The organism is Streptomyces aidingensis, from assembly GCF_900112355.1.
Classification (GTDB): Bacteria; Actinomycetota; Actinomycetes; order Streptomycetales; family Streptomycetaceae; genus Streptomyces; species Streptomyces aidingensis.
Genome location: NZ_FOLM01000009.1, coordinates 170,655 through 227,794 on the forward strand (window position 1 = coordinate 170,655; position 57,140 = coordinate 227,794).

The 57,140-nt window shown below is 74.6% G+C and carries 48 protein-coding genes, 3 pseudogenes and 1 riboswitch (2 of these 52 cut by a window edge); of the genes and pseudogenes, 33 read left to right on the forward strand and 18 right to left on the reverse strand.

Annotation, left to right across the window (positions count from 1 at the left end; all coding sequences use genetic code 11):
• Positions 1–2,493 carry the 3' portion of a hypothetical protein gene (locus BM242_RS17365; protein WP_093839770.1) on the forward strand. It extends 2,133 nt beyond the left edge of the window, so 2,493 of the gene's 4,626 nt are visible here — the last part of the coding sequence; its start codon lies beyond the left edge, outside the window; it ends in the stop codon at positions 2,491–2,493.
• 15 nt (positions 2,494–2,508) lie between these two features.
• On the opposite strand, the gene BM242_RS17370 is transcribed toward BM242_RS17365, so the two are convergent.
• The gene (locus BM242_RS17370) at positions 2,509–2,787 is read right to left on the reverse strand and encodes a hypothetical protein (RefSeq protein ID WP_245834217.1); all 279 of its coding nucleotides are present in this window, start codon (positions 2,785–2,787) and stop codon (positions 2,509–2,511) included.
• Positions 2,788–3,182: 395 nt separating this feature from the next.
• Between BM242_RS17370 and BM242_RS17375 the strand changes: the two genes are divergently transcribed.
• The 4 genes from BM242_RS17375 (at position 3,183) to BM242_RS17390 (ending at position 9,564) form a co-directional block, all read left to right on the forward strand.
• Positions 3,183–5,762, forward strand: a complete 2,580-nt coding sequence (locus tag BM242_RS17375; protein WP_245834219.1) for a sensor histidine kinase — start codon at positions 3,183–3,185, stop codon at positions 5,760–5,762.
• A gap of 108 nt (positions 5,763–5,870) precedes the next feature.
• Positions 5,871–6,257: a DUF742 domain-containing protein gene (locus BM242_RS17380; RefSeq protein WP_093839773.1), complete on the forward strand. Its 387-nt coding sequence runs from the start codon at positions 5,871–5,873 to the stop codon at positions 6,255–6,257.
• A 257-nt stretch (positions 6,258–6,514) separates the two neighbouring features.
• Positions 6,515–8,563: an acetoacetate--CoA ligase gene (locus BM242_RS17385; protein WP_093839774.1), complete on the forward strand. Its 2,049-nt coding sequence runs from the start codon at positions 6,515–6,517 to the stop codon at positions 8,561–8,563.
• Between the two features lie 95 nt (positions 8,564–8,658).
• A complete protein-coding gene (locus BM242_RS17390; RefSeq protein WP_093839775.1) occupies positions 8,659–9,564 on the forward strand; it encodes a hypothetical protein in 906 nt (301 codons plus the stop codon).
• Positions 9,565–9,574: 10 nt separating this feature from the next.
• On the opposite strand, the gene ptsP is transcribed toward BM242_RS17390, so the two are convergent.
• Positions 9,575–11,254, reverse strand: coding sequence for a phosphoenolpyruvate--protein phosphotransferase (gene ptsP / locus BM242_RS17395; protein ID WP_093839776.1), 1,680 nt, complete (start codon positions 11,252–11,254; stop codon positions 9,575–9,577).
• 1 nt (position 11,255) lies between these two features.
• Positions 11,256–11,732 (reverse strand): PTS sugar transporter subunit IIA, encoded by a 477-nt coding sequence (locus tag BM242_RS17400; RefSeq protein WP_093839777.1) that lies wholly within the window; start codon positions 11,730–11,732, stop codon positions 11,256–11,258.
• Positions 11,733–12,085: 353 nt separating this feature from the next.
• On the opposite strand from BM242_RS17400, the gene clsA reads away from it, so the two are divergent.
• From clsA to BM242_RS17445, 9 genes are all read left to right on the forward strand, one after another.
• Complete coding sequence (gene clsA, locus BM242_RS17405; protein WP_093839845.1) at positions 12,086–12,673, forward strand: cardiolipin synthase ClsA; 588 nt, start codon at positions 12,086–12,088, stop codon at positions 12,671–12,673.
• Between the two features lie 156 nt (positions 12,674–12,829).
• Positions 12,830–15,325, forward strand: a complete 2,496-nt coding sequence (locus BM242_RS17410) for a mannose-1-phosphate guanyltransferase (RefSeq protein WP_093839778.1) — start codon at positions 12,830–12,832, stop codon at positions 15,323–15,325.
• Between the two features lie 125 nt (positions 15,326–15,450).
• Positions 15,451–16,368: a DUF881 domain-containing protein gene (locus tag BM242_RS17415; protein WP_425443875.1), complete on the forward strand. Its 918-nt coding sequence runs from the start codon at positions 15,451–15,453 to the stop codon at positions 16,366–16,368.
• Positions 16,365–16,697 carry a small basic family protein gene (locus BM242_RS17420; protein ID WP_093839779.1) on the forward strand — a complete coding sequence of 111 codons (333 nt, stop codon included), beginning with the start codon at positions 16,365–16,367 and terminating at the stop codon, positions 16,695–16,697. The genes BM242_RS17415 and BM242_RS17420 overlap by 4 nt, the downstream gene beginning before the upstream one ends.
• Positions 16,698–16,711: 14 nt before the next feature.
• On the forward strand, positions 16,712–17,545 hold the full coding sequence (locus tag BM242_RS17425; RefSeq protein WP_093839780.1) for a DUF881 domain-containing protein: 834 nt from the start codon (positions 16,712–16,714) through the stop codon (positions 17,543–17,545).
• 162 nt (positions 17,546–17,707) lie between these two features.
• Complete coding sequence (locus BM242_RS30325; RefSeq protein ID WP_093839781.1) at positions 17,708–18,442, forward strand: double zinc ribbon and FHA domain-containing protein; 735 nt, start codon at positions 17,708–17,710, stop codon at positions 18,440–18,442.
• A 105-nt stretch (positions 18,443–18,547) separates the two neighbouring features.
• A complete protein-coding gene (locus BM242_RS17435; protein WP_093839782.1) occupies positions 18,548–19,018 on the forward strand; it encodes a bifunctional nuclease family protein in 471 nt (156 codons plus the stop codon).
• A 199-nt stretch (positions 19,019–19,217) separates the two neighbouring features.
• Positions 19,218–19,805 (forward strand): MerR family transcriptional regulator, encoded by a 588-nt coding sequence (locus BM242_RS17440; RefSeq protein WP_093839783.1) that lies wholly within the window; start codon positions 19,218–19,220, stop codon positions 19,803–19,805.
• Between the two features lie 70 nt (positions 19,806–19,875).
• On the forward strand, positions 19,876–21,363 hold the full coding sequence (locus BM242_RS17445) for a DNA polymerase IV (protein ID WP_093839784.1): 1,488 nt from the start codon (positions 19,876–19,878) through the stop codon (positions 21,361–21,363).
• 41 nt (positions 21,364–21,404) lie between these two features.
• Here BM242_RS17445 and BM242_RS17450 read toward each other — a convergent pair.
• Positions 21,405–21,767: pseudogene (locus tag BM242_RS17450) on the reverse strand (PRC-barrel domain-containing protein); the annotation flags it as partial.
• A 181-nt stretch (positions 21,768–21,948) separates the two neighbouring features.
• Positions 21,949–22,044, forward strand: a riboswitch (glycine riboswitch).
• Positions 22,045–22,218: 174 nt separating this feature from the next.
• Between BM242_RS17450 and gcvP the strand changes: the two are divergent.
• Complete coding sequence (gene gcvP, locus BM242_RS17455; RefSeq protein ID WP_093839785.1) at positions 22,219–25,113, forward strand: aminomethyl-transferring glycine dehydrogenase; 2,895 nt, start codon at positions 22,219–22,221, stop codon at positions 25,111–25,113.
• A 61-nt stretch (positions 25,114–25,174) separates the two neighbouring features.
• Here gcvP and BM242_RS17460 read toward each other — a convergent pair whose 3' ends face one another.
• A complete protein-coding gene (locus BM242_RS17460; protein WP_093839786.1) occupies positions 25,175–25,756 on the reverse strand; it encodes a hypothetical protein in 582 nt (193 codons plus the stop codon).
• Between the two features lie 402 nt (positions 25,757–26,158).
• On the opposite strand from BM242_RS17460, the gene BM242_RS17465 reads away from it, so the two are divergent.
• From BM242_RS17465 to BM242_RS17475, 3 genes and pseudogenes are all read left to right on the forward strand, one after another.
• A complete protein-coding gene (locus BM242_RS17465; RefSeq protein ID WP_093839787.1) occupies positions 26,159–27,658 on the forward strand; it encodes a glutamate-cysteine ligase family protein in 1,500 nt (499 codons plus the stop codon).
• Between the two features lie 67 nt (positions 27,659–27,725).
• Entirely contained in the window at positions 27,726–28,535 is an 810-nt protein-coding gene (locus tag BM242_RS17470) for a CPBP family intramembrane glutamic endopeptidase (RefSeq protein WP_093839788.1), read from the forward strand.
• Positions 28,536–28,798: 263 nt separating this feature from the next.
• Positions 28,799–29,761, forward strand: a pseudogene (locus tag BM242_RS17475) (DMT family transporter); the annotation flags it as partial.
• Here BM242_RS17475 and BM242_RS17480 read toward each other — a convergent pair.
• Positions 29,741–30,439 (reverse strand): pyridoxamine 5'-phosphate oxidase family protein, encoded by a 699-nt coding sequence (locus BM242_RS17480; RefSeq protein ID WP_175541461.1) that lies wholly within the window; start codon positions 30,437–30,439, stop codon positions 29,741–29,743. The pseudogene BM242_RS17475 and the gene BM242_RS17480 sit on opposite strands and share 21 nt — an antisense overlap.
• Before the next feature lie 97 nt (positions 30,440–30,536).
• Between BM242_RS17480 and BM242_RS17485 the strand changes: the two genes are divergently transcribed.
• Complete coding sequence (locus tag BM242_RS17485) at positions 30,537–31,874, forward strand: aminotransferase class I/II-fold pyridoxal phosphate-dependent enzyme (protein WP_093839790.1); 1,338 nt, start codon at positions 30,537–30,539, stop codon at positions 31,872–31,874.
• 122 nt (positions 31,875–31,996) lie between these two features.
• Here BM242_RS17485 and BM242_RS17490 read toward each other — a convergent pair whose 3' ends face one another.
• Positions 31,997–32,509, reverse strand: coding sequence for a Rieske (2Fe-2S) protein (locus BM242_RS17490; protein ID WP_093839791.1), 513 nt, complete (start codon positions 32,507–32,509; stop codon positions 31,997–31,999).
• A 198-nt stretch (positions 32,510–32,707) separates the two neighbouring features.
• On the opposite strand from BM242_RS17490, the gene BM242_RS17495 reads away from it, so the two are divergent.
• The 5 genes from BM242_RS17495 to BM242_RS17515 all read left to right on the forward strand — a co-directional run bounded on the left by BM242_RS17495 (position 32,708) and on the right by BM242_RS17515 (position 36,532).
• Positions 32,708–33,550 carry a HipA family kinase gene (locus tag BM242_RS17495; protein ID WP_093839792.1) on the forward strand — a complete coding sequence of 281 codons (843 nt, stop codon included), beginning with the start codon at positions 32,708–32,710 and terminating at the stop codon, positions 33,548–33,550.
• A complete protein-coding gene (locus BM242_RS17500) occupies positions 33,547–33,954 on the forward strand; it encodes a DUF3037 domain-containing protein (RefSeq protein ID WP_093839793.1) in 408 nt (135 codons plus the stop codon). Before BM242_RS17495 ends, BM242_RS17500 begins: the two co-directional genes overlap by 4 nt.
• Before the next feature lie 162 nt (positions 33,955–34,116).
• A complete protein-coding gene (fabG, locus tag BM242_RS17505) occupies positions 34,117–34,878 on the forward strand; it encodes a 3-oxoacyl-ACP reductase FabG (protein ID WP_093839794.1) in 762 nt (253 codons plus the stop codon).
• Between the two features lie 40 nt (positions 34,879–34,918).
• Positions 34,919–35,743, forward strand: a complete 825-nt coding sequence (locus BM242_RS17510) for an SDR family oxidoreductase (RefSeq protein WP_093839847.1) — start codon at positions 34,919–34,921, stop codon at positions 35,741–35,743.
• A 108-nt stretch (positions 35,744–35,851) separates the two neighbouring features.
• Positions 35,852–36,532, forward strand: a complete 681-nt coding sequence (locus tag BM242_RS17515; protein WP_093839795.1) for a uracil-DNA glycosylase — start codon at positions 35,852–35,854, stop codon at positions 36,530–36,532.
• A gap of 99 nt (positions 36,533–36,631) precedes the next feature.
• Here BM242_RS17515 and BM242_RS17520 read toward each other — a convergent pair whose 3' ends face one another.
• Entirely contained in the window at positions 36,632–37,138 is a 507-nt protein-coding gene (locus BM242_RS17520) for a DinB family protein (RefSeq protein WP_093839796.1), read from the reverse strand.
• Between the two features lie 109 nt (positions 37,139–37,247).
• Here BM242_RS17520 and BM242_RS17525 point away from each other — a divergent pair, with 109 nt between their 5' ends.
• Entirely contained in the window at positions 37,248–38,156 is a 909-nt protein-coding gene (locus tag BM242_RS17525) for a Gfo/Idh/MocA family protein (RefSeq protein WP_093839797.1), read from the forward strand.
• Between the two features lie 24 nt (positions 38,157–38,180).
• On the opposite strand, the gene BM242_RS17530 is transcribed toward BM242_RS17525, so the two are convergent.
• Positions 38,181–39,092 carry a hypothetical protein gene (locus tag BM242_RS17530; protein ID WP_139238351.1) on the reverse strand — a complete coding sequence of 304 codons (912 nt, stop codon included), beginning with the start codon at positions 39,090–39,092 and terminating at the stop codon, positions 38,181–38,183.
• 352 nt (positions 39,093–39,444) lie between these two features.
• Complete coding sequence (uppP, locus tag BM242_RS17535; RefSeq protein WP_093839799.1) at positions 39,445–40,332, reverse strand: undecaprenyl-diphosphatase UppP; 888 nt, start codon at positions 40,330–40,332, stop codon at positions 39,445–39,447.
• Positions 40,333–40,738: 406 nt separating this feature from the next.
• On the opposite strand from uppP, the gene BM242_RS17540 reads away from it, so the two are divergent.
• The 3 genes from BM242_RS17540 to BM242_RS17550 all read left to right on the forward strand — a co-directional run bounded on the left by BM242_RS17540 (position 40,739) and on the right by BM242_RS17550 (position 42,915).
• Positions 40,739–41,575 (forward strand): spermidine synthase, encoded by an 837-nt coding sequence (locus BM242_RS17540; protein WP_093839848.1) that lies wholly within the window; start codon positions 40,739–40,741, stop codon positions 41,573–41,575.
• 67 nt (positions 41,576–41,642) lie between these two features.
• A complete protein-coding gene (locus BM242_RS17545) occupies positions 41,643–42,095 on the forward strand; it encodes a DUF4442 domain-containing protein (RefSeq protein WP_093839800.1) in 453 nt (150 codons plus the stop codon).
• 136 nt (positions 42,096–42,231) lie between these two features.
• Positions 42,232–42,915 carry a DedA family protein gene (locus BM242_RS17550; RefSeq protein WP_093839801.1) on the forward strand — a complete coding sequence of 228 codons (684 nt, stop codon included), beginning with the start codon at positions 42,232–42,234 and terminating at the stop codon, positions 42,913–42,915.
• Between the two features lie 28 nt (positions 42,916–42,943).
• Here BM242_RS17550 and BM242_RS17555 read toward each other — a convergent pair whose 3' ends face one another.
• On the reverse strand, positions 42,944–43,813 hold the full coding sequence (locus BM242_RS17555; RefSeq protein ID WP_093839802.1) for an EamA family transporter: 870 nt from the start codon (positions 43,811–43,813) through the stop codon (positions 42,944–42,946).
• Between the two features lie 132 nt (positions 43,814–43,945).
• On the opposite strand from BM242_RS17555, the gene BM242_RS17560 reads away from it, so the two are divergent.
• Positions 43,946–44,518, forward strand: a complete 573-nt coding sequence (locus BM242_RS17560; protein WP_093839803.1) for a helix-turn-helix domain-containing protein — start codon at positions 43,946–43,948, stop codon at positions 44,516–44,518.
• 27 nt (positions 44,519–44,545) lie between these two features.
• Here the strand turns inward: BM242_RS17560 and BM242_RS17565 are convergent, their stop codons facing one another.
• Positions 44,546–44,977: a CoA-binding protein gene (locus BM242_RS17565; protein ID WP_093839804.1), complete on the reverse strand. Its 432-nt coding sequence runs from the start codon at positions 44,975–44,977 to the stop codon at positions 44,546–44,548.
• Positions 44,978–45,038: 61 nt separating this feature from the next.
• Here BM242_RS17565 and BM242_RS17570 point away from each other — a divergent pair, with 61 nt between their 5' ends.
• The 3 genes from BM242_RS17570 (at position 45,039) to BM242_RS17580 (ending at position 49,912) form a co-directional block, all read left to right on the forward strand.
• On the forward strand, positions 45,039–45,695 hold the full coding sequence (locus tag BM242_RS17570) for a YigZ family protein (protein WP_093839805.1): 657 nt from the start codon (positions 45,039–45,041) through the stop codon (positions 45,693–45,695).
• Positions 45,696–45,761: 66 nt separating this feature from the next.
• Positions 45,762–46,922 (forward strand): exonuclease SbcCD subunit D, encoded by a 1,161-nt coding sequence (locus BM242_RS17575; RefSeq protein ID WP_093839806.1) that lies wholly within the window; start codon positions 45,762–45,764, stop codon positions 46,920–46,922.
• A complete protein-coding gene (locus BM242_RS17580; protein WP_093839807.1) occupies positions 46,919–49,912 on the forward strand; it encodes an AAA family ATPase in 2,994 nt (997 codons plus the stop codon). Before BM242_RS17575 ends, BM242_RS17580 begins: the two co-directional genes overlap by 4 nt.
• Positions 49,913–49,981: 69 nt before the next feature.
• Here BM242_RS17580 and BM242_RS17585 read toward each other — a convergent pair whose 3' ends face one another.
• The 6 genes and pseudogenes from BM242_RS17585 to BM242_RS30865 form a co-directional block, all read right to left on the reverse strand.
• The gene (locus BM242_RS17585) at positions 49,982–51,679 is read right to left on the reverse strand and encodes a DUF885 domain-containing protein (RefSeq protein ID WP_093839808.1); all 1,698 of its coding nucleotides are present in this window, start codon (positions 51,677–51,679) and stop codon (positions 49,982–49,984) included.
• A 66-nt stretch (positions 51,680–51,745) separates the two neighbouring features.
• Positions 51,746–52,243, reverse strand: a pseudogene (locus BM242_RS17590) (N-acetyltransferase family protein); the annotation flags it as partial.
• A gap of 357 nt (positions 52,244–52,600) precedes the next feature.
• Positions 52,601–53,344, reverse strand: coding sequence for a dethiobiotin synthase (bioD, locus tag BM242_RS17595; protein WP_175541462.1), 744 nt, complete (start codon positions 53,342–53,344; stop codon positions 52,601–52,603).
• A 14-nt stretch (positions 53,345–53,358) separates the two neighbouring features.
• Complete coding sequence (gene purB, locus BM242_RS17600) at positions 53,359–54,789, reverse strand: adenylosuccinate lyase (RefSeq protein WP_093839850.1); 1,431 nt, start codon at positions 54,787–54,789, stop codon at positions 53,359–53,361.
• Between the two features lie 11 nt (positions 54,790–54,800).
• Positions 54,801–55,685 (reverse strand): SGNH/GDSL hydrolase family protein, encoded by an 885-nt coding sequence (locus BM242_RS17605; protein WP_425443876.1) that lies wholly within the window; start codon positions 55,683–55,685, stop codon positions 54,801–54,803.
• A gap of 114 nt (positions 55,686–55,799) precedes the next feature.
• The gene (locus BM242_RS30865) at positions 55,800–56,198 is read right to left on the reverse strand and encodes an RNA-binding S4 domain-containing protein (RefSeq protein WP_093839810.1); all 399 of its coding nucleotides are present in this window, start codon (positions 56,196–56,198) and stop codon (positions 55,800–55,802) included.
• A gap of 194 nt (positions 56,199–56,392) precedes the next feature.
• Between BM242_RS30865 and BM242_RS17615 the strand changes: the two genes are divergently transcribed.
• Positions 56,393–57,140, forward strand: partial view of an alkaline phosphatase PhoX gene (locus BM242_RS17615; RefSeq protein WP_093839811.1) — the 5' portion only. Its footprint extends 620 nt past the window's final position; only the first 748 of its 1,368 coding nucleotides appear in the window; the start codon lies at positions 56,393–56,395; its stop codon lies off the right edge, out of view.

Genomic DNA, 57,140 nt, shown 5'->3' on the forward strand with positions numbered 1-57,140 from the left:
GACCACGCCGCGGTGCTGGCCGCCCGCCCCGAACTGGTGGACGGCGTGATCATCACCGACCCGGCCAGTCATGCCCGGGCCCGCCGGGTGCTGACCGAGGCCGCACTGCTGCCGCGGTCCGCGGTCGCGGTGGGCACCGCCGCCGCACTGCTCGCCCCCACCCCGCCGCCCGGCGCCGCCGAGGGTGCCGCCGGCCAGGTCTTCCTGGTCCCGCCCAACCCCGCCATGCACGACGAGGACGCCGCCGACCAGGAGCGCGGTGCGCTGCGCGAGCGGGCCGCCGCCCGCGAGGAGGAGATCCGGGAACTGTCCGGACGGCTGGCCGCGGACCGCACCCTGGCCGCCCGGCTCGCCTCCTGGCGCACCGGCTGCCCGCCCGGCCGGCTGGCCGAGCTGACCGCCGCCGCCGAGGCCGGCCGCGCCTCGGCCGCCGCCGCCCGCCGGCATCTCGCCGACGCCGCGGCCGCCCGTGACGACGCCGAGCAGGCCGCGGCCGAGGCCGCCCGCAGCCGGGACGAGCACCAGGAGGCCGCGCAGCGCGCCCGCCGCGCCGCGGACGCCCTGGCCGGCCTGGCCTCCCGGCTGCGCGACCGCCCCCGGCGGCAGGCCCGGCTGCGGGAGCTCGCCGAGGAGGCCGCCGAGGCCGAGGCCCGCGCGGCCGAGCTCCTGGACCGCGCCCGCGCCGCCGACGAGGACCGCCGCGCCGCCGAGCGCGCCGCCGACGACAGCCGCCGCACCGCCAGCGCGCTGCGCGCCGAACGCGCCGACATCAGCGGCGCCCCCGAGCAGGAGGACCCCGGCGGCTCCGGCGCGCCCGCGGAACCGCTGCCGGCGCTGCGGGAGGCCTACCGCAGCGCGGCCCGGCTCTACGAGAAGGCCGGCGTCGGTGCCGATCTCCGCGCCGAGCAGGCCAGGGCCGAGGCGGACCAGGGCGCCGCGCAGGCCGCGCTGGACCGCCTGCCGGCAAAGGTCCGCTCCCGCGCCGCCCAGCTGCTGGCCGGCGCCGAGGGCGCCGACGGCCCGTCCCGGGCCGCCGCCGCCGCGCGCGCCGAATCCCAGGTGCATCTGCTGGAGTCGCGGGCCTCGGCCGCCAGCGAGCAGCTCGGGCGGCTGCGCGGCGAGGCCGAGCGGCTGGCCCCCGCCGACGGCGGGGCACACGCCGGGCTGCCCGGTGACCGCACCCCCCGGGACGCCGCCCACGCCCGTGAACTGCTGCGCACGGCCACCGCCGAACTGTCCGCCCGGGAGGAGGAACTGTCCGCCGCCCGGCAGGCCCACGAGGAGCTGCTGCGCGACCACCGGCTGGCCGAGCGGGCCGCGGAGGAGTTCGCCGAGACCGCCGCCCAGCTCCGCGATCTGCTGCGCGATCCGCACGGCGGCACCGGGGAGGCTGCCGCCGAGGACCCGGCCGAGCCCTATCCCGGCGGCCCCGAGGAGGCCCGGCGCGCCGCCGCCGAGTCCCGCCGTTCGCTGCGCGGCTGCGCCGCCGACCTGGCCGCCGCCGAGGCGGCCGTCCGGGACGCCTCCGACCAGCTGGTCAGGCATGCCAACGCGGCCCGCTACGAACAGGTCCGCACCCCGGCCCGGCAGCAGATCCGGGAGCTTCCCGCCGCCGCCCTGCCGGACCACGCCGCCGCCTGGGCGGAGGCGTTCGCCCCCCGGCTGCGGGTGCTCGGCGACGAGCTCGGCCAGCTGGAGCGCAACCGCGCGGGCATCGTGGACCGGCTGCGCGGCCTGACCGGCTCCGCCCTGGCCACCCTGCGGCTGGCCCAGCGGCTGTCCCGGCTGCCCGAGGGCCTGGGGGAGTGGTCCGGCCAGGAGTTCCTGCGCATCCGGTTCGAGGACCCCGATCCGGCCACCCTCGCCGAACGCCTCGGCGAGGTGATCGACGAGACCACCCGGGCCGCGGTCCGCAAGAACTCCGATCTCCGCCGGGACGGCATGTCCCTGCTGCTGCGCGGCGTGCACGCGGCCCTCGGCCCGCGCGGTGTCGCCGTGGAGATCCTCAAGCCCGACGCCGTGCTGCGCGCCGAGCGGGTCCCGGTCGGCCAGATGGGGGACGTCTTCTCCGGCGGCCAGCTGCTCACCGCCGCCATCGCCCTCTACTGCACCATGGCGGCGCTGCGCGGCAACGACCGCGGCCGGGACAAGCACCGGCACGCCGGCACGCTGTTCCTGGACAATCCCATCGGACGCGCCAACGCCACCTATCTGCTGGAGCTCCAGCGGGCCGTGGCCGACGCCCTGGGCGTGCAGCTGCTGTACACCACCGGGCTGTTCGACACCACCGCGCTGGCCGAGTTCCCGCTGGTGATCCGGCTGCGCAACGACGCCGATCTGCGCGCGGGGCTGAAGTACATCCGGGTGGAGGAGCATCTGCGGCCCGGGCTGCCGCAGCGGCGCGAGGGCACGGAGCCGGTGCACGGCGAGATCACCGCCACCCGGATGTACCGCCGCCCGCACTCCGGCCGGCCGGCTGCCCGGCGGCCGTGACGCGTCCGTCCCGGGTCACGGCACCTGCCGCCGGCTGCGCGCGGCCGAACTCGGCAGCGACACCACTCCGTGCCGCTGCCGCCAGGCCTGCCGGGTCACCCAGATGTCCAGCACCGCCCAGGTGGCCACCACGGTGCTGGCGAGCATGCACAGCAGCAGCGGAAAGACCAGCCAGGACCCGGCCAGCGCGCACAGCAGCACGGCGACAAGCTGAGTCAGCGTCAGTGCAAGGACAATGACCGCCCGGACGGCGGCTGCCCGCACCGGATCGGGCATCCGGGGCTTTGCGTACACCCGCTCTCGCTCCCCTGTCCAGTATCCGCATATCTGCACGACAAGCCGAGGGCATCGCTGCAAGCCTGACAACAACCGGCATCGGCGCGACGACGACGGCGTTATGACGACATTATGGAGGCGTTGTCCCGGTGGTACGGGCGGATTCGGGCGCCCTCCTCATGGCAGGACGGCTTGCGTACCCGGCACCGGACGGACCAGGATGAGGCGCTCGGACACCGTGCGCCGTCAACGCCTCACCGTCCGATGCACAACAGCCTCAGAGCTTCACCGAAGTCTGGTCACTTACACCGGGGCCCCGGTGCGGCAGGGGCAGCGGTAGCTGAACTCCCTGCGCCCGGGCGGAAACAGGGGAGGGCATGCGCTCTCGCGGAACGTCGATCCGGCGGAAAATCATGGCACTGCTGCTGGTGCCGCTGCTCGCGCTGCTGTCCATCTGGGCCTTCGCGACCGCCATCACCGTGCAGGAGGCACGGCACCTGCTGGCGGTCTCCGCGGTGTTCGACACGCTGGGCAAGCCCGCCGAGGCCGTGGTGCAGGCCGTGCAGGAGGAGCGCCGGCAGGCCGTGGTGTATCTCGCGGACCCGCGCAACCCGGACTCCGCGATGACCAGGAGCCAGCAGGCCACCGACGAGGCCGTCGGCGAACTGCGCCGCCGGGCGGCGGCCGGGGCCCGGGACGATCTCCCCGCCGGCGGCCGGGAGAACCTGGACCTGCTGCTGGAGAAGCTCGGCCAGATCTCCCTGATCCGCGATCAGGTGGCCACCCACACCATCACCCGCAACGGCGCCCTGGACGAATACCGCAAGGTCACCGAGCAGGCCCTGCGGTTCCAGGCCGCGCTGTTCCTGCTGGACAACGTGGAACTCGACCGGCACGGCCGGGCGGTGGTGGGGCTGGCGCAGGCCGCCGAGCACCTGTCCCGGGCCGACGCCCTGGTGGCCGGCGCGCTCGCCGCCGGTCCCGCCATGACCGGACAGGAGCGCCGGGCGCTCACCGACCGGATCGCCGAGCGCCGGCTCTCCTACGACCTCTACCTGGCCGATCTCCCCGACCGGGACCGGCAGGCGCACCAGCGGTTCTGGCAGGGCGGCCAGGGCGTACTGCTGACCGGGCTGGAGGAACAGGTCGTCGCCGACGGCGTGGCCGGGGTGCAGCCGGGCCAGTGGGAGGAGACCAACCGGGACGCGCTGCGGGAACTGCGCGCGCTGGCCGTCACCGCCGGCGACAACCACCAGGACCGGGTCGGCCCGGCCGCCCGCGCCGTGCTCGTCCGGGCCGGTGCCGCGGCCGTTCTGGGCCTGCTGGCCGTGCTGATCTCCGTCACCGTCTCCTGGCGGATCGGCCGGACCCTGGTGCGCGACCTGCGCACCCTGTGGACCCAGGCCAAGGAGGCGGCCGAGGTGCGGCTGCCCGGGGTGATGCGCCGGCTGGCCGAGGGCGAACGGATCGACGCCGCGACCGAGGCCCCGCTGCTGGAGTACGGCAAGGACGAGGTCGGCCAGGTCGGCCAGGCGCTGAACACCCTGCAGCGGGCCGCGGTGGAGGCCGCGGTCAAGCAGGCCGAAGTGCGCCGCGGCGTCTCCGACGTCTTCGTCAACCTCGCCCGGCGCAGCCAGGTGCTGCTGCACAAGCAGCTCAGCCTGCTGGACGCCATGGAGCGGCGCACCGACGACGCCGACGAACTCGCCGATCTGTTCCGGATCGACCACCTCACCACCCGGATGCGGCGGCACGCCGAGGGACTGATGATCCTCTCCGGGGCCGGCCCGGCCCGGCAGTGGCGCAACCCGGTCCAGCTGATGGACGTGGTGCGCGGCGCGGTCGCCGAGGTGGAGGACTACGAACGGATCGAGGTACGCAGACTGCCGCGGCTCGCGGTGGACGGCCGCGCCGTGGCCGATCTGACCCATCTGGTCGCCGAACTCCTGGAGAACGCCACGGCGTTCTCCCCGCCGCACACCGCGGTCCAGGTCACCGGGGAGGACGTGCCCAACGGCTTCTCCCTGGAGATCCACGACCGGGGCCTGGGCATGACCGCCGAGGCCGCGGCCGAGGCCAACCGGCGGCTGGCCGAGAACCCGGAGTTCGACATCACCGACACCTCCCGCCTGGGGCTGTTCGTGGTCGCCCGGCTGGCCCGCCGGCACGATGTGCGGGTCTCGCTGCGGGAGTCGCCCTACGGCGGCACCACGGCCGTGGTGCTGCTGCCGCAGGCCCTGCTCAGCGAGGTCCCCGAGGGCGCGGCGCACGCCCCGCTGCCCGAGCGGCCCGCACCCCCGACGCTGCTCAACGGCCCGGTCGACGGGCCCGTGGAACTGGAGGCCCCGGTCCGGCTGCCGCAGCGGCTGAGCCGGGAGGACCGCCCCGCCCCCGCCGGCGCCGCGTACGACGACAGCGTGCAGCACGCGCCGCTCGACGAGCCGCCGCCGCCCGCTGTTCCGCTGCCGCAGCGGCCCCACGCGCCCGTGCTCGTCGCCGACCACGGCAGGTTCGTCAACCGCGGACGCGACGGGCGGGACCTGCCCGCCCGCGGCGCCCGCCGCGACACCCCGGAGTACCCCGACATGCCTGACATCCCCGACGCCCGCCCGTCCTCCGGCCGTCCCGCCGACTCCTCCGTCCCGCCGTCCGCCGGTGCGTCCGCGCAGCCGCCCGGCACCGGGTCCAGTACCGGCAGCGGCCTGCCGCGCCGCGTGCCCGGTGCCGGGCCTGGCCCGCTGCGCCGCGCCACCCGGGACCATGCCGCCGAGCATCCGTCCGGCGCCGATGCCGATGCCGCCTCCGACGCGCCGGGGCCCGGACCGGCGCCCGTCCCGCCGGAACCGGACGCCGAGGTGGTCCGGCTGCGGCTGGCCTCCTTCCAGCGCGGCTCACAGCGCGGCCGGGAGCAGGCGGAGCGACGCACCGGCCGCCCCCCGTCGGGCCGAGGCGGCGAGGAAGCCGGGCCGGAAGCCGGGGACGAGCGACCATGATGCCGTCCGCGCCACCCGCTCCGGCCCGCGCCCGCTCGGCGCCCGGCCGCCCGCTGCCCACCCGCGTCACCGGCCCCGCGTCCGGGCGGAGCCGGCCAGGCGGCCACCATGACCCTCGGCTGGTTTGACGAGGAGGCCGGACCGGTCGTCCGCCCGTACGCCATGACGCGCGGCCGGACCCGGGCCTCGTCCGGCGCTCATCTCGACCTCATCGCCCTGGTGACCGCCGATGTGCCGCCCGGACGCCACGCGGGAGAGCCGGTGCTGGCCGACGGCCAGACCCTGGCGCCCGAGCATGCCGAGATCCTGCGGCGCTGCCGCCATGCCTCCGAGTCGGTGGCCGAGCTGGCCAGCGGTCTCGATCTGCCGCTCGGCGTGGTCCGGGTGCTGATCGGCGATCTGCTGGAGGCCCGCCTGGTGCGGGTCACCCATCCGGTGGCCGCGCTGCCGGACGAGACCCTGCAGAGCGTTCTGGACGGGCTGCGCACCCTCTGAACGGACACCGCGAACCGGCACCGCGGCCCTCCGGACGGGGCCCGGCGGGCGGCACGGGTGCGGCACACATGGCTCCCGTCGGCCCGTCCCGAGCGATCATGCCGAACGGGATGCCGGGAGTGTGCCGACCACACGTGTGGAGGCTGCGGAATATGGGCGGGCCACCCCTGGTCTGGCGTCCCCACCCGTGACAGTGTCCTTTGGTCCTGCTGGTCTTGCTGGTCTTGCCGCCCATACCGCCCGGAACAGGAGCCGCCATGACGACCGCCCCCGCCGAACCGCCCGCAGGCCCGGACCCGGCACCCGGCCCGGCGCCGGAACCGCTGTGGCGGCCCGGCCCGGAGCGGGTCGGACAGGCCAGGCTCACCCGCTTCCACCGCTGGGCCGCCGAGCGGCACGGCGCCCCGCAGCCGCTGTCCGGCGACCCGCAGGGCAGTTACGCGGCGCTGCACCACTGGTCGGTCACGGAGCTGGAGGCGTTCTGGCGGGCGGTCGCCGAGTGGTTCGGCGTCTCCTTCACCACGCCGTACTCGGCCGTGCTCGCCGACCGGGCGATGCCCGGCGCCCGCTGGTTCCCCGGCGCCACCCTGAACTACGCCCAGCACGCGCTGCGTGCCGCCGAGGACCCGGAGCTGGCCGGCCGCCCGGCCCTGCTCCGGGTGGACGAGCGGCACCGGCCCGAACCGGTGAGCTGGGCCGAACTGCGCCGCCAGGTCGCCGCCCTGGCCGCCTCGCTGCGCCGGCTCGGGGTCCGCCCGGGCGACCGGGTGGCCGGCTATCTGCCCAACATCCCGGAGGCGGTGACCGCGCTGCTGGCCACCGCCGCGGTCGGCGCGGTCTGGACCTCCTGCGCCCCGGACTTCGGCGCCCGCAGCGTGCTGGACCGCTTCCGGCAGACCGAGCCCGTGGTGCTGTTCACGGTGGACGGCTACCGCTACGGCGGCAAGGAGCACGACCGCACCGCCACCGTGGCCGAGCTGCGGGCCGGCCTGCCCACGCTGCGTGCCGTGGTGCACATTCCGGTGCTGGGCGGCGCCGCGCCGCCCGGTGCCCTGGAGTGGGCGGAGCAGACCGCGGGCCCGGCCGAGCCGGAGTACGCCCAGGTGCCGTTCGACCACCCGCTGTGGGTGCTGTACTCCTCCGGCACCACCGGACTGCCCAAGGCCATCGTCCAGTCCCAGGGCGGCATCCTGGTGGAGCACCTCAAACAGCTCGGCCTGCACTGCGACCTGGGCACCGGCGACCGGATCTTCTGGTACACCTCCACCGGCTGGATGATGTGGAACTTCCTGGTCTCCGGGCTGCTGGTGGGCGCCACCGTGGTGCTCTACGACGGCAGCCCCGGCCATCCGCACACCGGCGCCCAGTGGCTGGTGGCGGAGCGCACCCGGGCGACCCTGTTCGGCACCTCCGCGGCCTATGTGACCGCCTGCGCCAAGGCGGGGGTGCATCCGGCCCGGGACCATGACCTGTCCGCCACCCGCTGCGTCGCCACCACCGGTTCCCCGCTGCCGCCGGACGGCTTCCGCTGGCTGCACGAGGAGGTGGCGGCCGATCTGTGGATCGCCTCGGTGAGCGGCGGCACCGACGTGTGCAGCTGCTTCGCCGGAGCGGTGCCCACTCTTCCGGTGTACACCGGTGAACTCCAGGCGGCCTGCCTGGGCACCGGTCTGCAGTCCTGGGACCCGCACGGCAGGCCGCTGACCGACGAGGTCGGCGAGCTGGTGGTGACCACCCCGATGCCCTCGATGCCGGTGCGGTTCTGGAACGACCCGGACGGCAGCCGCTACCGGGACAGCTACTTCGGGATGTTCCCCGGGGTGTGGCGGCACGGCGACTGGATCACGCTGACCTCCCGGGGCGGCGTGGTCATCCACGGCCGTTCCGACTCGACCCTCAACCGCCAGGGCGTGCGGATGGGCTCGGCCGACATCTACGAGGCGGTGGAACGGCTGCCGGAGGTCCGCGAGTCCCTGGTCATCGGCGTGGAACAGCCGGACGGCGGCTACTGGATGCCGCTGTTCGTGGTGCCGGCCGAGGGCGCCGTGCTGGACGACGCGCTGCGCGAGCGCATCCGGGCCGTGCTGCGCCGGGAACTCTCGCCCCGTCATGTCCCGGACGAGGTCATCGAGATCCCCGGCGTGCCCCACACGCTGACCGGCAAGCGGATCGAGGTGCCGGTGAAGCGCATCTTCCAGGGGGTGCCGCTGGAGAAGGCGGTCAACCCCGGGTCGGTGGACGACCCCGGGCTGCTCGCTCACTTCGCCCGGCTGGCCGCCGCGCGCGCCGCCCGCGGGGCGGACTGACGGCCGCCCGGGCCGCCGCCGGCCGGGCGCGATTGTCAGACCGACCCCCTACTCTCGGTGAGCGAAGATACTCGCTGAGCAACGGGGGGAATCCGATGCCGCGCACCCGCAAGCCCGCCGGCCCTGTCCGGCCCGTCACCTCCGCCCGGGACTTCACCCGGGAGACCGTGCGCACCGTGGCGGTGCTCGCCGATGAGGCGAGCTTCGCCCGGATGCACCAGTACGCCGCCTTCCGGCACGAGAGCCATCCCGACTATCTGCGGCGCCTGGAGCGCCATCTGCGCCGCCTGCTCCGCAACGGCGGCTACACCCAGGTCGCGCTGTTCGACCCGGAGGAGTACGCCGAGTTCTGCACCGTGCGCGAGCTCGATCCGGGCCATGCCGCCAGCCGCGCCCGGTACGCGGGGGAGATCGCCACCGCGGGACCTGCCGTGCGCTACCGCGGGCAGCCGCTGGCCCGGCTGCTGCCCGAACTGGTGGCGGTGCGGGACCGGCAGCAGCTCTGGAGCCAGTGCCGGGAGCTGCTGCTCGGCGCCGGAAGCTGCCCGGGCTGCGGCACCCCGCACGCCGACTGCGGGGTGCGGCGGGCCGCGGCGGGACTGGCCGCCGTGCTGGCGGGCACCGGCCCCGGCGCGCATCACCTGGTGTGCACGGTGCTCGCGGATTCCGGCCCGCTCAGCGCCGCCATGCACGCCGAGCGGGACGCCCGGGGCAGTACCGCCCTGCCCGAGCCGGACACCATGCTGCTGTCCATGGTGCTGGCCGTCGCCCTGGCCACCGGCCGCGCCGGAGGGCTGGTGCTGCGCGAGGCCGGGTCCGGCGGCGAGGCCGTCCTCGGCTGGGCCACGGAGGACGGCTGGCTGCGTCCGCTGAGCGAGGCGGAGATCTTCGCCGCCTACTGCACCGACCCGCACAGCGGTGAACCGGTCCCGCCCGAGCCGGGCATCACCTACCGGGCCGCGCCGCCCCTGCCGCCGCCGCCTCCCTGTCCCGGCCCCTGAGCCCCGGGCGCTATTCGCCGCTCAGCACGGAGTGGGCGGCGGCGCGGGCCTCCTCGGCCTCCTCGGCCGCCCGGGCCGCGGCGGCGGCCCGTTCGCACTGGGCCAGAGTGTGCCGGGCCAGGGCGGCGCGCACATAGGGCAGCGCCGAGGCGGCCATGGACAGACTGGTCACGCCCAGCCCGGTGAGCACGCAGGCCAGCAGCGGATCGGCCGCCGCCTCGCCGCACACCCCGCAGCTCTTGCCCTCGGCCTTGGCCGCCTCGGCGGCCAGGGCCACCAGGTCCAGCAGGGCCGGCTGCCACGGGTCCTGGAGCCGGGAGACGGCGCCCACCTGACGGTCGGCGGCAAAGGCGTACTGCGCCAGGTCGTTGGTGCCCAGCGAGAGGAACTCCACCTCCTGGAGGACGGCCCGGGCGCGCAGCGCCGCGGAGGGGATCTCCACCATGGCGCCGGCCCTGGCCCGCAGCCCGGCCTCCCGGCAGGCGTCGGCGAACGCCCGGGCGTCCGCCCGGTCGGCCACCATCGGGGCCATCACCTCCAGATAGACGGGCAGCCCCTCGGCCGCCCGGGCCAGCGCCCGCAACTGGGTCAGCAGCACCCCCGGGTGGTCCAGCAGGGCGCGCAGGCCCCGGACGCCCAGCGCCGGGTTGGGCTCCTCCGCGGGGGTCGCGGGGGTGAGGAAGGCCAGCGGCTTGTCCGCCCCGGCGTCCAGCACCCGGACCACCACCCGGCCCTCCGGGAACGCCTGGAGCACCTGCCGGTACACCTCGGCCTGCATGTCCTCGGACGGCGGGCGGCCGTCGCTCTCCAGAAAGAGGAACTCCGTGCGGAACAGCCCGACCCCTTCGGCGCCCGCCTCCAGCGCCGCCGGCACATCGGCCGGTCCGCCGATGTTGGCCAGCAGGGGGATCTTGTGGCCGTCCGAGGTGGCGCCCGGGCCGGCCGCGGCGGCCAGCGCCGCCCGCCGCTCCTCGGCGGCCCGGGCCAGTTCCGCGCGCTCGGCCGCGTCCGGGTTGACCACCACCTCACCGCTGCTGCCGTCCACCGCCACCAGCGTGCCCTCGGGCAGCTCCACCGCGCCCGGCAGCGCCACCACCGCGGGCACCCCCAGGGCCCGTGCCAGGATCGCGCTGTGACTGGTCGGCCCGCCCTCCTCGGTGACGAAGCCCAGCACCAGGGAGGGATCGAGCAGCGCGGTGTCGGCCGGCGCCAGATCGCGGGCGAGCAGCACGAACGGCTCGTCGCTGTCCGGCACCCCGGGCATCGGCACGCCCAGCAGCCGGGCCACCATCCGGTTGCGCACATCGTCGAGGTCGGCCACCCGGCCGGCCAGATAGTCGCCCGCGCCGGCCAGCAGCGCCCGGTAGGCGGCGAAGGCGTCGTAGGCGGCCCGCTCGGCGGTCGAGCCGACCGCGATCCGCCGTTCGATGTCCGCCATCAGCTCCGGGTCCCGGGCCATCAGCGACTGGGCCTCCAGCACGGCCTGGGCCTCGCCGCCGGCCAGATTGCCCCGGGCGACCAGATCGGCGGCCACCGCCTCGGCGGCCTGCCGCGCCCGGGCCTGCTCGCGGGGCGCCTCGCCGGGGGCGATCCGCCGGGCGGGCGGTTCCAGCAGGGCGGTGCCCATGTGGCGCACCTCGCCGATCGCCACTCCGTGGCTGACCCCGACCCCTTGCAGCTTTGCGTCCATCTCACGCGCCTTCGGACTCGGTTGCGGTGGAGGTCCAGTGGAACAGTGTGTCCCCGGCCCGTACCTCGCGCCCGTCGGCCAGGCCGGTCAGCGCCTCGGCCGTGGCCTCCAGCGCCACCACCGGGCACACCGGGGACCGTCCGGCCGCCGCCACCGCCGCCGGGTCCCACTCGATCACCGGCCGGCCGCGCACCACGGTGTCCCCCTTGGCCACCAGCACCCGGAAGCCCTCGCCGGCGAGCTGCACGGTGTCGATGCCCAGATGGGTGAGCACACCATGGCCGTGGTCGTCCAGCACCACGAAGGCGTGCGGGTGCAGGGAGACGATCGTGCCGTCCACCGGGGCGAGCGCGGCGGCGGGTGCCCGCACCGGGTCGACGGCCGTGCCCGGGCCCACCATGGATCCGGCGAACACCGGATCGGGCACCTGGGCGAGCCCGACGGCCCGCCCGCTCACGGGTGACGAAACAGTGATCATGGCTGGCCTGGCCTCTCCGGGCGCGGCGGCACCGGGAGAGCCGCCTGATGCTGGTGCTGGTCCGGGTATAGGTCTAGACCTGCTGCCGGGTCAAGTCCCCCGGGCCGGTTCTGCCCGGTTCTGAGAATATGCCATGGTTACGTGGTGTTTCGTGCCGCGTCATGGTGGTGTACGGGCCGTGCCCCGGCCCGGGCGGCGGCCCCGCGCACCGGGCCGGTAGGGTCGAGGCGGCACCGCGGACGGCGGCCGGCAACCCGTCCGTCCGGCCGGGTCCACAGCTTCACACGGACAGGCGCGCGGACAGGCGCCGGTATGCACGGGAGGGCCCGCCGGTGGACGCCGAGGAGACAGGCATGCAGACCGACCGGGTGCTCACCGTTCCCAATCTGCTGAGCATGGCCCGGCTGGCGGGCGTACCGGTCTTCCTGTGGCTGATCCTCTCCCCGGTCTTCGACGGCCCCGACCTGGACGGCTGGGCGCTGGCCGTGCTGGCCTTCAGTGGTGTCAGCGACTATCTGGACGGCAAGCTCGCCCGCCGCTGGAACCAGATCAGCGCGCTGGGCCGGGTCCTGGACCCGGCCGCCGACCGGCTCTACATTCTCGCCACTCTCACCGGCCTCACCTGGCGCGAGATCGTGCCCCTGTGGCTGGCGGCGCTGCTGCTCGCCCGGGAACTGATGCTGCTGGTGGCGGTCTGGCTGCTGGACCGGCACGGCTATGCCCCGCCGCAGGTGAACTTCCTCGGCAAGGCCGCGACCCTCTGTCTGATGTACGCATTTCCCCTGTTGCTGCTCAGTGACGGAAGTGGCTGGCTGTCGTCACTGGCTGCTATGTTCGGATGGGCGTTCGCCTGGTGGGGTACAGCGTTGTACTGGTGGGCAGGGATGCTCTACGTCGTCCAGGTCCGCCGACTGCTGAAGGCGACCGCCACAGCCGGCTGAACCCGCCCCGCCGGGACGGCACGGGACCGAAGGACCCGCATCGAGCACCTCCCCGGGGAACGACGTCACCACGACGCCGGAGGGATTTCCGGGCACCGCCCTCCGGACGGGCGCGGCCGGCATGACTGTCGACTCTCTGAGGAGGAGACTTCCGATATGAAGGCCGTCGTGATGGCGGGCGGAGAAGGCACCAGGCTGCGGCCCATGACCGCCAGCATGCCCAAACCGCTGCTGCCGGTCGCCAATCGCCCGATCATGGAGCACGTCCTGAGGCTGCTCAAGCAGCACGGGCTGACCGAGACCGTGGTCACCGTCCAGTTCCTCGCCTCCCTGGTGAAGAACTACTTCGGGGACGGCGAAGAGCTCGGCATGGAACTGACCTATGCCCACGAGGAGAAGCCGCTGGGCACCGCGGGCAGCGTGAAGAACGCCGAGGAGGCGCTCAAGGACGACTCCTTCCTGGTCATCTCCGGGGACGCGCTCACCGATTTCGACCTCACCGATCTGGTCCGCTACCACCGCGAGAAGGGCGCACTGGTCACCGTCTGCCTCACCCGGGTGCCCAATCCGCTGGAGTTCGGCATCACCATCGTCGACGACGAGGGCCGGGTGGAGCGTTTCCTGGAGAAGCCCACCTGGGGCCAGGTCTTCTCCGACACCGTCAACACCGGCATCTATGTCATGGAGCCGGAGGTGTTCGAGTATGTCGAGGCGGACGTCTCCGTCGACTGGTCCGGCGACGTCTTCCCCCGGCTGCTCAAGGAGGGCCGCCCGATCTACGGCTATGTGGCCGAGGGCTACTGGGAGGACGTCGGCACCCACGAGAGCTATGTCAAGGCCCAGGCCGATGTGCTGGAGGGCCGGGTGCGGGCCGACCTCGACGGCTTCGAGATCTCGCCCGGCGTCTGGGTCGCCGAGGGCGCCGAGGTGCACCCCGACGCCCGGCTGCGCGGCCCGCTCTACATCGGCGACTACGCCAAGGTGGAGGCCGGCGCCGAGATCCGCGAGCACACGGTGGTCGGCTCCAACGTGGTGGTCAAGTCCGACGCCTTCCTGCACAAGGCGGTGATCCACGACAACGTCTACATCGGCCCGCAGTCCAATCTGCGCGGCTGCGTGATCGGCAAGAACACCGATGTGATGCGGGCCGCCCGGATCGAGGACGGCGCGGTCATCGGGGACGAGTGCCTGATCGGTGAAGAATCGATTGTGCAGGGCAATGTCCGGGTCTACCCGTTCAAGACCGTGGAGGCCGGCGCCTTCGTCTCCACCTCGGTGATCTGGGAGTCCCGCGGCCAGGCCAATCTGTTCGGCGCCCGCGGCGTCTCCGGGATCATGAACGTCGAGATCACCCCGGAGCTGGCGGTCCGGCTGGCCAGCGCCTATGCCACCACCCTGAAGAAGGGCTCCACCGTCACCACCGCCCGGGACCACTCCCGGGGCGCCCGGGCCCTGAAACGGGCCGTCATCTCCGCCCTCCAGGCCAGCGCCATCGACGTCCGCGACCTGGAGAACGTCCCGCTTCCGGTGGCCCGCCAGCAGACCGCCCGGGGCAGCGCCGGCGGCATCATGATCCGCACCACCCCCGGCCGGTCCGACTCCCTGGACATCCTCTTCCTGGACGAGCGCGGCGCCGACCTCTCCCAGGCCGCCCAGCGCAAGCTGGACCGGGTCTACGCCCGCCAGGAGTACCGCCGCGCCTTCCCCGGCGAGATCGGCGACCTGTCCTTCCCGGCCAGCGTCTTCGACGCCTACACCGGGTCGCTGATGCGTGCCGTGGACACCACCGGCGTGGCCGAGTCCGGCCTGAAGATCGTGGTGGACGCCGCGCACGGCAGCGCCGGCCTGGTGCTGCCCAGCCTGCTGGGCCGGCTCGGCGTGGAGTCCCTCACCATCAACCCCGGCCTGGACGAGACCCATCCGACCGAGACCGCCGAGGAGCGCCGGGCCGGCCTGGTCCGCCTCGGCGAGATCGTGGCCTCCTCCCGCGCCGCCTTCGGGGTCCGCTTCGGCCCGGTCGGCGAACGCCTCTCCCTGGTCGACGAGCGCGGCCGGATCGTGGACGACCACCGCGCCCTGCTGGTGATGCTCGACCTGATCGCCGCCGAGCGGCGCAGCGGCCGGGTGGCACTGCCGGTCACCACCACCCGCATCGCCGAACAGGTCGCCGCCTACCACGGCACCCAGGTGGAGTGGACCACCACCTCGCCCGACGACCTGACCCGGGTCGCCCTCAAGGACGGCACGGTGTTCGGCGGCGACGGCCGCGGCGGCTTCATCGTCCCCGAGTTCAGCAGCGTCTTCGACGCGGCTGCCGCCTTCGCCCGGCTGGTCGGCCTGGTGGCCCGCACCCAGCTCTCGCTCAGCCAGATCGACGCCCGGATTCCGCGCGCCCATCTCCAGCGGCGCGAGATCGCCACCCCGTGGGCGGTGAAGGGCATGGTCATGCGCCGGGTGGTGGAGGCCGCCGGGGACCGCTCGGTGGACACCACCGACGGCGTCCGGGTGGTCGAGGCGGACGGCCGCTGGGTGCTGGTGCTGCCCGACCCGGCCGAGGCCGTCACCCATCTGTGGGCCGAGGGCCCGGACGACGACGCGGCCCGCGAACTGCTCGACACCTGGACCGCGGTGGTCGACACCGCCTCCGGCTGACCGCCCGGCCGGCCCGTCCGCCGTACGGGTGAGGCGCCGCCCGGGCCGGGCCCGGCCCGGGCGGCGCCGCCCTCCCGCCGGGGGCGCTTTCCGCCCTGCCGTGCGCCCGTGCGACCATGTCCGCCATGCCACAGCAGCGCGGAGCCCCCGGCCCCTCCCCGGACGCCCCGGACCGGGCCGCCGCGGCCCGCCCGGACGCCTCCATGTGGCTGCTCAACCAGGTCATGGACCACACCCTCGACGAGGGCTACGAGGAGGAGGCCGCCCGGCGGGCGGCCGAGGGCCGCACCGCGGAAACCGGCCCGCTCCGCCCCTGGCTGATCGCCGGCACCCTGCTGATCGCCATGGTCATCACCCTGGGCGCCGCCCAGGCCCGCAGCTCCCTGCCGGCCGTGGCCAAGGAGCGCCGGGAGCTCATCGACCGGATCGAGAGCGGCACCGAGCGGGCCGACCGGCTCCAGGAGGAGGTCGACGCGCTCCGTGACGACCTGGCCGACCGGGAACGCGAGGCGCTCCGCGAGGAGGGCGGCGAACAGGCCGAGCTGACCGCGCTGCTGGCCGGCGCGGTCGCCGTCACCGGCCCGGGCCTGGAGATCGTGGTCGACGACGCGGAGAGCGTCGCCCAGGGCCTGCCGGACGGCGCGCGCGACGACACCGACACGGGCCGGGTGCGGGACCGCGACCTCCAGCGGATCGTCAACGGCCTGTGGGCCTCCGGCGCCGAGGCCGTCGCGGTCAACGGCCGGCGGCTCACCGCGCTGTCCGCCATCCGGCACGCCGGAGAGGCCATCCTCGTGGACAACCGCCCGCTGGTGCCGCCGTACACCATCCGGGCGGTCGGCGACGGGCCGGTGCTGCGGGACGCCTTCGAGGAGTTCCAGGAGAACCTCAGCAGCGATCTGCTGACCCTGGAGGAGCTGGAGGAGTACTTCGGCATCCAGGTCGAGATGGCGGTCCGGGAGGAGCTGCGGCTGCCGGCCTCGGCGGGACTCACCCTGCGGACCGCCGAACCCCTGCAGACAGGAGAAGGAAACACACCGTGATCGCCGTTCTGGGGCTGGTGCTGGGAGTCGTGGTGGGAGTCCTCACCCGGCCGGTGGTGCCCACCGAGGTGGAGCCGTATCTGCCGATCGCCGTGGTGGCCGCGCTGGACGCCGTGTTCGGCGCGCTGCGCGCCCGGCTGGACGGCAAGTTCAGCGACAAGGTCTTCGTCGTCTCCTTCCTGTCCAATGTGGTGGTCGCCGCGCTGATCGTCTTCCTCGGCGACAAGCTCGGTGTGGGCGCGCAGCTCTCCACCGGGGTCGTGGTGGTGTTCGGCATCCGGATCTTCTCCAACGCCGCCTCCATCCGCCGTCACATCTTCCACGCCTGACCCGCCTGAGGCCGATGACAAGCAACGACACCTCCCCCGAGAACCCCCCGGACCCCGCCGGACCCGGCGCCGACCGCCCGGACCGCACGGACCGAGCCGACCGCGCCGACCGCACCGCCGGGGACCCGCCGCCGACCGGCCGGGCGGCCCTGCTGTCCGGGCTGTGGCCGCCGCGGATCAGCCGCGCCCAGCTCATCGTCGCCGCCCTGCTGTTCGTGCTCGGCCTCGGCCTGGCCATCCAGGTCCGTGCCGCCGGCGAGGACAATGTGCTGCGCGGTGCCCGTCCGGAGGACCTGGTGCGCATCCTCAGCGACCTGGACGAGCGCACCCGCCGGCTGGCCGAGGAGCGGGACGGCCTGGAGGAGCAGCGCACCGAGCTGGAGTCCAGCTCCGACCAGGCCGAGGAGGCCCGGCGGCAGACCCGGGAGCGGGAACGCCAGCTCGGAGTGCTGGCCGGCACGGTGGCCGCCACCGGCCCCGGTATCGTGGTGCGGATCTCCGACCCGCTGGCCGGGGTCGGCGCCGACCACCTGCTGGACGCGGTGCAGGAGCTGCGCGCGGCCGGTGCCGAGGCGCTGGAGATCAACGGTGTGCGGATCGTGGCCGGCAGCTCCTTCACCGACGACGACGGAGCGGCGGTGATCGACGGCGTGCGGCTTCCCCGCCCGTACGAGATCACCGCCATCGGACGCCCGCAGGATCTGGAACCCGCGCTCAACATCCCCGGCGGAGTGGTCCAGTCGCTGGAACAGGAGAGCGCATCGGTCACCATCAGCCGCCCGGAGCAGGTCACCGTGGACGCCTTGCGATCCTCGGAACAGCCTGACTACGCTCAGTCGTCACCATGAGCGGGGAGTCCGCCCAGGGGGGCTGCCGGGCCGCCGGACGTCCGGTGAGGGAAACTGAACGTGAGGCCCGGACGTTGGCAGGACGTTCGATCAGCCGTGAGAGACAATGGACCGCCCGTCCGCGCAATCAGGCGGGCGGCCTAGGTGCGAGGGGAATCGCCGGTGAGTTTTTTCGCTAAGTTGTTCGGCAGGCGTCAGGGCGGCACGGACCACGCCGCGCGGCACCGTGCCGACCGGAGTGGCGATACGCCGGCGGGCACGCCGGGCCAGCCGGCCGGGCGCCCCCTGTTCCGGGACCAGGTCTCCGCTCCGGCCGGCGGCATAGGCCCCGGCGGCGACACCGAGTCCACCGCCGCCATGCCCGCCGTGGGATCGGTCGCCTGTGCCCGCTGCGGCAGCCGCAACGCCGCCTCCTCCCGCTTCTGCTCCAACTGCGGCAACCCGCTGCGCGGCGGCACCCCCTACGACGGGGCGTCCTCCTCGGACACCACCTCCACGCTCTCCATCTCCGGGATCGAGGCGTACGAGGCCGAGATGACCGGCCAGACGCCGGGGCTGTCGCCCGAGGCGCAGGCGGCGGTGGACGCGCTGCCGCCCGGCTCGGCGCTGCTGATCGTGCGGCGCGGCCCCAATTCGGGCAGCCGTTTCCTGCTGGACGGCGATGTCACCACGGCCGGCCGGCACCCGCAGAGCGACATCTTCCTGGACGACGTCACGGTCTCCCGCCGCCATGTGGAGTTCCGCCGGGAACCCGGGGGCGGCTTCAGCGTCTGTGACGTCGGCAGCCTGAACGGCACCTACGTCAACCGCGAGCCCATCGACTCGGTGGTCCTCGCCAACGGGGACGAGGTGCAGATCGGCAAGTACCGGATGGTCGTCTACCTCGGCCAGCGCTGAGCCGCCCCGCCCCCGAGCACGGCCGGAGCACGGCCGCGGGTGTGTTCGCACCCCGCGGACGTGCTCGACTATCCAAAAGGTCCGCCCTCGTCCTAGGGTTGCTGTGTGAACCAGCTCGACGTAGTCGGTGTCCGGGTCGAAATGCCCAACAACCAGCCCATCGTCCTGCTCCGGGAGGTGGGCGGCGACCGCTACCTCCCCATCTGGATCGGCCCCGGGGAGGCCACCGCGATCGCCTTTGCCCAGCAGGGGATGGTTCCCACCCGGCCGCTGACACACGACCTGTTCAAGAACGTCCTGGAGGCGTTCAGCCAGGAGCTGACCTCCATCCGGATCACCGACCTGCGCGACGGGGTGTTCTACGCGGAGCTCGTCTTCGCCAGCGGCGTCGAGGTCAGCGCCCGCCCCTCCGACGCCATCGCCCTCGCGCTGCGCGTCGGCGCGCCCATCTACGGCAGCGACGAGGTCCTCGACGACGCCGGGATCATCATTCCGGACGAGCAGGAGGACGAGGTGGAGAGGTTCCGCGAGTTCCTCGAACAGATTTCGCCGGAGGACTTCGGCACCAGCCAGTGACGCCGCCCGCCCGCCCCCGGTGACGGGGCGTGGCGATCGTTGACGCACCACAGGTGCGTGCCTAGCGTCATTGGGGCATGTCTATCAGGAGTGCCGAGCCGCCGCTACCGGCCGGGCACCGGCGGACGCGGCGACGGACGGGCACGATCAGGCATGCAGAACGGAGGCCGGCGTGACAGGTAACGGCGACAGCGGAGCGATGGGCGGGCTGTCGGCACTGCCCGTGCCCAGCACCCCGCCCGGCGCTGACCTGCGGACGGTGCCGCCCCCTGGCCGGTCCCGGGGGCAGCAGGACACCCACCGTCTCGGCTACCGCGGCCCCAGCGCGTGCGCCGCCGCGGGCATCACCTACCGCCAGCTCGACTACTGGGCGCGCACCGGTCTGGTCGAGCCCAGCGTGCGGCCCGCCCACGGCTCCGGCAGCCAGCGGCTCTACGGCTTCCGGGACGTGCTCACCCTGAAGATCGTCAAGCGGCTGCTGGACGCCGGGGTCTCGCTGCACAGCATCCGCGCCGCGGTGCAGGCGCTGCGCTGCGTGGACCTGGCCGAGCTGCCGTCCCTGGTGCTGATGAGCGACGGCGCCACCGTCTACCGCTGCTCCTCGGCCGGGGACATGGCGGAGCTGCTCAGCGGTGGCCGAGGTGTCTTCGGCATCGCGGTGGGCGCGGTCTGGGCCGATGTGGAGCTGGCGCTGTCCCGGCTGCACGCCGAGCGGGCCGACACCGGCGAGCCGGTCGTCGCCGACCACCCCGAGGACGAGCTGGCCCGCCGCCGACGCATGCGCTGAGCGCCCCGCCGCCGGCCGCCCGCCGACGGCGCGGCGCGCGGTTGTCGGTGCTCCGGGGGACGATCGGTGCATGCGCGGTGTACCGAGCATCCTCCATCTGGACATGGATGCCTTCTACGCCTCGGTCGAGCAGGCCGCCAAGCCCAGCCTGCGCGGCCGGCCGGTGATCGTCGGCGGCCTCGGCCCGCGCGGCGTGGTGGCCACCGCCTCCTACGAGGCCCGCCTCTTCGGCGTGCGCTCGGCGATGCCCACCGCGCAGGCCCGCCGGCTCTGCCCCCATGCCGCCTACCTCACGCCCCGCTTCGCGTGCTACCGCGCGGTCAGCGCGGTGGTGCTGGGAGTGCTGGAGGAGATCTCCCCGCTGGTGGAGCCGCTCAGCCTGGACGAGGCGTTCGTGGACCTGGCGGTGGCCCGCACCGGGCGGGCCCCGGCCACCGGGGACGAACTCCGTGCCGCCGCCGAGTCCGTCCGTGCCCGCATCCGCGCGCTGACCGGGCTGACCTGCTCGGTGGGGCTGGCCGGCTCCAAGATGCTGGCCAAGATCGGCTCGGAGCGGGCCAAACCGGACGGGCTGGTGGTGATCGTCCCGGGTGAGGAGCGGACCCTGCTCACCCCGCTTCCGGTGCGCACCCTGCCGGGGGTGGGCCCGGCCACCGAGGCGGCGTTGCGCAAGGCGGGCATCGTCACCGTCGGCGACGCGGCCCGGGCGGGCGAGGACGAGCTGGTCCGGCTGCTCGGCCGGGCGCACGGCGCCTCGGTGCACGCCATGTCGCTGGGCATCGACGACCGCCCGGTGGTCGCCGAGCGGGACGCCAAGTCCGTCTCCGTGGAGGACACCTTCGACGAGGACGTCACGGCCCGGCCCCGGGTCAGGCTGGAGGTGGACCGGCTGGCGCTGCGCTGCGCGGAGCGGCTGCGCGCGGCCGGGCGGTCCGGCCGCACCGTGGTGCTCAAGGTGCGCGGGCCCGACTTCACCACCCTCACCCGGTCCGAGACACTGCGCGGTCCCACGGACGACCCCGGAGTGATCCGGGAGGCCGCGGCCCGGCTGCTGGAGGGTGTGGACACCACCGAGGGCGTGCGGCTGCTCGGCGTGGGCGTCAGCGGGCTCGCCGACTTCACCCAGGAGGATCTCTTCGCGCAGGCGGGCCCCGCCGTCCCGGCGGTTCCACACGGCCCGGACGCCGGTCCGGCCGCGGGCGGGGAGCCGGCCGGCGGGCATCAGGGGGCGGCGCCCGCCCCGGAGCCCGGGCGGCGCTGGTCGCCCGGCCAGGATGTGACGCACGACGACCATGGCCCCGGCTGGGTGCAGGGCAGCGGGCTGGGCCGGGTCACGGTGCGCTTCGAACGGCCGGATTCACCGCCCGGCCGGGTGCGCACCTTTGCGGAGCGGGATCCCGCGCTGCACCCCTCCCAGCCGCTGCCGCTGGCCCCGAAAGCCCTGGCTCAGGACCGCTCCGCCGGTCCTGGCCGCTCGGGCCCGGCCGCCCCCGGAGGCCCGCCCTCCTCGGGCGCGTCCGGTTCCGCCGCCGCGTCCTTCGGCCCGCCGGGGGAGTAGACCGGGCCGGGGGCATGCCCGGCCGGGCCGTGCCGGGGCCGTTCCCGGCCGGCCAGCCGCCCGAAGTCCCGGTCCTCGGCAGCCGGGGCACCGGGCACGTCCAGACCGTAGTGGTGGTAGAGCTGGAGCTCCTGCTCCGGCGAGAGATGGCGGCCCACCCCGAAGTCCGGGGCCTGCCGGATCAGCTCCCGGTCGAAGGGCACCCGCAGTGTCTCCTCCACCAGCTCGCTGGGCTCCAGCGGGACAAAGGCGTCACGGCTGAACAGGCCGGTGCGCACGGCCGCCCACTCCGGCACTCCGGTGGCATCGTCCAGATAGACCTCGTCCACGGTGCCGATCTTGGCCCCGTTGCGGTCCAGTGCCTTGCGGCCGATGAGGCTGCGCGGATCGATGTCGGTCTGCATGGCTCCTCCCGCTGATCGCCGCCGTTCGCCGCGGATCCATCGCGACGCGGCTCCATGAACCTACGAAACGGCACTTTCCCCGTCCCGGCCAGTCGAGCCCGCACATCCGCGGGCGCACCCTGCCGGAAACATTCCCGGCACAACCGCCGCAACTGACGCTGGTAGTCTCGAAGACGGCTGACAACCTCGTGCGGGAGAGTCCTCCGGCCGCCGCCGGAGGCGCCGAAGGAGCAAATCCTCCCCGGAAACTCTCAGGCCCCTGTACCGCACGGGCGAAGCCACTCTGGAAAGCAGGGCGGACGGCGTCGGCAGACCCGGACGCCCTCACCGACGGTGAAAGCCGGGCTCCGCACGTGCGCCCGGTGAAGCTCTCAGGTCGAATGACAGAGGGGGAGGCCGCTTCGGCACCCGGACCGGTGCCGCAGGTCACAGCGACCAGGAGGCCCTCTCGATGACCGTCCGCCGCACCCCGCACACCACCGGCACCGGCACCGGCCCGCCGGCCGCCTTCGCGTCCCGCCACATCGGACCCGACGCCGCGGACCAGGCGAAGATGCTGGCCCAGGTCGGCTACGGCTCGCTGGACGAGCTCACCGACGCCGCCGTGCCGGCGGCGATCCGGGCCACCGAGGCGCTCCGGCTGCCGCCCGCGCTGGGCGAGCCGGAGGTGCTCGCCGAACTGCGCGCCCTGGCCGCCCGCAACCAGGTTCTGCAGCCCATGATCGGGCTCGGCTACCACGGCACCTTCACCCCTGGGGTGATCCTGCGGAATGTGCTGGAGAACCCCTCCTGGTACACCGCCTACACCCCCTATCAGCCGGAGATCTCCCAGGGCCGGCTGGAGGCCCTGCTCAACTTCCAGACCGTGGTCGCCGACCTCACCGGGCTGCCCACCGCCGGCGCCTCACTGCTGGACGAGGCCACCGCCGCGGCCGAGGCCATGACCCTCTCCCGCCGCGTCGGCCGGGCCGGCGGCACCGTCTATCTGGCGGACCGCGACTGCCTGCCGCAGACCCTGGCGGTGCTGCGCACCCGCGCCGAGCCGCTGGGCATCGAGGTGCAGACCGCCGACCTGTCCCGGGGGCTGCCCGAGGACGCCGCCGCCCGCGGCGTGTTCGGCGTGCTGCTGCAGTACCCCGGCGCCCGTGGCGCGGTCACCGACCCGCGCCCGGCCGTCGAGCAGGCGCACGCGCTGGGCGCGGTGGTCACGGTGGCCGCCGATCTGCTGGCCCTGACCCTGCTCACCCCGCCCGGGCAGCTGGGGGCGGACATCGCCGTCGGCTCCAGCCAGCGGTTCGGCGTCCCGCTCGGTTTCGGCGGCCCGCACGCCGGTTTCATGGCGGTGCGCCAGGAGTACACCCGCAGCCTGCCCGGCCGGCTGGTGGGCGTCTCCTACGACGCCGACGGGCGGCCGGCCTACCGGCTGGCCCTGCAGACCCGGGAGCAGCACATCCGCCGGGAGAAGGCCACCAGCAACATCTGCACCGCCCAGGTGCTGCTCGCGGTGATGGCCGGCATGTACGCCGTCCACCACGGCCCCGACGGGCTGGAAGCCATCGCCCGACGCACCCACCGGCACGCCGCCGTGCTGGCCGCCGGGTTGCGCGCCGGGGGCGTGCAGGTGGTGCACGAGGCGTTCTTCGACACCGTCACCGCCCGGGTCCCGGGCCGGGCCGCCGCGATCGCCGCCGCGGCCCGCGAGGCCGGCATCAATGTGCGCCTCACCGACGCCGACCACATCGGCATGAGCTGCGACGAGACCACCCGCCCCGAGCACCTCACGGCGCTCTGGGACGCCTTCGGCACCGCCGGCGACCCGGCCGCCCTGGACGCCGCCACCCCGGACGCGCTGCCCGCCGGCCTGCTGCGCCAGGACGACTACCTCACCCACCCGGTCTTCCACCGCCACCGCTCCGAGACCGCGATGCTGCGCTATCTGCGCCGGCTCGCCGACCGGGACTACGCGCTGGACCGCGGCATGATCCCGCTCGGCTCCTGCACCATGAAGCTCAACGCCACCACCGAGATGGAACCGGTGACCTGGCCGGAGTTCGGCGGCCTGCACCCCTTCGCCCCGGCCGGGCAGGCCGAGGGGTATCTGGAGCTGATCGGCGAGCTGGCGGAGCGGCTCGCCGAGATCACCGGCTACCACACGGTGTCGCTCCAGCCCAATGCCGGCTCCCAGGGCGAGTTCGCCGGGCTGCTGGCGGTCCGCGCCTACCACCGGGCGGCGGGCCGGCCGGAGCGCACCGTCTGCCTGATCCCGTCCTCGGCGCACGGCACCAACGCCGCCAGCGCGGTGATGGCCGGCATGAAGGTGGTCGTGGTGGCCACCGGCCGCAATGGTGACGTGGACCTGGCCGACCTGCATGCCAAGATCGAGCGGCACCGCGACGAGCTGGCCGTGCTGATGGTCACCTACCCCTCGACCCACGGGGTGTTCGAGGAGCACATCGGGGACGTCTGCGCCGCCGTGCACGACGCGGGCGGCCAGGTGTATGTGGACGGCGCCAATCTCAACGCGCTGGTCGGTCTCGCCCGGCCGGGCCGGTTCGGCGCCGATGTCTCCCATCTCAACCTGCACAAGACGTTCTGCATCCCGCACGGGGGCGGCGGCCCGGGGGTGGGCCCGGTGGCGGTCCGCGAGCACCTCGCGCCGTATCTGCCCGGCCACCCGCTGCAGTCGGCCGCCGGGCCGGAGACCGGCGTCGGTCCGGTTTCCGCCGCGCCCTGGGGTTCGGCCGGCATTCTGCCCATCTCCTGGGCCTATCTCCGGCTGATGGGCGCGGAGGGGCTGCGCCGCGCCACCCAGGTCGCGGTGCTCGGCGCCAACTACATCGCCCGCCGCCTGGAGCCGCACTACCCGGTGCTCTACACCGGCCCCGGCGGGCTGGTGGCCCACGAGTGCATCATCGATCTGCGCCGGATCACCAAGGAGACCGGGATCACCGTGGAGGACGTGGCCAAGCGGCTGATCGACTACGGCTTCCACGCCCCGACGATGTCCTTCCCGGTGGCGGGCACGCTGATGATCGAGCCCACCGAGAGCGAGGACCTGGCCGAGCTGGACCGCTTCTGCGCGGCCATGATCGCCATCCGGGCGGAGATCGACCGGGTCGCGGCGGGGGAGTGGCCGGCCGGGGACAACCCGCTGTGCAACGCGCCGCACACCGCGGCGCTGCTGGCCGGCGACTGGGACCACCCCTACAGCAGGCAGGAAGCGGTCTTCCCGCCCGGCGTGGCGCCCGAGGACAAGTACTGGCCGCCGGTCCGCCGGATCGACGGTGCCTACGGCGACCGCAATCTGGTCTGCTCCTGCCCGCCGCCGGAGGACTTCCAGGGCTGACGGCACGGCCGCCGGTGCCACGGCTGCGGGCCCGCAACCGTGGCACCGGCGGCCGGCCGGTTCAGCCGGCGAGCTGCTCGGCCGGCGGACTGAGCCGGCGGCTGAGCAGCCCCGGCAGCGCGTCCGCGCGCATCGGCACCCCGGGGGCTATGCCCGGGGGCGCCGGTGCCAGCGGCACCAGGGCGTCCGCCGGGGCGGGACGCCCCTTGGCGGCCGGCGAGGTGATGTCGCCGTGCAGCCACAGGGTGAGCATGTAGAGCTGGGGCACGGAGAGCAGCCGGGGCTGGAGATCCGCCGGCAACTCGTCCGCCTGCCGCAGCGCGGCTTCCGACGACGCGATGTACGGACCCTCGCTGAAGTGCGAGAAGGTCCAGCCGTCGGCGGTCAGCCGGGCTTCGGCCGCGCCCACCGCCCGGTCGTTGCGGGCGAGCAGGAACCGCCAGGCGGTCAGCTTGGTGCGGGGGAGTGCGCCGGCTGCCGATGTGGCCGACAGCCGGTACACCGGGAGCGGCAGCACCGGGCGCAGGGACTCGGGGTCCTGGCGCAGCGCGGCCGGCAGTGGTGAAACGGGGGCGGGGGACCGGAGGGCCGCGTGGATGCTGCGCTCCGCGGGGGCCGGAGCCGGGAGAAGATGCAAGGGCATGGGTGGGTCGCCTCTCACTCTGGAGACACGCGTGAGCGGATTTTAACCAGCACGTGTTCGCGGCACGTTTCCGCTAGCTGCGCCCAGGTGTTTCCGCAAGGCATTTTCCGGCCGAATTCGGATATTCCCCCGGGGTTCCGCGGACCGCCGTCCGGGTGACTCCTGCCACACTACCGGGGTTGGCCCGCCCATGCCGGGAAGAAGCCCGGCGTCCTGATGAAGCGAGGTGCGTCAGCAGTATTCCACAGGAATATGCACACGGAAAAGATGCCTCCTCCGCTGCTTCCCCGCTGCTTCTCCGGTGCTTCTCCGCCGCGGTGCGGCCCGGCTCCCCGGCGTCAGTCCGGCCGCACCTGGGCATGCTCGACACCGTGCGCCGGCGACGTTCGGGAGGGACCTGCCATGGGAGCCAATGTGTCCGCCGACGGGTTCGGTCCGGCCGACCGGCCGCGGTTCCGCGCCAAACTGGCGCGCTGCCAGGCCGTGCTGGAGCGGATGCTGGACGACAAGTGCTTCGACCGGCCGCGTGATCTGATCGGGCTGGAGGTGGAGATCAGTCTGGCCGACCAGCGGGGCGCGCCCCGCATGGTCAACGACCGCGTCCTGTCGAAGATGGCCACCGCGGATTTCCAGACCGAGCTGGGAAAGTTCACCCTGGAACTGAACATGGCTCCGCGGAGCCTGACCGGCCGGGTTCTCGACGACCTGGCCGAGGAACTGCGCTTCGCCATCGGTTACGCCGCCCGAATGGGTGCGGAATTCGATGCCCGTCCGGTGCCGGTCGGCATACTGCCCACCATCACCGAAGCGGATCTCCGGCTCGCCAATCTCTCCCCGGTCGACCGGTACCGGCTGCTCAACGACCAGATCATGGGGGCCCGCGGCGAACTCGTGGAACTCCGGCTCTCCGGTGCCGAGACCCTGCACCGCACCTTCGACTCCATAGCGCCGGAGGCCGCCTGCACCGCCGTGCAGTTCCATCTCCAGGTCACCCCGGACCGGTTCGCCGATGTGTGGAACGCCTCCCAGGCCGCGGCCGCGGCGCAGGTGGCGGTGGGGGCCAATTCACCGTTCGTGTTCGGCCACGAACTCTGGCAGGAGTCCCGGCCGCCGCTGTTCCTCCAGGTCACCGACGCCCGTCCGCCCGAGATGGCGGCCCAGGGCGCGCGTCCGCGCGCCTGGTTCGGCGAACGCTGGATCGATTCCCCGCGTCAGCTCTTCGAGGAGAACCTCCGCTGGTTTCCGGCGCTGCTGCCGATCTGCGACGAGGAGGACCCCGAGGCCGTGCTGGCGGCCGGCGGCGTCCCGGAACTGCCCGAGCTGGTGCTGCACAACGGCACCGTCTACCGCTGGAACCGCCCGGTCTACGGCGTCGCCCGCGGCAGGCCCCATCTGCGGGTGGAGAACCGGGTGCTGCCCACCGGTCCCACGGTCACCGACATGGTGGCCAACGCCGCCTTCTACTACGGCCTGGTACGGGCCCTGGCCGACCAGGCCGAGCCGGTCTGGCACCGGCTGCCGTTCACCGCCGCCGCGGACAGCTTCGAGCGCGCCTGCCGGGACGGGATGGCGGCCGTGCTGCTCTGGCCACGGCGCGGCCGTGGCCAGGCCGGGCCGGCCGAGGTGCCCGCCGCCGAACTGGTGCTGGACGAACTCCTGCCGCTGGCCGCCGCCGGGCTGGACGCCTGGGGGGTCTCCGCCGCCGACCGGGACCGCTTCCTGTCCGTCGTGGAAGCCCGGTGCCGGCGCCGGATCACCGGGGCGGCCTGGCAGACTCGGACCTACCACCGGGCGGTGGACCGCGGCGCGGACCGCCGGACGGCCCTGTCGGAACTGGTCCGCCGGTACTGCGAGCTGGCCGCGGCCGGCGAGCCGGTGCACGACTGGCCGCCGGCCGGCTGAACCGCCCGCGCCCGCCGGGCCCGGGGAGCAGGACCGACAGGAGGACATCAGGGTGCGGACCCGATCCATGGACAGCGAGCCCTCCGCCGCGCTGGACCCGGCCGGCGCGCCCCCGGCACGCGTGCTGCGCAACGAGCTGCTGATCGTGCTGGCGCTCTCGCTGGGCGCCAGCGCCGTCGCCTCGCTGATCCGGTTCACCGGCGTCCTCACCAGCCCCGGCGGCCTCAGCGACTACGCCGCCACCCTGAACGCCTCCCGGGCGCCGGACCGCCCCTGGCTCGACCTCGCCTGGCAGCTCTTCGGCATCACCACCGCCCTGGTGCCGGTGGTGCTGGTGGCCCATCTGCTGCTGCGCGAGCGGCCCGGCGGCGACGGCCCGGGACTGCGCGCCGTCGGCTTCGACCCGCGCCGCCCCGGCTCCGACCTGGGGCGCGGCGCGCTGGTCGCCGCGTTCATCGGCGGCACCGGCCTGCTGCTGTACCTGGGCGCCCGGGCGGCCGGCGCCAATCTCACCGTGGTGCCCGAGAGCCTGCCGGACGTCTGGTGGAAGATCCCGGTGCTGATCCTCTCCGCGCTGCAGAACGCCGTGCTGGAGGAGGTCATCGTGGTCGGCTATCTGCTGCGCCGCCTCGGCCAGACCGGCTGGAGCCCGGCCGCGGCCCTGGTGGCCAGCGCCCTGCTGCGCGGCACCTACCACCTCTACCAGGGCATCGGCGGCTTTCTGGGCAACGCGGCGATGGGGGTGATCTTCGTCTGGCTCTACCGGCGCTGGGGCCGGGTGATGCCGCTGGTCGCCGCGCACGCCCTCATCGACATCGTGGCCTTTGTCGGCTACGCCCTGCTGGCCGGCCGCGTCGACTGGCTGCCCACCGCCTGAGCGCCGCCGCCGCGCCGCGGCTCCGCCGGCGCCTCCCGGGTGTCCCGGCGGAGGCCGGTGACCGCGCGAAGTTGTCCGGAAGACACGGTGCCGTCTAGGGTGCGCCCATGCCTCTCACCGTTCTCCCGCCGCCGGCCGCGTAACGCGGGCGACGACGGCGCACACCCGCGGCGGCCCGCTCGGGCCCCCGCGCGCTTCGGCGTTGCCCGCCACCGGACAGCGCGACCGACCGAAGTGCGTTCCTTCTCGCGGGAGAACTCCTCATGCCTCACCGGTACCAGCCGGCTTCCTCCGCCATGCCCGTCGTCCGGGGGCTGGCCTTCGTCATCATCGCCGCGACCGCCTGGGGCACCGCCGGTGCCGCCGCCGCGCTGCTGTTCGACAGCAGCGGGCTGGGGCCGGTCGCCCTGACCTTCTGGCGGACCGCGGGCGGGCTGGCCCTGCTGCTCGCCTTCCGCCCGCTGCGCCGCCGCTCCGCACCGGCCGTGCGGACCGCCGCCGAGCCGCTGCGCCCGCGGGTGGTGCGCATCGCCGTCCTGGGGGCGGGCCTGACCGTCTTCCAGACCGCCTACTTCGCCGGGGTCAGGGACACCGGCCTGGCCGTGGGCACCGTGGTCACCCTGGGCGCCGGCCCGGTGCTGATCGCGCTGGGCGCCCGGCTGTGGATGGGGGAACGGCTCGGCCGCGGCGGTGCCGTCGCCGTGGCCGGGGCCCTGGCCGGCCTGCTGATCCTGGTGCTCGGCGGTTCCGGGCAGGCCGGCACGGTGCGGCCGTCCGGCGTGCTGTGGGCGCTGCTCTCCGCGGCGGGCTACAGCGCGGTCACCCTGTTCACCCGCGGGCTGCGGCGCTCCGGCCGGGGCGCCGACCCGTACGCCACCACGGTGTCCTCCTTCGCGGTGTGCGCGGCCTGCCTGCTGCCGCCGGCGCTGCTGGAGGGGCTGCTGCCGGGCACCGCGGACCTGGGCCGCACGCTGTGGCTGCTGGTGTATCTGGCCGCGGTGCCCACCGCGCTGGGCTATGCGCTGTACTTCGCCGGGCTGGCCGCCGTCCGGGCCGCCACCGCCTCGGTCATCGTCCTGATCGAGCCGGTGACCGCGGCCGTTGTCGCGGTGCTGGTGCTGGGCGAGCGGCTGACCGCCCCCACCCTGGCCGGCACCGCGGTGCTGCTGGCCGCGGTCGCCGCGCTGGCGGTGGCCGAGGCCCGGTCAGGGGCGGGCGCGGGCCGTGAGGTAGTCCGGGGCGGGGCCGTCCGGCTGCGGGCCGTCGGCCGGGAGGAACGGGCCGTGCACCACGGAGACCGGGACGACACCGCTCCAGTACGGGAGTGAGACGTCCTCGGGCTCCTCGTTGGGGCCGCCGCCGCGGACCTTGGCCGAGACCTCCCGCAGGTCCAGGGCGAGGACCGCGGTGGCGGCGGCCTCCCTGGGCGCGGCCGGCCGGCAGTCGGCCGCCCGGCCCGGTATGACGTGGTCGACCAGCGCGGACAGTGCCGCCAGATGCTCCTCCGGGTCGGTGACCCGGCGGGCGACGCCGTGCACCATCACCGAGCGGTAGTTCACCGAGTGATGGAACGCCGACTTGGCCAGCACCAGGCCGTCCACATGGGTGACCGTGACGCAGACCGGCAGTCCGTCCTCTTCGCCGTCCGGGCCGGCGGCGGCCCCGCGCAGCGGCCGGGAGCCGGTGGAGCCGTGCAGGTAGAGCCGTTCGCCGCGGCGGGCGTAGAGCGTGGGCAGCACCACGGGAGCGCCGTCCCGCAGATAGCCGAGATGGCACAGGTAGCCCTCGTCGAGCAGCGCGTGCACCAGCGCGCGGTCGTAGCGGGCCCGGTCCCGCAGCCGGGTGGGCACCGTGCGGTCGGTCGGGGGGTAGGCGGGCTCTTCGGTGACAGTGGTGACGGCCATGGCCGGGCTCTCTCCCTGGAGGTCTCGCCGTGCCGGGCGCCGGTCCTTGCGCCCTCTTTTGCACTAGTGCATAGTGGTGATTGCACTAGGAGGTTGCATGACGGGAGACTACCGCATCACGGGGCGCCGTGCCGTGGACATCGCCGCCGGCGTGGAGCGGGCGGTGGGCGAGGGGCGGATCGCGCCGGGGGAGAGCCTGCCGCCGCTGCGGGCCCTGGCCGGTGAGCTGGCGGTCAACCCCAACACCGTCGCCGCCGCCTACCGGCTGCTGCGCGACCGCGGCGTCATCGAGACCGCGGGCCGGCGCGGCAGCCGGGTGCGCCGGCGGCCCGCGAGCACGGCCCGGGAGGCCATCCGGCCGGCCGTGCCCGAGGGGGTGCGCGATCTCTCCCAGGGCAATCCCGATCCCGCGCTGCTGCCCCCGCTGGGCGAGGCGCTGGCCGCCGTCGCCGCCCGCTACGACCGCGGGCCGCTGCTCTACGGCATGCCGGAGACGGATGACGAACTGGCCGCGGCGGCCCGGGAGTCCTTCGCCGCGGACGGCGTGGCGCCCGGCCCGGTGGCGGTCACCTCCGGGTCGCTGGACGCCATCGAGCGCGTGCTCGCCGCGCATCTGCGGCCGGGGGACACCGTGGCCGTGGAGGATCCGGGCTGGGGCAGCCTGCTGGATCTGGTGCCCGCTCTGGGCCTGCGTGCCCACCCGGTGGCGCTGGACGACGACGGCCCGCTGCCGGAGGCGGTGGCCGGGGCACTGCGCGGCGGGGCCCGTGCCCTGGTGGTCACCGCCCGTGCCCAGAATCCCACCGGCGCCGCGGTCTCCGCCGGCCGCGCGGGCGAACTCCGTACCGTGCTCGCCGGGCATCCCGGCACCCTGCTCATCGAGGACGACCACGGCCACGGCATCGTGGACGTGGCGCTGCACACTCTGGCCGGCGCCACCGGCCACTGGGCCGCCGTCCGGTCGGCGGCCAAGTGGCTGGGCCCCGATCTGCGGGTGGCCGTGCTCACCGGGGACGCGGTCACCGTGGACCGGGTGCGGGGCCGCCAGCGGCTCGGGCCGGGCTGGGTCAGCCATCTGCTGCAGCGCACCACCGCCGCGCTCTGGCGGCGGGGGGCGGCCGGGGGCGGCGCCCGGGCGGCGGCCCGTTCCTACTCCGCCCGGCGTGGTGCCCTGCTGGCGGGGCTGGCCGCGCTGGGCGTGCCCGCCCGCGGGCACAGCGGCATGAACGTCTGGGTGCCGGTGGCGGACGAGACGGGCGCGGTCACCCGGCTGCTGGGCTCCGGCTGGGCCGCGGCCCCGGGCGCGCGGTTCCGGGTCGCCTCGCCGCCCGGCATCCGGCTGACCATCTCCCCACTGAGCCCGGAGGAGATCCCCGGGGTGGCGGCGGCCGTGGCCGAGGCGGTCCGCCCGCCCGCCGGCCGCCGCTATGCCTGACCGTGCCGCCGCCCGCGGCATCCCGCCGGGGCGGTACCGGAGAGGACCGGAAAGGAAGTGGCCGCCCTCCCGGGGGACGGAGGGCGGCCACGTCGCGGCGGGCCGACGGCCGGGCGGGCGGCTCAGCCCAGGCGGATTTCCTCGCCCTCGACGGTGATCTGCTCCTCCGGCAGCGGTGCCTTGGCCGGGCTGGCCGGGGTCGGCGCTCCGTCGGCGATGGCGAACATGCTGTCGTGGCAGGGGCAGACGATGTGCCCCTCGCTCACCGAGCCGACCGTGCAGCCCCGGTGGGTGCAGACCGCGCTGAACGCCTTGAACGTGCCCTCCTCGGGCTGGGTGACCACCACCTTCTGCTCCGCCAGGATCAGCCCGCCGCCGACCGGGACGTCCGAGGTCCGGGCCAGCGCCTCGCCGCCCGCCTGCTCGCCCCCGTCCGTGCCGCCGTCCGTGCCGCCGTCCTGGCCGGGCTCCTCGGTGCCGGGATCGGTGCCGGTGTCCGTGCCGCCGCCGGTGTCCTCCCCGGTGGGCGCACCGTCGTTGTCGTCGTCCGAGCCGCAGGCGGCGAGCGTCACCGCGAGCCCGGCCGCGGCCCCGGCGGCCAGCGCGGTACGGCGGGACGTCAGTGGTCCGGTCATGTTCACCCTCCTGATCAAGGTGTCGCCAGTATCACACCGCGTGCCCGGCGCCCGGGAGGGTGAGCGGAAAGTTCCGACAAGACGACAAGAAATGGCGGTGGACGGCCGCTCGTGCGAGAGCATGTGCGCCGTCCCGTGCCGGGCGCATTGCCGCCCCGGCCGCCGCCTGCCGTCGTCGGCTCCGGTTAGCCTGGGCGGATGCTCCAGGAGACCCGCGTCACCCGCTATGTGACGCCGTTGCGCGAGGGCGGCTCGCTTCCCGCGCTGGCCGAGGCCGCGGATCTGGGCACCTATGTGGTGAAGTTCACCGGTGCCGGCCAGGGCCGCAAGGCGCTGGTGGCCGAGGTGATCTGCGGAGGGCTGGCCCGGCGGCTCGGCCTGCGGGTGCCGGATCTGGTCCGGATCCGGCTGGACGAGGCGATCGGCCGGGGGGAGCCCGACCCCGAGGTGCAGCAGCTGCTGCTGGCCAGCACCGGACTCAACCTGGGCATGGACTACCTCCCCGGCTCCATCGGATTCGACCCGCTGGCCTTCCGGGTCAGCCCCGCCGAGGCCGGGCGGGTGGTGTGGTTCGACGCCCTGGTCTGCAATGTGGACCGTTCCTGGCGCAACCCCAATCTGCTGCTCTGGCACGGCGATCTGTGGCTGATCGACCACGGCGCCGCGCTGATCTGGCATCACAACTGGCCCTCGGCCGGGTCCGCCCCGGAGCGGGCGTTCGACGCCTCGGACCACGCGCTGGCGCCGTTCGCCCCGGATGTCGAGGCCGCCGGGGCGGAGCTGGCCCCGCTGGTCACCACCGGTCTGGTGGCCGAGGCACTGGCCGAGGTGCCGGACGAGTGGCTGGCCGGCGAGCCCGGCTTCGACGGCCCCGAGGCCGTCCGCGACGCCTATCGCGCGGCGCTGACCGCGCGGGCGCCCGGGCTGCACCGGCGGATCGTGCTGGGCGCCCCCGGCGCCGCGGGGGCGTCGCCGCCGCGGCCGTCCCGGGCACCCGGCCGGCCGACCGGCGTGCGGCCGGTGCGGGGCGGTGACCGGTGAACGGCACGGCGCGCGGGACCTCGCCCGCACCGGAGGTCTTCGAGTACGCGCTGCTCCGGGTGGTGCCCCGGGTCGAGCGCGGTGAGCTGATCAACGCCGGGGTGCTGGTCTACTGCCGGGGCCGCGGCTATCTGGGCGCCCGTATCCATCTGGACGAGAACCGGCTGCGGGCGCTGGACCCCGAGGCCGATCCGGCCGCGGTGCGGGCGGCCCTGCACGCGGCCGAGTGCGTCTGCCGGGGCGGTGCCGCGGCGGGCGGCGCCGCCGGTGACGACCCGGGCCGGCGGTTCCGCTGGCTCACCGCGCCGCGCAGCACCGTCGTCCAGCCGGGGCCGGTGCACACCGGGCTGACCGCCGATCCGGAGGCCGAGGCGGACCGGCTGCTGGACCTGCTGGTCCGCTGACCGACCACCGCTGAGGCCAAGCCCACCGTTGACAGCGCCACCACCGGGCTTCTAGCGTCACGACTGCTCACTACTAAGCGGTTGCTCAGCGCTGGCGGCTCCCATGACGCCGCCGGCGTGCCGCACCACCGCCACACCACACCAGGGGTCAAGGAGGACCACATGTCCACCACCGAGCCGCGCACCGCGATCGTCACGGGCGCCGCCCGCGGCATCGGCGCCGCCACCGCCGTCCGGCTGGCCGCCGAGGGCCGCGCCGTCGCGGTCCTCGATCTCGACGAGAAGAACTGCCGGGAGACCGTGGAGCGGATCACCGCTGCGGGCGGCCGGGCGCTGGCCGTCTCCTGCGACGTCTCGGACACCGGGCAGGTCACCGCAGCCGTGGCCCGGGTGGCCGCCGAACTGGGCCCGCCCACCGTGCTGGTGAACAACGCCGGGGTGCTCCGCGACAACCTGCTGTTCAAGATGAGCGACGCCGACTGGGACACGGTGCTGAACGTGCATCTGCGCGGTGCCTTCCTGATGACCCGGGCCTGCCAGTCGCACATGGTGGACGCCGGCTTCGGCCGTATCGTCAACCTCTCCTCCAGCTCCGCGCTGGGCAACCGGGGCCAGGCCAACTACGCCGCCGCCAAGGCCGGACTGCAGGGCTTCACCAAGACCCTCGCCAAGGAACTGGGCAAGTTCGGCATCACCGCCAACGCGGTCGCTCCCGGCTTCATCGCCACCGAGATGACCGAGCAGACCGCGCAGCGGGTGGGCATGGGCTTCGAGGACTTCAAGAAGGCGGCAGCCGCCGCCATCCCGGTGCAGCGGGTGGGCGTTCCGGAGGATGTGGCCGGGGCCATCGCCTACTTCACCGCCGAGGAGGCCGGCTTCGTCTCCGGCCAGGTCCTGTATGTGGCCGGCGGGCCGCTGGACTGACCGCCGCACCCGGACCGGACCGAACCACAGTGAGGAACGCATGACCGAAAGCCCCGAAAGCCCCGAAAGCCCCGAAAACCCCGCAAGCACCGGACGTTCCGGCAGCGCCGGCAGTTCCGGCGGCACCGGCCGGGTCGCCCTGGTCACCGGCGGCAGCCGGGGCATCGGCTACGGCATCGCCGAGGCCCTGATCGCCCGCGGCGACCGGGTGTGCATCACCGGCCGCAACGAGGAGTCGCTGCGTGAGGCGGTGGACAGACTCGGCGCCGACCGGGCCATGGGCGTGGCCGGCCGCGCCCATGACGAGGACCACCAGGCCGCGGTGGTGGACGCGGTCATGGCCCGCCACGGCCGCATCGACTACCTGATCAACAACGCCGGCACCAACCCGGTCTACGCGCCGCTGGCCGAACTGGACCTCGCCGCAGTGCGCAAGATCTACGAGACCAATGTGGTCGCCGCGCTCGCCTTCGTCCAGCGGGTCTGGGCGGCCTGGCAGCGGGACAACGGCGGCGCGGTGATCAACATCGCCTCCGTCTCCGGACTCGGAGCCTCGCCGTACATCGGTGCCTACGGCATGAGCAAGGCCGCGATGATCAACCTCACCCAGCAGCTCGCCCACGAGCTGGCGCCCCGGGTGCGGGTCAACGCCCTGGCCCCGGCGGTGGTCAAGACGCGGTTCGCCGCCGCGCTCTACGAGGGCCGGGAGGAGAGCGTCGTCCGCCGTTATCCGTTGGGCCGGCTGGGCACCCCGCAGGACATCGGCGCCGCGGCGGCGTTCCTGACCTCCGCGGAGGCCGGCTGGATCACCGGCCAGACCCTGGTGCTGGACGGCGGCCATCTGCTGGGCGCGGGCCTGGGCTGACCGGACGCGCGGCACCGGCGGGGCGGCCGTCCCGCCGGTGCCGCCGCCTGTCAGTGGTGCGCGGTAGGTTCTCCGCCATAACCATTGGCCACAACGGAGGTTGACGTCGTGATCGGAGAGCTGCCCGGGTCCTGGCAGAGCGTGCTCGGCGAGGAGCTGACCAAGCCCTACTTCAAGGAGCTCAGCGACTTCGTCGAGACCGAGCGGTCACGCGGACCGGTCCACCCGCCCCGCGAGGAGGTCTTCGCCGCCCTGGAGGCCACCCCCTACGACGAGATCAAGGTCGTGATCCTCGGGCAGGACCCGTACCACGGCGAGGGCCAGGGACACGGCCTGTGCTTCTCGGTGCGTCCCGGGGTGCGCATCCCGCCCTCGCTGCGCAACATCTACAAGGAGCTCCACGCCGATCTCGGCTGTCCCGTCCCGGACAACGGCTATCTGATGCCCTGGGCCCGGCAGGGGGTGCTGCTGCTCAACACGGTGCTCACGGTGCGCGGCGGAGAGGCCAACTCGCACAAGGGCATGGGCTGGGAGAAGTTCACCGACGCGGTCATCCACGCCGTCTCCGCCCGCACCGACCCGGCCGTCTTCGTGCTGTGGGGCTCGCACGCCAAGAAGAAGCTGCCGCTGATCGACACCGCGCGGCACGCCGTGGTGGACGGCGCCCACCCCTCGCCGCTGTCCGCCAAGAAGTTCCTCGGCTCCCGCCCCTTCTCCCGGATCAACGCGGCGATCGCCGCCCAGGGCCACACCCCCGTCGACTGGTGCATTCCCGGCCTGGGCGACTGACAGGGCCGGCCGGCCCGGGCCGGCCGCCGGCGAGGGCGCCGCAGGGCAGGAGCGCGCCGGCGTTCCTCCCCCGCGGCACGGCCGCCGCCGCGGGCCCGCTCAGCGGCCGGTCACACCGTCGATCCGCTGCCGGATCAGGTCGGCGTGCCCGTTGTGCCGGGCGTACTCCTCGATCATGTGCACATAGATCCAGCGCAGGCTGAACTCCTCGCCGTCCCTGGGCCGCCGGCAGGTGTCGTCCAGCGAGCGCCCGGCCGCCGCCGCCCTGGCCGCCTCGATCTCCCGCCGCCAGGCGGCGAATCCCTCCTCGGCCCGGTCCTCCTCGGTGAGCTCGAAGTCCCGGTCCATCCGTTCCCGGCTGATGTACAGCCCCGGCACCGGTGACTCGCCCAGCACCCGCTGGAACCAGTTGCGCTCCACCTCCGCCATGTGCCGCACCAGCCCCAGCAGCGTGAGGTTGGCGGGCGGCACCGACGCCTCCTTGAGCTGCTTCTCGTCCAGACCCTCGCAGATCCTGGCCAGCGTCTCGCGGTGGAAGTCCAGCCAGTTCTCCAGCATGGTCCGCTCGTCGCCGACGTTTCCGGGATAACCGCCTGATGTCGTCATGCCGGCCATCCTCGCCCGCGGCCGGCCGGGCGGGCCAGCCGATTACCGGTCCGCCGCGCGGCTATGCTGCCGGGGCACGGCCGTGTCGAGCGAACACACAGGGGGTCCGGTGAAGGTCGGCGTGCTCGGGCTGGGCGACATCGCCCAGAAGGCATATCTGCCCGTTCTCACCACACAGCCCGGCGTGGAACCGCATCTCCACACCCGGACCCCGGCCACCCTGGAGCGGACCGGCGACCTCTACCGGGTGCCCGCGGAGCACCGGCACACCAGCCTGGACTCGCTGCTCGCCGCCGGTTTGGACGCGGCCTTCGTGCACGCGCCGACCGCCGATCACCCTCGGCTGGTGGCCCGGCTGCTGGAGGCCGGGGTGCCGGTCTATGTCGACAAGCCGCTGGCCTCCGAACTCGGCGAGGCCCAGCGGCTGGCCGAGCTGGCCGAGGCCAGGCGCACCAGCCTGATGGTCGGCTTCAACCGCCGCTGGGCCCCGGGCTATGCCCGCTGCCAGGAACATGCCCGCGAACTGATCATCATGCAGAAGCACCGGGTGGGGCTTCCCGAGGAGCCCCGCCGCATGGTGTACGACGACTTCATCCATGTCGTGGACACCCTGCGCTTTCTGGTGCCCGGCGCGGTCGACCGGGTCGATGTGCGCTTCCGCTGTGTCGACGGGCTGCTCCACCATGTGGTGCTCCAGCTTTCCGGCGACGGCTTCACCGCCATCGGTGCCATGAACCGCCTCTCCGGCTCGGCCGAGGAGATCCTGGAGGTCTCCGGCCAGGACTCCAAGCGGGAGGTCCGCAACCTGGCCGAGATCATCGACCACAAGGGCCAGCCCAGCGTGCGCCGGCGCGGCGACTGGGTTCCGGTGGCCCGGCAACGCGGCATCGAGCAGGCCGTGCTGGTCTTTCTCGGCGCGGTGCGGGCCGGCCGGGTGCTCTCCGCGCAGGACGCCCTGCGCACCCACGAACTGTGCGAGCAGATCGTCACCGCCATCGAGCAGCCCCGCCCGGCCTGACCCCGCACCCGGGACGGACTCCGCTCAGCGGGCGGGACCGGAGCCCCTGCTCCGCCGGACCGCGGACATCGCACCGGCGCCCAGCGCGGCCACGGCCGCACCGGCCAGTGCGAACAGCGGCAGGCCGGCGCCGCTGCCCGTCTCGGCCAGCTCCCCCCGGTCGCCGGCCGGCTGCTTGCCGGCGGGTGTCTCCCCGGCCGGTGCCCCGTCCCCGCGTGGTGTCTCGTCGCCCGGCCCGGGCCCGGGGGCGGGCTCCGGGTCCGGCTCCGGCTCCTTCGCGAGAACCTCCACCGTGTACGGGGTGGTTTCCCCGCCCCGGCACTCCTGGTTCTCGGTGGTCCAGTACTCGGCCTTCACCTGGCCCCGTGCCCAGCCGTCGGGGGAGTCCTCGGAGACCATGACCCGGATCTCGATGGTGTAGGTGGCGCCGGCCGCGATCCTGACGTGGCCGAAGTATCCCGCCAGATCCTCCTCGGCGAGCGGAAGGTCGTGCCACTGCTTGCCGTCGATCTGGTACTGGACATTCATCAGGCGGAGGAAGGAGTCATCCTCGCCGGCGTACTGCTCGAAGCGGACATAGGGGTAGACCAGCAGCTCTTCCCCGGTGTTGTTGGTCAGCGAGAGCCGGCCGGGGAAGTAGGTGAATTCCGGCCAGTAACCGGAGGCGGCGCGGATGCTCTTCTGCAGGCCGGCCAGCTCACTGGTGATGCCTTCGTCCAGTGCGCAGGTGAAGCCCGCGGGCGGGTTGCCGCCCGGAGTGAGCCAGGTGTTGCCGACGACGGATCCGCCTCCGGCGGTTCCGTTCTCCTCACCCGCGGGAGAGGTTCCGGAGCCGGTCGCGGGGCCGGCCGCCATTGCGGGAGAGCCGGTGAGGAGCGCGGCCGACGCCATCACGGCTGTGGCCGCCGCCGTCGCAGCGGCGCGAGGCAGTTTCATATCGGGTCCTTCGTCGCCGCGGGGACCGCCTCGCTCGGCGTCGCGGATTCCCGCACCGGTCATGACCACTGTTGGACGCGTCAGCCGGGCCTTCTGTTGCTCCCATTTCCGGTCACGAACGCATCATTCCGGCCGGCTGCCGCTGTTCCGAGGGCCCGGTCGGCACGGGCGCGGCGGTCCTCGCGACCACCGCGCCCTTCGGAGACTCCGGCAGGTTCGTCCGGCACCACAACCCGAGCGTCGCTCGGTTTCTGCGCCCGTTTGTTCCCGGAGCCCTGCGCCGTCTCGGCTGAGGACCTGTGGGCATGCCGATCCGCGCGGAATCGGGAAATCCCGCGCGTTTCCGCAAGTCTCACTCTCCCTTGCCGAAGTCGGCTCCTTCCATGGGGTCCACCACTCCGCCCCAGACCAGGGCCAGGATCACGATGCCGCCGATGATCCGGTACCAGACGAACGGGGCGAAGGTGCGGGTGGAGATCCACTTCATGAACCAGGCGATCACCGCATAGCCGACCACGAAGGAGATCACCGTGGCGAAGATGGTCATCGGCCAGGAGACGTGTGCCGCCTCCTCGCCGATGGAGCCGACCTCGTACAGCCCCGAGGCGAACACCGCCGGAATCGCCAGCAGGAACGAGTAACGTGCCGTCGCGGCCCGCGAGTAGCCCAGATACAGGCCGCCGGTCATGGTCACCCCGGAGCGGGACATGCCGGGGATCAGTGCCAGTGCCTGCCAGGCCCCGAAGACCAGGCCGTCGCGCACCCCCAGTTCCTCGATGCCCTTGCGCGGCCTGCCCGCCCGGTGCCGGCCGCCGGCCTCCGCCTGCGAGGCGATCCGGTCCGCGACGCCCAGCGCGATGCCCAGCACGATGAAGCTCGCCGCGATCAGCCGCAGGTCGCGGAACGGTCCCTCGATGGCGTCCTTGAGCAGCACGCCCAGCACGCCGATCGGGATCGAGCCCAGAAGCACCAGCCAGCCCAGCCTGGCGTTGAGTTCGCCGCGTGCCTCCTTGCTGACCAGCGACCGGGCCCAGGCCGAGGCGATGTTCCAGATGTCCCGGCGGAAGTAGATGAGAATGCCCAGCTCGGTGCCGAGCTGGAGTACCGCGGTGAACGCGGCGCCCGGGTCCTGCCACCCGGCGAGCACGGCGGTGAGCCGGATGTGGGCGCTGGACGACACGGGCAGGAACTCGGTCAGTCCCTGGACGAGCCCGTAGATGAGTGCTTCGAACCAAGACATGGTGGGGTCTGCTCGTCCCTCAAGACGGTCGGAAGGGTGGAAACGGCGGCGCTCCGCCGGGATGGGTCTTGCGGCGGCGGGTGCGCAAGCTGATCGTATGCCGCGTATGCCCGCGTCATGGCCGCGGGGCGGAAATGATGATCAGTCCGGCGCGCCGTCCGGTACGGGGGCGCACGGCGGCGCGGGCGCGGCCGGCCGGATCCGGGCGGAGGCGAGAGTGCCGACGGCGGCCGGAGCAGCGGTCAGGGTGCAGGACGGGGGCACCGGGGGAGCGTAGCGGATCGGCACGGTCCGCCGGTGCGAACTGCCGTGCGGGCGGCCGGTGCCGCAGAATGCCGGGGTGCACAGCTACCCGTCATCGGCCGGGCCGTCCCGGCCTCCGCTGCCCCGTTCCGGTGCCGGCCGGGTGCCGGTGACCGAGCCGGTGGACCGGGGCACCGCCCGGCTGCTGCCCGATGTCGACCGGCCGGGCGGCTGGCTGCTCACGGTGGACGACGCCCCGCAGTCGTATGTGGATCTGGACGCCCCGGACCATCTGGAGTTCGAGTACGCACGCCGGATCGGCCATGCCCTGGATCTGGCCGCGCCCCCGGGCCGCCCGCTGGACCTGCTGCATCTGGGCGGCGGCGGCCTCACCCTGCCCCGGTACGCGGCACACACCCGTCCCGGTTCCCGGCAGACGGTGGTGGAGGCCGACGCGGCGCTGGCCGCCCTGGTGGAGCGGCGGCTGCCGCTGCCCCTGGGCTCCGGTGTCACCGTGCGCACCGCGGACGCCCGGGCCGCCCTCCGGACGGTGCCCGCCGCGGGCGCCGATGTGCTGATCGCCGACGTCTTCGCCGGTACCCGCACCCCGGCCTCGCTCACCACGCTGGGTTTCGCCCGGGACGCCGCCCGGGCGCTGCGCCCCGGCGGGTGGTACCTGGCCAATCTCGCCGACGGGGCGCCGTTCGCCTTTCTGCGCGGCCAGCTCGCCGCCCTGGCCTCCGTCTTCGCCGGGGTGTGCCTGCTGGCCGAGCCCGCGGTGCTGCGCGGCCGGCGCTTCGGCAACGCCGTGCTGCTGGCCGCCGACGCCGGGCTGCCGGTGGCGGAGCTGGCCCGGCGCTGTGCCGCGGACCCGTTCCCGGCCCGGGTGGTGCACGGCGCCGGGCTGGCGGAGCTGATCGGGGACGCGGAGCCGGTGGCCGACGAGAATGCCGCCCGGCCCTCGCCGAAGCCGCCGCCGGGCGCCTTCTCGGTGGGCTGATCCCGGTGCGCCCGGCAGGGTGGCGGACGGCCTGGCCAGTGGTGCTACCCACTGGTAACATCTCGCCATGCCGCAGACCCAGCCCGCCATCGGCGAGATGATGGCCGCGAACGTTCCCATGGTCCGCACCCTCGGGCTGGAGTTCCGGGAGACCACCCCGCAGCGGGCCGTGGTGGCCCTTCCCGACCAGTCCGCCTACCACAACCATGTCGGCGGACCGCACGCCGGAGCCATGTTCACCCTGGCCGAGTCGGCCAGCGGCGCCATCGTGCTGGCCGCCTTCGGCGACCAGCTCTCCCGCGCCCTTCCGCTGGCAGTCCGCGCCGAGATCGGCTACACCAAGCTCGCCATGGGCGAGGTGACCGCCACCGCCGAGCTGGGCCGCCCGGCCGCCGAGGTGGTCGCGGCCCTGGACGCGGGGGAGCGGCCCGAATTCCCGGTCCTGGTCGCCATCCGGCGCCCGGACGGGGCGGTGACCGCCGAGATGACCATCGTCTGGACGCTGCGCCCGCACGGCTGAGCCGCCGTACACCGGGCGGCCCGGCGCCTGTTCCGGGGAGTTTCCTGACCGCCCGCGGGGATCGGTTACGCTTCCCGCGGGCGGCTCTCCCCGAGCGCCCGGGAACATCGCGGAGCGAAGGCGGGGGGAACGGCGGGTGGACATCCAGGCGTGGCTGGCGACGATCCCGCCGCTGGCCATCTACACCCTCGTGACCGCGGTCATCCTGATCGAGATGCTGGGCGTGCCGCTGCCCGGGGAGATCATCCTGGTCAGTGCCGCGCTGCTGGCCTCCCAGGGGCATGTGGACCCGCTCTGGGTCGGCATCTGCGCGACCGTCGGCGCCTGTGTGGGCGACTCTCTGGGCTATCTCATAGGCCTGCGCGGCGGCCGGCCGCTCTTCCAGTGGCTGGGCCGCAGATTCCCCGGACACTTCTCGCCCCGGAACGTCGCCCTGGCCGAGCGCGCCTTCGAGCGCTGGGGTGCCTGGGCGGTCTTCTTCGGGCGGTTCGTCGCGCTGCTGCGGATCTTCGCCGGTCCGCTGGCCGGGGTGCTGCGCATGCCCTACTGGAAGTTCGCCGCGGCGGACATTCCCGGCGGCGTCCTGTGGGCCGGCGGTACCACCGCGGTGATCTACTACGCCGGGGTGGTGGCCGAGGCCTGGCTGCACCGCTTCTCCTGGATCGGCCTGCTGGCCGCGGTGCTGTTCGGAGCGGCCTCGGTGCTGTGGATCAAGCGCCGGGCACGGCGGGCCGGCGCCTCGGACCCGGAGGCGGACGCGGGCCCGGAGGAATCCGCCGCCGCCCCGGCCGGCCGGACGCCGGTCGCCGTCCCGGACTGAACGCGGCACGCCCACCGGGCCCGGCGGATCAGCCGGAGGCCAGCAGCAGGGTGCCGGCCAGCGTCAGCGCCGCGCCCGCCGCCTGTACCGAGCGCAGCCGCTCGCGCAGCACTCCGCGCGCGGCCAGCGCGGTGACCACCGGGTAGAGCGAGGCGAGTACCGCCGCCACGGTCACCGGGCCGATCCCCGCCGCCAGCACATAGGTGCCGTTGGCCACCACATCGGCCACCCCGACGAACAGCAGCGCCGGGGTGGCCGCACGCAGCTCCGCCCGGCCGCCGGCGGGCAGTACCGGTACCCCGCGCCGGTGCGCCGCGGCCAGCGCCGCCCCGCCGGCCAGCACATTGCACAGCCGCTGCACCAGCAGCGCGAGCAGCAGGCCGCCCAGGGACTCCCCGTCGGACGCCTCGGCGATCAGCGCCAGCACCCCGCCGAAGCCCAGCGCCGCCGCCAGGGTGAGCAGCAGCGCCCGCTGCCGTACCGGGGCCGTGCCGCCGCGCTCCGGTCCGCCGGCCAGTACCACGCCCGTCACGGCCAGGGCGATGCCCGCGTACTGCAGGGCGGCCGGGCGCTCGCCCACCACCATGGCGACCGTCACCGGGACCGCCACCGCGGTCGCGACCAGCGGGGAGACCACGCCCATCGGGCCCAGGGCCAGCGCCCGGTAGAAGCAGATCATGGCCAGCGGGCCGAGGGCGCCGGCCGCCACGGCGAACCACAGCCGGCCGTCGGCGTGCTGCCAGGCCCCGGTGGCCAGCACTCCGGCGGCCAGCACCAGTGCGGCCAGGGTCTGGGAGACCACCACCACGGTGAGCGCGGGTACCCGGCGGGCCAGCATTCCGCCGCCGAAGTCGGCCAGACCCCACAGCACGCTCGTGGCCAGGGCCAGCACCACCATGGGGACACCTCGCAGTACAGTGCGGTGGACTTCAGCCCTCACCTTAGTTCACTGCACTGGACGTCGGCATCAAAAATACTGCACTGTCAGTGTGATCTGCGCGACGTCCGCCGCCGCGCACCGGAGGCGCCCATGACCGACCTCGACCAGCTCGCCCGGGCCCTGGGCCGCAGCCTGAAACAGTTGCGCGTCCGCCGCGGTCTGTCCCTGGACGCCCTGGCGGCACGGGCCGGGGTCAGCCGGGGCATGCTCATCCAGATGGAGCAGGCCCGGACCAACCCCAGTGTGGGCACCGTGGTCAAGGTCGCCGACGCCCTCGGCATCAGCCTCACCACCCTGTTCGAGCAGGGGCTGCGCCCCGCCGTCCGGCTCACCCCGCCCGGCCGCGCGGTCCGGCTGTGGTCCACCCCGGCCGGCAGCCACTCCACCCTGCTGGCCGGGACCGAGGCGCCCGGCCCCCTGGAGATGTGGAGCTGGCGGCTGATGCCCGGCGAGGGCCACACCTCCGACCCGCACCCGCCCGGCACCACCGAACTGCTGCACGTCACCTCGGGCGTGCTCACCCTCACCGTGGACGGCGAGTCCCACGAGGTGCCCGCGGGCACCTCCGCCGCCTTCGGCAGCCATGTGGCGCACGGCTACCGCAACGAGGGCGGGGAACCGGTGGAGATGACGATGGCGGTCTCCGTCCCGCCGCCCCGCTGAACCCGGCCGCCGCCCCCGGCGGGCCGCTCAGGCCCGGCCCGCCGCCAGATCGCGGAACTCCGGGCGGCGCAGCTCGATCGCCGGGCACCGGTCCATCACCATCTCCAGACCCGCCTCCCGCACCCGCCGGTACGCCTCCTCGTCCACCACGTCCAGCTGGAACCAGACCGCCTTCGCCCCGGCGGCGACCGCCTCGTCGGCCACCGCGCCCGCCAGCCGGCTGTTGACGAACACGTCCACCACATCGACCGGGAACGGGATCTCGGCCAGCGAGGCGTAGCCGCGCTCGCCGTGCACCGTCTCCGCCCGGGGATGCACCGGCACGATCCGCTTGCCGTGCCGCTGGAGCACGGCCGCCACACCGTAGGCGGGCCGTTCCCGGTTGCCGGAGAGCCCGACCACCGCCCAGGTCCCGCCGCCCGTCAGAATCCTGCGCACCGTCTCATCGGTTCCGTACATGCAGGCGTCAACCGGCACCCGGGCCCCGCCATTCCCCGCCGGCGCGCCTAGGCTTGGCCGGATGCGGGACCAGCGCAGCCACGGGGAGCCGGAGGACGACCGCTATCGCACGGTGGCCGGCGAGAGCCTCCACGAGACGGAGGTCAACCGGTCACGGTTCCTGTGCGCCCTGGCCCCGGCCGGCACCGAGGAGGAGGCCCGGGCGTTCATCGCCCGGATCCGCGCCCGCCACCCGGACGCCGCCCACCACTGCTGGGCCTATGTGATCGGCGCCGACGCGGCCGTCCAGCGCGGCGACGACGACGGCGAACCCGGCGGCACCGCGGGCCCGCCCATGCTCCGGATGCTGCTGCGGCGCGGCATGCGCTGCACCGTCGCCGTGGTCACCCGCTACTTCGGCGGCGTCAAACTCGGTGCGGGCGGCCTGATCCGCGCCTATGGCGGCGCCGTGGGGGAGGCCCTGGACGCCGCCGGGACCGTGACCCGCCGCCGCATGCGGCTGGCCTCCGTCACCGTCGGCCACGACCGGGCGGGCAAACTGGAGAACGAACTCCGCGCCGCCGGATACGCGGTGCGCTCGGTGACCTACGGCTCCCGGGTCACCATCGAGATCGGCCTGCCCGGCTCGGCCGCCGCCGGCTTCTGCGCCTGGCTCGCCGACACCACGGCCGGCACCGCCCGGGCCGAACTCGGGCCCGAATGGTACGGACCGCCCTGACCGGCCGGAGGCCGCCGGGAGGCCGGGGTGCCGGAGTGTCGGCGCCCGGGCCTACAGTGATCGACCATGCGCTTCCTGCACACGTCGGACTGGCATCTCGGCCGTGCCTTCCACCGCGTCGGACTGCTCGACGCCCAGCGCGCCTTCATCGACCATCTGATCGCCACCGTACGCGACAAGCAGGCCGACGCCCTCCTGGTCTCCGGCGACATCTACGACCGGGCGGTCCCCCCGCTGCCCGCCGTCGAGCTGTTCGACGAAACCCTGCACCGGCTGGCCGGGCTGGGCATCCCGGTGATCATGATCTCCGGCAACCACGACTCGCCCCGCCGCCTGGGCGTCGGCGCGGGCCTGCTGGAACGCAGCAACATCCATCTGCGCACCGACCCGGAATCCTGCGGCGAGCCGGTGCTGCTGCACGACGCCCACGGCGGCATCGCCGTCTACCCGCTGCCCTATCTGGAACCCGCGCTGGTCCGCGAGCGGCTCGGTGCCGAACGCCCCGGCCACACCGAGGTGCTGGCCGCCGCCATGCGCCGGGTCCGCCGGGATCTGGCCGCCCGCCCGGCCGGCACCCGCTCCGTCGTCCTCGCCCACGCCTTCGTCACCGGCGGCGAGGAGAGCGACAGCGAACGCGACATCACCGCGGGCGGCGCCGCCTCCGTACCGCGCACCCTGTTCGACGGCGTCGACTACGTCGCCCTCGGCCATCTGCACGGCGCCCAGGCCCTCACCGAACGGATCCGCTACTCCGGCTCCCCGCTGGCCTACTCCTTCTCCGAGACCGGCCACCGCAAGAGCCTGTGGCTCATCGGGCTCGGCCCCGGCGGGCGGATCGAGCAGGACGAGCGCCTCGACTGCCCGGTGCCCCGCCCGCTGGCCCGGCTGCGCGGCACCCTGGACCACCTGCTCACCGACCCCGCCCTGGAGGAATGCCGGGAGCACTGGGTGGAGGCCACCCTCACCGACCCCGGCCGGCCGCCGGACCCCATGGCGCGGCTGGGCGAGCGCTTCCCGCATCTGCTCAGCCTGGTCTTCGAACCGCGGCGCGCCGCCGGCACCCCGGCCGGCCCCCGCTACGGCGACCGGCTGCGCGACCGCACCGACCAGCAGATCGCCGGGGACTTCCTCCGCCACGTCCGCGGCGGCCGGGAACCCGACCCCGGGGAAGGCGCCCTGCTCGCCGCCGCCCTGGAGGGCGCCCGCACCCAGGAGCAGCAGCGGTGAGACTGCACAGCCTCCGCCTCGCCGCGTTCGGCCCCTTCGGCGGACGCCAGCACATCGACTTCGACCGGCTCGCCGCCGACGGGCTGTTCCTGCTGCACGGCCCCACCGGCGCCGGCAAGACCTCCGTCCTGGACGCGGTCTGCTACGCACTCTACGGCTCGGTGCCGGGCGCCCGCCAGGGCCAGGAACTGCGCAGCGACCACGCCGAGCAGGACACCCTCACCGAGGTGGTGCTCGACTTCACCCTCGCCGGACGCCGCCTGGAGATCACCCGCCGCCCGGAACAGGACCGCCCCAAGAAGCGCGGCACCGGCCTGACCCGCGAGAAGGCGTACAGCGCGCTGCGCGAACGCGATCCGGCCACCGGTGGCTGGCGTGCCCTCAGCCGCTCCCACCAGGAGATCGGCATCGAGCTGCGGGACCTGCTGGTGATGAGCCGCGAGGAGTTCTGCCAGGTGGTGCTGCTGCCCCAGGGCGAGTTCGCCCGCTTCCTGCGGGCCGGTGCCGAGGACCGCGCCCGGCTGCTCGGCCGCCTGTTCGACACCCGCCGCTTCGCCGCCGCCGAGGAACACCTCGACGAGCAGCGCCGCGCCGCCCTGGAACAGGTCCGCACCGGTGACGAACGGCTGCTGGCCCTGGCCCACCGCATCCAGCAGGCGGCCGGCGGCCCCGGCGGGGCGGAGCTGCCGGCCGCGGGCGATCCCGCCCTGGCCGGCGCCGTGCTGCGGCTGGCCGCCCAGGCCCGCGCCGACGCCCGGGAACGCCTGGAGATCGCCCGCCTCGCCGCCGAGGCGGCCGAGGCGGCGCACCACGCCGCCCGGCAGGGCCGCGACACCGCCGCCGCGCTCCACACCCTCCAGCAGCGCCACCGGCAGGCCCGCGCGCGCCAGGAGGCCCTGCGGGAGCGGCAGCCCGAACGCGAGGCCGCCCGTGCCCTGCTGGACCGCGCCCGCGCCGCGGCGGCCGTGGCACCGGCCCTCGACCTCTACACCGAGGCCGAGGCCGAACACCGGACCGCCCGGCGGGAGGAGACCCTGGCCAGGGCCGGGCTGCCCGAGGACCTGGCCGGCGCCCCGGCCGAGACCCTGGCCGGCCGGGAACGCGCACTGCGCCAGGAGTCCGGCACCCTGGCCGCCGCCCGCGCCGCCGAGGACCGGGCCGGACGTCTCGCCGCCGAGATCGAGGCCCTGGACGAGACCGTCCGCCGCGACGGCGAGCGGCTGGCCGCCGACCAGGAGGCGCTGGCCCGGGCGGAAGCGACCCGGCACCGGCTCGGCACCGCGCTCGAGGCCGCCCGGCAGGCCGGGCGGGACACCGAGCGGCTGGAACATCTGCTGGCCGGGGAGCGCCGCCGGCTCCGGGCCGCCGCCCGCCGCGACGCCCTCGCCGAGGACGCCGACGCCCTGGCCGCGGCGCACACCCGGGCCGCCCGGGAGGCGGACACCGCCCGCGCCGGATGGCTGGATGTCCGGGAGCGCCGGCTGGCCGGCCTGGCCGCCGAACTCGCCGGCCGGCTCCGCCCCGGACAGCCCTGCGCGGTGTGCGGCTCGCCGGAACACCCGGCCCCCGCCCCCCGGTCCCCCGGCCATGTGGACCGGGAACAGGAGGACGCCGCCCGGCAGACCCTGGAACAGGCCGAGGAGCACCGCGAGGAGCTCGCCCGCCGGCTGGCCGCGCTCCGCGCCGAACACGCCGCCGCGGCCGAGGACGCCGGGAACGAGCCGCTGCCCGCCCTGACGGAGCGGGTCACCGCCCTGGAACAGCGGCTCGCCGCCGCCCGCGCCGCCGCCGCCGGTGCCACGGCGGCCGAGGAGGACCTCGCCCGCGCGGAGGCCGGCCGCACCGGGCTCGCCGCCCGCATCGAGGAGGGGCACCGCACCGCCGCCGGCCGGGCCTCCCGGCGTGCCGCCCTGGCCGCCGAACTCGCCGCCCTGCAGAAGGAATTGGCCCGGGCCCGCGGCGACGCGCCCAGCGTCGCCGAACGCGCCGCCCGGCTGGAGCGGGAGGCCGGTCTGCTGGCCGAGGCCGCCACCGCCGCCACCCGCGCCGAGCAGACCGCCGCCCGGCTGAAGGAGGCCGACGCCAGGCTGGCCACCGCGGCCTACCGGGCCGGGTTCGAGACCCCCGAGCGGGCCCGGGAGGCGCTGCTGCCCGAGACCGGGCAGCGCGAACTCGCCGACCGGCTGGAGCAGTGGAGCCGGGAGGAGGCGGAGATCCGCGCCGTGCTCGGCGACCTGGCCACCGTGCGGGCCGCCGCCGCGCCGCCCGCGGACCCGGAGGCCGCCGGGGCGGCGGCCGATGCGGCGCTGCACCGGGTGCGGGACACCTCCGCCGCGCACCGCGCCGCCGCCGACCGCTGCGCCGAACTGGACCGGCTCTCCGCCGAGGCGGCCGGCGCGGTCCGGCAACTGGCGCCGATGCGCGCCCGCGGCGCCCGGATCGCCCGCCTGGCCGACCTGGTCCGGGGCCGCACCGCCGACAACCTCTACCGGATGCGGCTGGAGACCTATGTGCTGGCCGCCCGGCTGGAGCGGGTCGCCGCCGCGGCCGGGGACCGGCTGGGCGCCATGTCGGCCGGCCGTTACGCCCTGACCCACACCGACGTCCCGGTCTCCCGCGGCCGTTCCGGCCTGGGCCTGCGGGTGCTGGACGCCTGGACCGGAAGGGAACGCGACACCGCCACCCTCTCCGGCGGGGAATCCTTCTACGTCTCGCTGGCCCTGGCCCTCGGCCTGGCCGACGTGGTCGCCGAGGAGGCCGGCGGGCAGCGGCTGGACTCCCTCTTCATCGACGAGGGCTTCGGCAGCCTGGACGAACAGACCCTGGACGAAGTGCTGGACGTGCTGGACGGCCTGCGCGAGCAGGAGCGCAGCGTCGGCATCGTCAGCCATGTCCCCGATCTGCGCGCCCGGATACCGGCCCGGCTGGAGGTGGTCAAGGGCCGCCGCGGCTCCACCCTGCGGCAGCGCGCCGCGCCCGGGGCGGTGTGAGCCGCCGGGCCGCCCGGCCGCCGCACGGCCCGCGCCGCGCGGCGGCCGGGGCGCCGCCCGTCGTGCCGCCTACAGGGCGGCGAGTTCCTCACGCAGATCGTCCAGGCCGAGCGAGCCCAGGGACAGCGCCGCCATGTGCCAGCGCTTGGCGTCGAACGCCTCGCCGTGCGCCGCCCGGGCGGCCTCCCGCCCGGCCAGCCAGGCCCGCTCGCCCAGCTTGTAGCCGATCGCCTGGCCGGGCATGCCCAGATACCGGACCAGTTCGCTCTCGATGAAGTCGGCCGGCCGGCCGCTGTGCCGGCCGAAGAACTCCTGCGCCAGCTCCGGCGTCCACCGCTCACCGGCGTGGAAGCCGGAATCCGCGGGGATCTCCAGACCGAGGTGCATGCCGATGTCGATGATCACCCGCACCGCACGCATCATCTGGCAGTCCAGATAGCCCAGCCGCAGTTCCGGATCGGTCAGGAAACCCAGCTCGTCCATGAGCCGCTCGGCGTAGAGCGCCCAGCCCTCGGCGTTGGCGCTGACCATTCCCGCGGTGGTCTGGAACCGCGAGAGCCGCTCGGCGACATGCACCCACTGGGCGAGCTGGAGATGATGCCCCGGCACGCCCTCGTGGTACCAGGTGGACACCAGGTCGTAGACCGGGAACCGGGTCTGGCCCAGGGTCGGCAGCCAGGTGCGGCCGGGCCGGGAGAAGTCCAGGGACGGCGGGGTGTAGTACGGCGCCGCGGCGCTGCCGTCCGGCGCGATCATCGACTCCACCCGCTTGACCCGGTCGGCCAGTTCGAAGTGGGTCCCGTCCAGCGCGGTGATCGCCTCGTCCATCAGGTTCTGCAGCCAGGCCCGGATCTCCGGCACTCCCTCGACCGCCCGGCCCTCGGTGTCCAGATGCTTCAGCGCCTCCCACGGCGAGGAGCCGGGCAGGATCTTGTCCGCCTCCGCCCACATCTCGGCCAGCAGCCGGTGGTACTCGGCCCAGCCGTAGGCGTATGCCTCCTCCAGATCCAGATCGGTGCCGTTCCAGTACCGCACCCAGCGGGCGTAGCGTTCCCGCCCGGCCACGTCCGGGGTGCCCGCGGCGGCAGCCGCGTACTCCCCGGCCAGCCAGTCGCGCAGCGCGCCCACGGCGGCGGCGGCCTCGCCCGCCGCCGCGTCCAGCGCGCCCCGCAGCTCCTCGGGGCCGTCCGCGGTGAAGGCCGTGAACCAGTCGGGGCGCGCGCCGTCCCCGAGCCATTCGGTGAGCTGTCCGATCACCGTGGTGACCTGCCGGGGGCCGGCCGTCAGCCCGCGGGAGGCGCCCTCGGCGAGCGCCGCCCGGTACCCCTCCAGCGCGGCCGGCACGGCCCGCATCCGCCGCGCCACCGTCGCCCAGTCCTCGGCCGTCTCCAGCGGCATCAGGGTGAAGACGTTGCGCACGTTCTGAACGGGCGAGAACAGGTTGTTCATCAGGCGCAGGGTCTCCCCGGCGTCGTGCACCGCGAGCTGGGCGGCCAGCCGCTCGCGCAGCAGCCGGGCGCAGCGGCGCTCGACGTCGGAGTCCCCGCCGGGCAGCGCCTCGGCGTGCGGCAGCCGGGCCAGCACCGCGCGCTGGAGGCCGGCTATCCGCTCCAGGCCGGCGGGGGAGTAGTCGGGGAGACGGCCGGCGCTCTCCGGCACGCCCAGGTAGGTGCCGGTGACCGGGTCCAGCTCGATCAGTGCGTCCAGGTAGGCGTCGGCGAGCTGTCGGGGGAGCAGATCTTTCGTGAGATCCAGGGTGTCGGACATGCGCCCCATCCTCATATGTGAACAGGGCGGATGTCACTACGGTTCCGCGCCGCGGACCAGTGGGGCTCAGCCGCCGGCCGGGGCGGGCAGCGCGCCCGCCGCGGCGGACGGCGCCAGCCGCGCGCTGATCACCAGCACCCCCTCCGACCAGTCGTACTCCAGCGGCAGCCCGGTGGACCGCATGGCCGCCCGCATCCCGGTGTTGCCGGACTGCGTCACCGCGTAGACGGAGTCGCAGCCCGCCTCCCGGGCCAGCACCAGCAGCCGCCGCAGCAGCGCCATCCCCACCCCGCGGCGCTGCCAGGCATCCTCCACCAGCAGCGCGATCTCGGTGTCGTCGCCGTCCCAGAGCACATGCCCCAGCGCCACGATCTCCCCGCCGGGCGACTCGGCCGCGAGGGTCCGACCGTGCCGCGGGTCCAGCAGATGGCCCAGATAGCGGTCGGCGTCGCCCACCGGTCCGTGGTAACGCCGGTTCAGGGTCGACGGCGAGCAGCGCTCGTGCATCGCCCTGGCCGCCCGGGCGTCGCCCGGGCCGGCCTGCCGCAGCACCAGGCCCTCCGGACCCGGGCTGACCGGGACCTCGGCGGGCGCGGATCCCGGGTACACCGCAGGGGCCGCCGGCAGGGGGTTCGCCACCGCCTGGCAGCCCCGCACCGGGCCGGGGGACGGGCGCCGGAGGCGACCGCCGGCCGGCCGCACGGTGCGGTGGAAGGAGGACTCAGCCATAGGAGCACTCTCGCTCCCGGGTGTTGCGTGATCACAAACGTATTGTGACTCGCGGGTTAAGGAGGTATTCAACCGAAAAATCCACTTCGTCACCTCATGTCACCCCGCTTTCCGTGCTTGCCCTGTGACCGCGTAACGGCTCGTGGACCGGTCCATGTTCCGGTCACCGCCCCTCTTGTCGCCCCGGCCGGCTCACCGGCCCTCGTCCCTGCCGCCGCCCGCGGACTCCGGGAACGTGTCCAGGACCGCGTGCAGCGCCGCACCCACCCACTCCGGAGCCGATGCGCGGAAGACCTCCGGCGGCAGCCCGGCCGCCCGTTCCGGAATCACCCCCAGCACCGGTACCTCCGCGACCACCGGGAGATCCTCCCGGTTGCACTCCTCGGCCGCACCGGGCTCGGCGGGCCAGCTTCCGATCACCAGCCCGGGGCAGCGCAGTCCGCGTACCCGCAGTGCCTGTGTCGTCAGCGCTGTGTGATTCAGCGTCCCGAGCTCCGCGGATGTCACCACCACGACCGGCGAGCGCATCAGCAGCGCCAGATCGGCCAGCGTGGACCCCTCGGCGTCGAACGGCACCAGCAGCCCGCCGGCGCCCTCCACCAGCACCAGATCGCTGCGGTCGGCCAGATCCTGCACCGCGGCCACCACCGCCCGCGGGCGCACCGCGGGCAGCCCGGCCCGCCGGGCCGCGGCCGAGGGCGCCAGCGGCTCCGGATACCGGGCCACCTCCACCCCGGTGACCTCGCCGCCCGCCAGCCGGCGCACCTCGTGCACATCGCCCGGCTCGTCCGGCGCCACCCCCGTCTGGGCGGGCTTGACCACCGCCACGGCCAGACCGGCGGCGCGGGCCGCGGCGGCCAGCGCCGCGGTCGCCACCGTCTTGCCCACCCCGGTACCGGTACCGGTGACCACGGCTATCCCGGCTGTGCGGGTCACGATTCCCCCTGTTCTCAGAGAATGGCGCCGGGTGTGTACCCGGCCGCCTCCGGGTGCTTGTCCGCCAGCGCCTCGACGGCCCGTACCACCGCCGCGGTCTGCGCGCCCGCCGCGCCGGTGAAGGACAGCGGCTCGGTCAGCAACTGGTGCAGCGTCACCGCGGTCAGCGGAATCCGCTCGTCCGCGGCCAGCGAGGCGATCAGCGGATTCTCCGCGGCCCCGGCGCGCAGCGACAGCGCCGCCTTGACCGCGTGCTCCTTGATGGCCTCGTGCGCGGTCTCCCGGCCCACCCCGGCCTTCACCGAGGCGATCAGGATCTTGGTGGTGGCCAGGAACGGCAGGTAGCGGTCGAGTTCGCGGGAGACCACGGCGGGGAACACCCCGAACTCGTCCAGCACCGTGAGAAATGTCTCGAAAAGGCCGTCCAGCGCGAAGAAGGCGTCCGGCAGCGCCACCCGGCGCACCACCGAGCAGGAGACATCGCCCTCGTTCCACTGGTCGCCGGCCAGCTCGCCCGCCATGTGGCTGTAGCCGCGCAGGATCACCGCCAGGCCGTTGATCCGCTCGCAGGAGCGGGTGTTCATCTTGTGCGGCATGGCGGAGGAGCCGACCTGCCCCTCCTTGAATCCCTCGGTCACCAGTTCATGACCGGCCATCAGCCGGACCGTCTTCGCCAGGGACGACGGCGCGGCGGCGAGCTGCACCAGGCAGCTCAGCACCTCGTAGTCCAGGGACCGCGGATACACCTGGCCGACGGAGCTGAGCACCGAGCCGAAGCCCAGGTGGTCCGCCACCCGCCGCTCCAGGTCGGCCAGCTTCCCGGCGTCGCCGCCGAGCAGGTCCAGCATGTCCTGCGCGGTGCCCACCGGGCCCTTGATGCCGCGCAGCGGATAGCGGTCCAGCAGCTCCTCCAGCCGCCGGAACGCCACCAGCATCTCGTCCGCGCAGCCGGCGAACCGCTTGCCCAGGGTGGTGGCCTGCGCCGCCACATTGTGCGAACGGCCGGTCAGCACCAGCTCCGCATGGCCGGCGGCGAGCCGCGCCAGCCGGGCCAGCACGGCCACCGCGCGGTCCCGCACCAGCTCCAGCGAGCGGCGGATCTGCAACTGCTCGACGTTCTCCGTCAGATCGCGCGAGGTCATGCCCTTGTGGATCTGCTCGTGCCCGGCCAGCGCGTTGAACTCCTCGATGCGGGCCTTCACATCGTGCCGGGTCACCCGCTCCCGGGCCGCGATCGACTCCAGATCCACCGACTCCAGCACCGCCCGGTAGTCCTCGGCGGCGCCGTCCGGGACCGCCACCCCCAGGTCCCGCTGGGCGGCCAGCACGGCCAGCCACAGCCGGCGCTCGGCGACGACCTTCTGCTCGGGGGACCAGACCCGGGCCATCTCCACGGAGGCGTAGCGGTGGGCCAGAACGTCGGGGATCTGCGGTTTCGCTGTCACGGACAGCGATTCTACGGCTGCCCCGTCCCCGCTGCCCGCAGCGTCCCGTCCGGGCGGCCGGAGGCCGGTCCGCCGCCCGCCGGCGGGCCGGCGGGCACCCCGTCCGCGGCGGCCCCGGCCCCGCCGGCCGGCCACGGCAGCAGCTCCGGCCGTTTGCACGGCCGGCCGTCCCCGGAGGACCGGCCGGCCAGCCGGCGCCCGATCCACGGCAGCAGATGCACCCGGGCGAACCGCGCGTCGGCGAGCCGCCGCCGGGCCCAGCCGGGCGGCGGCTGCGCGGGGAGCGGGGCCGTCCAGTCCCAGCCCGGGGCCAGCCCCAGCGTCTGCCACACGGCCTCGGCGACCCGCCGGTGCCCCTCCGCGGTCAGATGCAGCCGGTCCTCCGCCCACAGCCGGGGATCGGACAGCGCCTGCGAGGTGTACAGGTCGGCCACCACCGCGCCGTGCCGCGCGGCCAGCTCGTCCAGGATCCCGAACAGCGCCTCCATCCGCGGCCGGTAGCGCTCCAGCACCGGGCCGCGCCGCCCCGGGCTGCGCATCAGCACCAGGGTCCGGCAGGAAGGGGCCAGGGTCTCCACCGCCTCCTCCAGCCGGGCCCGTACCAGGCCCAGGTCGTAGCGCGGCCGGAGCAGGTCGTTGAGCCCGCCCACCAGCGTCACCAGGTCCGCGCGCATCGCCGCCGCGGCCGGCACCTGCTCCCCGGTGATCTGGCCGATCAGCTTGCCGCGCACCGCCAGGTTGGCGTACCGGAAGCCCTCGGCGCGCCCGGCGAGCCGCCCGGCCAGCAGATCCGCCCACCCCCGGTAGCCACCGTCCGGGCGGAGATCGGACATCCCCTCGGTGAAGGAATCCCCCACGGCCACAAAACTGCGGATCTCCGGCTGCATGCTCTCCATGGCAGCCCACGATGCCAAAACCCCGGGTCGTCCCGGGATGACAGCCGTCACACCCCGACCGCCCCGAACCGCCCCGGCTGTCCTCTCCGGCCCGTCCTCTCCGGCCGGCCGCGGTCAGCCGCGCGGCGGCCGGTCCGGGCCGCCGCTGCCGCGCAGCCGGTCCAGCTCGCGCCGCTCCCGCTTGGTGGGGCGCCCCGCCCCCCGGTCCCGGCGGCCCACCGCCACCAGCAGCTCCCGCGGCGGCGGGGGAGGGCTGTTGTCCACCAGGCACTCCGCGGCCACCGGCGCCCCCACCCGCTTGCGGACGATCCGGGTCACGATCACCACCCGGTCCCGGCCCTCGTGCCGCAGCCGTACCTCGTCCCCGGGCCGCACCGCGTGCGCCGGCTTCACCCGGTCACCGTTGACCTTCACATGACCGGCCCGGCAGGCCGCGGTCGCCTGCGAACGGGTCTTGATCAGCCGCACGGACCAGATCCAGGTGTCCACCCGCGCCGTCTCCTGCGAAGTCATGACACGACTGTAGAACGCCGCCGGTCATCCGCGCGTCACCGGCCGGAGCCCCGGAAGCGGGGAGAGGTTCGCAAAACCGCCACCCCGTGTTGGGCGGGCACCGGGCGGTCTTCCTTCTAGCGTGAACGCGGCTGGATTTCGCCTTGCCAACGCATGGCCTGTGCGAGCTTGCACCGCACGTGAAAGGACCCCCCATGACCGGCACGTCCACCGAAGGACCGACCAACCCCGGCTACGGACGACGCGGCGTCCTGCGCGGCGCGGCCGTTGCCGCCGCCGCCTCCCTCCCGTTCCAGGCCCTTGCCGCCCGCACCGCGGCGGCCGACCCGGGCCGCCGCGCCCGGCGCGACTGCGACCCCGGCTACGGCCCGCTGCGCCCGGTGCGCGACCAGACCACCGGCCTGGAGCTGCTGATGCTCCCGCGCGGCTTCGAGTACATCTCCTACGGCTGGACGAACGACCTGATGGACGACGGGGCGCCCACCCCCGGCTCGCACGACGGCATGGCCGCCTTCCGGCACGGCCGGCGGGTGCACCTGGTCCGCAACCACGAGCGCGGCGCGGGCCCGGCCTTCACCTCCCCGGCCTACAACCCCGAGGCCGGCGGCGGCACCTCCACCCTGGTGTTCGACCCGGACGCCGGGCAGTGGCTGGAGTCCTACGGCAGCCTGGGCGGCACCATCCGCAACTGCGCCGGCGGCCCGACCCCCTGGGGCACCTGGCTGACCTGCGAGGAGACCTTCTCCACCGTGGCCGGCAAGCGGCACGGCTACATCTTCGAGGTGGCCTCCGCCGGCAAGGGCAGCCCCGAACCGCTGACCGCCATGGGCCGCTTCAACCACGAGGCCATCGCCGTGGACCCGGCCACCGGCTACATCTACGAGACCGAGGACCGCGGCAACGCCTGCCTGTACCGGTTCCTCCCCACCGTCCCCGGCGACC

Coding starts and splice junctions, on each gene's coding strand:
- BM242_RS17460 (WP_093839786.1), bottom strand. CDS start 25,756: ATGCCCTTGCATCTTCTCCCGGCTCCGGCCCCCGCGGAGCGCAGCATC.
- BM242_RS17375 (WP_245834219.1), top strand. CDS start 3,183: ATGGCACTGCTGCTGGTGCCGCTGCTCGCGCTGCTGTCCATCTGGGCC.
- BM242_RS17565 (WP_093839804.1), bottom strand. CDS start 44,977: ATGTACGGAACCGATGAGACGGTGCGCAGGATTCTGACGGGCGGCGGG.
- BM242_RS17560 (WP_093839803.1), top strand. CDS start 43,946: ATGACCGACCTCGACCAGCTCGCCCGGGCCCTGGGCCGCAGCCTGAAA.
- BM242_RS17470 (WP_093839788.1), top strand. CDS start 27,726: ATGGACAGCGAGCCCTCCGCCGCGCTGGACCCGGCCGGCGCGCCCCCG.
- gcvP (WP_093839785.1), top strand. CDS start 22,219: ATGACCGTCCGCCGCACCCCGCACACCACCGGCACCGGCACCGGCCCG.
- BM242_RS17410 (WP_093839778.1), top strand. CDS start 12,830: ATGAAGGCCGTCGTGATGGCGGGCGGAGAAGGCACCAGGCTGCGGCCC.
- BM242_RS17480 (WP_175541461.1), bottom strand. CDS start 30,439: ATGGCCGTCACCACTGTCACCGAAGAGCCCGCCTACCCCCCGACCGAC.
- fabG (WP_093839794.1), top strand. CDS start 34,117: ATGTCCACCACCGAGCCGCGCACCGCGATCGTCACGGGCGCCGCCCGC.
- uppP (WP_093839799.1), bottom strand. CDS start 40,332: ATGTCTTGGTTCGAAGCACTCATCTACGGGCTCGTCCAGGGACTGACC.
- BM242_RS17440 (WP_093839783.1), top strand. CDS start 19,218: ATGGGCGGGCTGTCGGCACTGCCCGTGCCCAGCACCCCGCCCGGCGCT.
- BM242_RS17545 (WP_093839800.1), top strand. CDS start 41,643: ATGCCGCAGACCCAGCCCGCCATCGGCGAGATGATGGCCGCGAACGTT.
- BM242_RS17445 (WP_093839784.1), top strand. CDS start 19,876: ATGCGCGGTGTACCGAGCATCCTCCATCTGGACATGGATGCCTTCTAC.
- BM242_RS17425 (WP_093839780.1), top strand. CDS start 16,712: ATGACAAGCAACGACACCTCCCCCGAGAACCCCCCGGACCCCGCCGGA.
- BM242_RS17485 (WP_093839790.1), top strand. CDS start 30,537: ATGACGGGAGACTACCGCATCACGGGGCGCCGTGCCGTGGACATCGCC.
- clsA (WP_093839845.1), top strand. CDS start 12,086: ATGCAGACCGACCGGGTGCTCACCGTTCCCAATCTGCTGAGCATGGCC.
- BM242_RS17385 (WP_093839774.1), top strand. CDS start 6,515: ATGACGACCGCCCCCGCCGAACCGCCCGCAGGCCCGGACCCGGCACCC.
- BM242_RS17400 (WP_093839777.1), bottom strand. CDS start 11,732: ATGATCACTGTTTCGTCACCCGTGAGCGGGCGGGCCGTCGGGCTCGCC.
- BM242_RS17490 (WP_093839791.1), bottom strand. CDS start 32,509: ATGACCGGACCACTGACGTCCCGCCGTACCGCGCTGGCCGCCGGGGCC.
- BM242_RS17605 (WP_425443876.1), bottom strand. CDS start 55,685: ATGGAGAGCATGCAGCCGGAGATCCGCAGTTTTGTGGCCGTGGGGGAT.
- ptsP (WP_093839776.1), bottom strand. CDS start 11,254: ATGGACGCAAAGCTGCAAGGGGTCGGGGTCAGCCACGGAGTGGCGATC.
- BM242_RS17570 (WP_093839805.1), top strand. CDS start 45,039: ATGCGGGACCAGCGCAGCCACGGGGAGCCGGAGGACGACCGCTATCGC.
- BM242_RS17510 (WP_093839847.1), top strand. CDS start 34,919: ATGACCGAAAGCCCCGAAAGCCCCGAAAGCCCCGAAAACCCCGCAAGC.
- BM242_RS17465 (WP_093839787.1), top strand. CDS start 26,159: ATGGGAGCCAATGTGTCCGCCGACGGGTTCGGTCCGGCCGACCGGCCG.
- BM242_RS17380 (WP_093839773.1), top strand. CDS start 5,871: ATGACCCTCGGCTGGTTTGACGAGGAGGCCGGACCGGTCGTCCGCCCG.
- BM242_RS17575 (WP_093839806.1), top strand. CDS start 45,762: ATGCGCTTCCTGCACACGTCGGACTGGCATCTCGGCCGTGCCTTCCAC.
- BM242_RS17495 (WP_093839792.1), top strand. CDS start 32,708: ATGCTCCAGGAGACCCGCGTCACCCGCTATGTGACGCCGTTGCGCGAG.
- BM242_RS17585 (WP_093839808.1), bottom strand. CDS start 51,679: ATGTCCGACACCCTGGATCTCACGAAAGATCTGCTCCCCCGACAGCTC.
- BM242_RS17415 (WP_425443875.1), top strand. CDS start 15,451: ATGCCACAGCAGCGCGGAGCCCCCGGCCCCTCCCCGGACGCCCCGGAC.
- BM242_RS30865 (WP_093839810.1), bottom strand. CDS start 56,198: ATGACTTCGCAGGAGACGGCGCGGGTGGACACCTGGATCTGGTCCGTG.
- BM242_RS17530 (WP_139238351.1), bottom strand. CDS start 39,092: ATGAAACTGCCTCGCGCCGCTGCGACGGCGGCGGCCACAGCCGTGATG.
- BM242_RS17555 (WP_093839802.1), bottom strand. CDS start 43,813: ATGGTGGTGCTGGCCCTGGCCACGAGCGTGCTGTGGGGTCTGGCCGAC.
- BM242_RS17390 (WP_093839775.1), top strand. CDS start 8,659: ATGCCGCGCACCCGCAAGCCCGCCGGCCCTGTCCGGCCCGTCACCTCC.
- BM242_RS17520 (WP_093839796.1), bottom strand. CDS start 37,138: ATGACGACATCAGGCGGTTATCCCGGAAACGTCGGCGACGAGCGGACC.